Raw genomic sequence first — 55,609 nt, 5'->3', positions numbered from 1 at the left:
GCAGGCTGTTGCGGTGAATGCCGAGGGCGTCGGCACAGGCCTGGCTTTGCCCGTCGTGTTCGCACCAACTGCGCAGCGTGGCCTGGAGTTGGCCGTTGCTGTCCTTGGCCAGCACCTTGCGCAAGGGATTGAGCAGCTCGTCCAGGGCATCGTCGTTGCGATGACGCCAGAGCATCACGGGCAGGCGGTAGCGGTTGAGGGTCAACAGCCGCGAGTGCGGCAGTACATCGCGACCGTACGCCAGCAAATCGCCGACCCGGCGATAACACCGGCGCAGCCCCGCCAGCCCATCGGCCTGCCCGCCCACGGCCACACGCAGGATAGTCCAGCCCAGGCCTTCGAGTTTTTCCAACAGGCGCGGATTGTCGACGGGCACGGCGGCAGGCCGGCACCACAACAGGGAAAACTGCGCCGAGCTGACACACCAGCTGTCCGGGTAACGCGACGTCAACCAGGTACTCAAGGCCTCCGCTGATTGCCCCGCGCCCAGTTCGAACAGGTACGGCGTGCGCGCCAGCTGCGGCTTGAGGCCCAATTGCCGGGCTTCATCAATCAGGCGCGGTGAGTCGCCACCGTCGGCCAGCAACAAGGCCAATAGATCGTCGCAGCGCTGGCGTCGCCACTGTTGCTCGACCTGCTGATGCCGGTGGCTGACCAGCATCTCGGCGGTCATGCGCACCAGCTCGGCGTACGTGCGCAAGCCCTCCGGCTCGCCAGTGATGCCCAGCACGCCAATCAAGCGCTGATCGTGCATCAGCGGCAGGTTAATGCCCGGCTGCACGCCCTTGAGGTGCTTGGCGGTCTGCCCGTCGATCTCGACCACGCGGCCGTTGGCCAGTACCAGTTGCGCGCCTTCGTGGCGGGTGTTGATGCGCTCGGGTTCGCCGCTGCCGAGGATCAGGCCCTGGCTGTCCATGACGTTGACGTTATAGGGCAGGATCGCCATGGTGCGATTGACGATATCCTGCGCCAGGTCATGATCCAGCTCGAACATGCGGCCATCTCCTTGAAAGGAAGTCCTTGAAAGCGTGGTTGTTCATCGGCACAGCGCAAAGCATGCATCACTGTGCGCAAGCACAAAGACAGCACCCCGCCACGTGGCCGAGACTCGTTGGGCGATCAACGTTACCCTCGCATCGCAAAAAATCATAATAAAGAGAGATTCCCATGTCACAGAGCGCCGCTGTCACACTGGCCACCGATGACGATAAAAACGCCATCTACAAGCGCATTACCCTGCGCCTGATCCCCTTCATTTTCATCTGCTATCTGTTCAACTACCTCGACCGGGTCAACGTTGGCTTTGCCAAGTTGCAGATGCTCGATGCGCTGAAATTCAGCGAAACCGTATACGGCCTGGGCGCCGGGATCTTCTTTATCGGCTACGTGCTGTGCGGCGTGCCGAGCAACCTGGCGCTGACCAGGTTCGGTCCACGGCGCTGGATTGCCTTGATGATGATCGTCTGGGGCACACTGTCCACCTGCCTGCTGTTCGTCACCACGCCGACGCATTTCTACACCTTGCGCCTGTTTACCGGTGCGGCTGAAGCCGGCTTCTTCCCCGGTGTGGTGCTGTACCTCTCGCAGTGGTTCCCGACGTTCCGCCGTGGGCGGATCATGGCGCTGTTCATGTCGGCGATCCCGGTGTCCGGTTTGCTTGGCAGCCCGTTTTCCGGCTGGATCCTCAACCACTTCGCCGCCGGCCAGGGCGGCCTGGCGGGCTGGCAGTGGATGTTCCTGCTGCAAGGCATCCCGACCGTGATCCTCGGCGCCCTCGCCTACTTCCTGCTCAGCGACAGCTTTGCCCATGCCAAGTGGCTCAAGCCCCACGAGCGCGCCGTGCTGGAAGCCGATCAGGCCACCGACCTGGCCAACAAGCCGAAAACCACCACCGATTCACTCGCCGCAGTGTTCAAGAACCCGGCGATCTGGGCGTTCGGCCTGATCTACTTCTGCATCCAGAGTGGCGTATACGCCATCAACTTCTGGCTGCCGTCGATCATCAAGAACCTGGGCTTCAGCGATAACCTGGTGATCGGCTGGCTCAGTGCGATTCCGTATCTGCTGGCAGCGGTGTTCATGTTGCTGGTGGGCCGCTCGGCGGACTTGCGCAAGGAGCGTCGCTGGCACTTGGTGGTGCCGATGCTGATGGGCGCCATCGGCCTGGTGATCGCGGTGAATTTCGCCACCACCCCGGCCATCGCTATCCTCGGCCTGACCATCGCCACCATGGGCGCCCTCACCGGCCTGCCGATGTTCTGGCCGGTGCCGACCGCCATGCTCAGCGCAGGCGCAGCCGCTGGCGGCCTGGCGCTGATCAACTCCATGGGCCAGATGGCCGGCTTCCTCAGCCCGTATATTGTCGGTTTTGTGAAGGATGCCACCGGGTCCACGGATGTGGCGTTGTACCTGCTGGCGGCGGTGATTGTGGCGGGCAGTGTGCTGGCGTTGCGGATGACGCGGACCTTGAAGGTATAACGCGGTCCATGTGGGAGGGGCGGTGCGACGATTCGACTTGCCCCCTCCCACATTTAGCCTGCGTTTACAGCAGGCCGCCGCCGTCGATATCAATGACAGCGCCGGTCATGTAGCCATTTTCCATGGCCAGCACATACCCCGCCGCCACTTCCTCGGCCTGCCCCACGCGCCCCACCGGCAGCGCGCCACCTGCCTTGGCAAACATCGCCAGGCGCTGGTCCTCGGCCAACCCCGCATACGCCGGGGTATCAATCACGCCGGGACTCACCACGTTGACCCGACGCGGCGCCAGCTCCTTGGCCAACTGCTTGCCCAGGGCTTCAGTGGCGGCGTTGATACCGACTTTGATGAACTGCCCCGGTGCCAATTTGCGCCCCAGTTGCCCGGAGGTCAGGCTGATGCTGCCGTGCTCATCGAGGAAAGGCAGCGCGTGCTGGATCGCCCGCAAGGCGCCCCAGAGTTTCACGTTGAAGTTGTCCTGGGCCTCGCCCAGGTCGGTTTCGGCCAAGGCCTTGGCGCGCACCGCGGGGCCGGAGGTGTACACCAGATGGTCAAACCGCCCGACGGTTTCGAACAACCGTTGCAGGGACGCGGCGTCGGTGACGTCCACTGGTTCGCTGCGCAGGCCGTTATCGCGGCCCGACGATAGGCGCCGCCCCGCCAGCACCACCTGGGCACCGCGTGCGGCTGCGGCCTTGGCCACGGCTGCACCGATGCCGCTGCTGCCGCCGATGACGATGACCGTTTTGCCGTTGAGTGAGGAATTCATGGGGAAGTGTCCTGGGTCAGAAAGTGAGCGTTCATCTTCCCAGCTTGGCAATCAATGAAAAATCCCGGTAAAACGACAGGATCTTTAAGGGATTTTTACAAATGAGCTCAATCCTCGACCTCGAAGTGTTCGCACGCACCGCCGACACCGGCAGCCTGTCTGCCGCCGCACGCGGGCTCGGCCTGACCCCCGCAGCGGCCAGCATTGCCCTCAAGCGCCTGGAAACCCGCTTGGGTACCCGCCTGCTGGCACGCTCCACCCGCAGCATGCGCCTGACCGAAGAAGGCCGGCGCTACCTCGACAGCGTGCGCGAGGCCCTGGCCGCCTTGGCCGAAGGCGAGCAAGCGCTCAAGCAGCAGAGCCAGGGCCTGACCGGCTTGTTGCAGTTGGCCGCGCCCTCGGATTTCGGCCGTAATGTGGTGCTGGGCTGGCTGGATGAGTTCAAGCTGGAACACCCGCACATCCGCCTGCAACTACTGCTCAACGACAGCAATGCCGACCTGTTCCGCGACACCGTCGACATCGCCCTGCGCTTCGGCGTCCCACGGGACTCCAGCCTGGTGGCGCTGCCGGTGGTGCCCGATCACCAACGCCTGCCCTGCGCCAGCCCCGACTACCTGGCGCGCCACGGCACGCCGCGCACCCCGGCGGAGTTGGCGCAGCACAATACGCTGCGGTACATGCGCCAGGGCCGGGCCAACAGCACCTGGTACTTTCGCCAGGGCACTAGGTTGCAGGAAGTCGAAGTGACGGGCGACTACCTGAGCGATGACGGTGAAATTGTGCGGCGCTGGGCGCTGGCTGGCCACGGGATTGCCTACAAAGCCAATCTCGACATCGCCCGGGACCTCAAGGCCGGACGGCTGGTGCAACTGCTGCCGGACTGGCAAGGCGAACCCACCCCGTTCAACCTGATGTGCCCGCACCGCCTGCAAGTGTCGGAGCGGGTGAAAGTGCTGCACCGATTTCTGCAAGGGCGTTGCCAGGCCTTGCTGAGTGCATGAAGAAACGCCCGCAGGGCTTGTTCCAGAGCCTGCGACTCTGGTATTGCATAGGTCACGTCTCACAGCTGCAAGGAGCTTTGCATGATTTACCGCACATTGGGCCAGTCCGGTTTGAAGGTCAGCGCCTTGACCCTGGGCACCATGATGTTTGGCGAACAGACCCACACCGAGGACTCGCTGCGCATCATCGACAAGGCCTGGGACCAGGGCATCAATTTTATCGACACGGCGGATGTCTACACCGGCGGGCGCTCCGAGGAAATCGTCGGCGAGGCCATCGCTCGCCATCGTCAGGATTGGGTGGTGGCGTCGAAAGTCGCCATTGGCCCCACCGAGGGCCTGCCCAACCGCAGTGGCCTGAGCCGCAAGCGCATCTTCAACGCGCTGGAAGCCAGCCTCACCCGTCTCGATACCGACTACCTCGACATCTACTACCTGCACCGCGAAGATCACGACACCCCGCTGGAGGTGACGGTATCGGCCATCGGCGACCTGATTCGCCAGGGCAAGATCCGCTACTGGGGCCTGTCCAACTATCGCGGCTGGCGGATTGCCGAGGTGATCCGCGTCGCCGAACGCCTGGGCGTGGACAAACCGGTGATCAGCCAGCCGTTGTACAACATCGTCAACCGCCAGGCTGAAGTCGAACAGATCACCGCCGCTGCCGCGTACGGCCTGGGCGTCGTGCCTTACAGCCCACTGGCGCGCGGCGTGCTCAGCGGCAAGTACGCACCGGACGTGACACCCGAAGCCGGCAGCCGTGCGGCACGCCAGGACAAGCGCATCCTGGAAACCGAATGGCGCGTGGAGTCGTTGCGCATCGCCCAGCAGATCCAGCAATACACCCAGGGCCGTGGCGTGGGCATTGTCGAGTTTGCCATCGCCTGGGTGCTGAACAACGCGGCGGTGAGCTCGGCGATCGTGGGGCCGCGCACCGAGGCGCAGTGGGATGCCTACACCGGCGCGCTGGACGTGAAGATCACGGCTGAGGATGAAGCGTTCATTGATTCGTTGGTAACGCCGGGGCATTCCTCTACGCCGGGGTTCAACGATGTGGGCCATTTTGTCTCGGGCCGAGTGGCGCGCGCATAGCCTGTTTGACCAAGTAAGGGTTGCGGAGCGGGCTTACTGTGGTGAGCTGCCTTGCTGTGGTGAGCGGGCTTGCTGTGGTGAGCGGGCTTGCCCCGCGCTGGGCTGCGCAGCAGCCCTTTAAAGCCGTCGCTTTTTTCCAGGAAAACCTCGTCGCCAGTTATTGGGGCTGCTTCGCAGCCCAGCGCGGGGCAAGCCCGCTCACCACTACTACCACTACCACCACCACCACCACCACCACACCCCGACTGCCCCTACCAAGCAGACCCAGACAGCGGCAGCGAGACATTTTCCTGAAAACGCCCCAAAACAGCGCGCCCTTCCCGCTTCAAAAGCACCATAATCCCCCTGTTGAAACTCCCCTACTTGTTTGAAATCGGTTTTCGCGAGGACAGCGTGTCTAAAGGTGTTGTGTTATCGGTGTCGGCCTCGGTGTTGTTTGCCGTGATGTATTACTTCACGTCATTGCTGACGCCATTGAGCGGCCTGGAAATTTTCGGCTGGCGCATGTTGCTGACCGTACCGTGCATGACGGTGTTCATGATCGTCAGCGGCGAATGGCGGCGGGTCTGGGAATTGCTGCGAGTGCTGGCGGCCAAGCCTCGGCTGATCGGCGGTGTGGTGTTGTCGTCGGCGTTGCTGGGCGTGCAGTTGTGGTTGTTCATGTGGGCGCCGCTGAACGGGCGCAGCCTGGATGTATCGGTGGGTTACTTCCTGCTGCCGCTGACCATGGTGCTGACCGGGCGCCTGGTATGGGGCGAACAGTTGTCCTACCTGCAAAAGATCGCGGTGTTTTTTGCCGGCCTCGGGGTACTCAACGAGTTGTTCCAGGCCGGCGGGTTCTCCTGGGCGACGCTGGTGGTGATCATCGGTTACCCGCTGTATTTCATTGCGCGCAGATACCTCAAGACCGACCACCTGGGCGGACTGTGGCTGGACATGGCGCTCATGCTGCCGGTGGCCTGGTGGTTTGTGCAAAGCGGCGAACAGGGCTTTGCGGTGATGGATGCCCACCCCAAGCTGTACGGGTTGATCCCGATGCTGGGCCTGATCAGCGCCTCGGCGCTCGTGAGCTATATCATCGCCAGCCGCCTGCTGGCGTTCAGCCTGTTCGGACTGCTCAGTTATGTCGAGCCGGTGCTGTTGCTGGTGGTGGCGCTGCTGCTGGGTGAAGGCATCAAGGCCGGCGAATGGTTGACCTACATCCCGATCTGGATCGCGGTCATGGTCCTGGTGTTCGAAGGGGTCAAGCACCTGGTGCGTCAGCGCAGGGCTTGAGCGACGAACAGGCGACAGGCCGCAACAGCGCCTGATGGTGCTGAATGGCACCCTCATCGTCCAGGGTGGTGAACTGTACTTGCGTACCGGTCAGGCCCTCGTGAGGCAGCCCGGGCATCGCAATCCGTGCAGTCCCATAGGGCGCGACCATCGGCGGATCTTCGCTGCGATGCTCCACTGCGCTGAGTGTCAGTACCACCCCGGACAAGGTCACGTGATAGGGCGTGGGGTTAAGCACCTCCAACCCCGCCTCGCCTCCACCGCTTACGGACCATTGCAGCGCATGAGCCGCGTCCTGCACCTTCCCCGGCAGTTCGGCGGGCCGGAGGAAAAGCTTGATCCGCGTACGAAAGGCAAATTGCAGGACGTTGGTTTCAGCCGAGGCCTCAACGCTCGGCCTGATTGCCAGCACGTTCAGCCAGTACACCGACTCCCGGTCAGCCATCGGCTTCGGCGTTTGATAATGCATGATCCGCAAGGCGCGTCCGGTGCTTGCATTCATGCGAACGATGGGTGGCGTAATCGTGAACGGCACATCACTGTTTTCGGGCGCCGCCGCCGCATCGCCGTCATCGATCCACGCCTGCACCAGGCGCGGACTGTCAGCCTCGTTGTGCAGGTTGATCACCACCGCGCGCGCGGCGCCCGGATAGATGACACGTGTGCGGTCAATCACGATTTCACCCTGCGCGACGATCGCCTGCAGGCTCATCAGCACGCCAAGGCCCCTGCTCCACAGCGCGATGCTCATCGGTAGCTCATTGTGAAGGACGCCAACCCGTTCGCGCTGCCGGGCCGGATCGATGAGCCCGTCTGGATATAACGTGCAGTCAAAGGAATCTGCACGGTTGCATTGCCGGTTGTGCCGACCAGCCACTGGTTCGGGTTGCCAATGGTCGTGGAGTCAGCGCCGTAACGCACCAGTGTGCTCCCCCGCAGTAATTGCAGTGCGACGCCGCTGGCCACGGAGGTCGGGGTCAGGGACAACACATCGCTGCGATTGGCCGGCGTGGTCTGGTCTGTCACCGTGATAAATACGTCACGCGTAGCGCCGCTGGTGCCGCCCGCACATGACAGTGTGATGTTGCGGGTCACGCTGCCGGCGAAGCTGCCCACCCCGCGAAAGTCACGTGCAGCCACGGCCGGCATGGGCATTGCAACCGAAGGCGTGGTGACGCTGCAGGTGGGTTTGCGGGGCGCATTGATCGTGATATTGGAGAAGTTCACCGCGTAATAACCGGCGCCGCTGATGGGCGTGCCGGTGATCGTATACCGTGCAAGGTTCCTGGCGGCGATCGTGCCGCCGGTGATGGGGCCCGTGGCTACAAAATAGATACGGGTATCAAGCCCGAGGACGATGGGCCTTGCCCTGATATCTCCAACAATCAGTGTGACACCTGCCGTGTTGATAGGCATGAACGGCCGATTCGGGTCCCTCGCCATCAAGGCAAACCCGACCCCAGGTACATTGGTGGCATGCACTGGCATTGAAAGCCCGTTAGCGGAAAATGTCCGGCCCGTCGGCGGGCTATTGACCAGCGCCAGCCTGGCCTGTGCCCCAAAAGCAATGCCTGTGGTACACCGAAGCGCAGATGCTGGAGGGCTGTCAAAGCGATAGCCGCTGGCGGCCCCTATCACTTGCCCTACCTGTTGCCCGGCCGCAACGGTGATCGGGGGAATAGTAATATTCACCGACGGGCCGGGGGCGCAGATGATCGCTTGAGCTTCCAGCGCCACCATCCATCCTCCCAGCACCACGCTGACAAGCGAAAACCTAGTCATGAAAACAACACCTCTGTCATATCGGATAAGTCATGCATCGCATCAATCATGAATCGGCGCTCGCTCATGGCTGGCCTGCCACCTGGCGAGCCTGGCTCGCCACGCATACCCCTTGCATGAAGTCGGTAGTGACCTGTCGCTGGCCGGCGGTCGCCGGCGGCATGTGATAGTGGATATCGCACTGCTCGGCGATTTTGCTGCCCCACTTGACGGTCAGGCGGCCTTCCTGCGGGATGTCCCGGACGAAGGCTTTACTGGCCTGCCCCACCACACCGACCTCACGCCCTTGCCCATCGAATACCTGTGCGGCAAATGGCAGCGGGCTGCCATTCTCGCGAACGCCCTTGACCACCACTGCCCGGCCGTTGACCGTGTCGAACTTGACCAGCGATACCGCACCCGAGGTCGGTACGACGTTGCGGGTCGATTCCTGAAGCTCCACATCCAGCGACATGCCTTCCGGATCGATCTCCACCGTATTGTTCTGGAACGCCGTCAGATTGGGCACGACGGCGTATCCCTTGCTGTTGACCCGTGTACCGCCGCCGCCGCCAAGCCGGGCGCCTTCGGCTCCCGGCACATGGACCAGCGCCGAGGCTTCGCCCAGGCTTTGCGAGAACGCCACACCGTCGGCGTGCACGACTACCCCGCCGTCGGCGCCGAACGAAAGCTGCGAGCTATCGCGGCTCTGGCCATATCCGGCGCGCAGGTGGGTGGCATCGGTGCGATAACCCGCATAGGTGTTGAACTGGCTGGAGCGTGTGCCTTCACTGGTCGCACGGTGGGCGGAAACACCGTAGTTGACCTCGGCATTCTCGCCCAGGAAGCCGTTGATGCCCACCTGCTGCTGGCTGCCCCGTGTATCGCCGGTATCCCGGGACAGCGAAGTATTGATCGTCGGCGACCTCGACTCGCTCCCCAGGGGCATCGACAGTGTGAGCATGTAGCGGTTATCGATGCGCCCAGGTTGGCCGATACGCCCGAAGAACACATCGTCACTGAGCTCGCTTTGGGTCAGTTGCCGCGTGTCCTGGATCCTCGAACGTTGCGCCGAAAGGTTCCAGTTGAGCTTGTTCCAGGTCGAGCCGTAGCTGGCGGTGAATGAAACCTGGCGCCCCTCCTCACCGCCCCAATAGTCGACAGAGCTGCCGTACAGGCTCAAGGTGCCGATGCCCAGTTGCTGGCTGATGGTCAGGTCGAGCCGGCTTTTTTGCCGGGCATAGCCGTTGACATCACCGGAGCGGCTCGCGATCTCACGCACATTCAGGGCATCCGGAAGGTTCAGGTATCCCTCTGTGGAGAATCGATACGCGCCCAGCGCAAAATGCGTACCCGATGCCGGCAGGCTTTTGTTGTAGCCAAGCCCGAGGCTTTGCCCGGTCAGGCGTCCATGGTCAGGCACCGCGGTACGTGAGGTGGCGGTGTCCAGCGAAAACGCGCCGACGGGCGTATTCAACGCAACACCGACCTTTCCCTGCTCATAGCCTTTGGAAAGACTGCCGCCGCCATACACCGTCAGGTCATCGGTCAAGCCGTGTTGCAGAGTGCCTTGAAAGACGCTCGCCCCCTTGGCATCGATGCCCTTTTGCTGCACCTCACCCAGGGTGGCGCTGTATTTTGTCGTGTCGGCCCGCAGCAGTTGCGGGGCCACTGAGTACGGCACGACGAAGGTGTTCCGACGCCCGTCGACTTCGGTCACGCTGACGATCAAATCACCGCCGTAACCGGTGGCATGCAGGTCACTGATGACAAAGGGGCCAGGCGCCACCGTGGTCTCATAAATGGTGTAGCCGTTCTGGCTGACCGTGACCGTTGCATTACTGTCGGCGACACCCCGTACCTGCGGTGCATAGCCTTGCTGCGTCTGCGGGCGCATGCGGTCATCGGTGGCCAGGGTCACGCCCCGCAGGCGGACCCCGTCGACGATCTGTCCGTTGCTGAAGGTGTCTCCCAGGGTCAGTTGTGACTGCCAGGGGATGATACTGCGCTGCACATACGTGGACGTGTTCTGATAAGTCTCGAAGCCTGTGCGATTGCTCCAGGCCTGGGCGCCCTGGTGCCGCAAGCGCCAGGCGCCCAGATTGATCCCCGCATTGAGGCCCAGGTAAGTACGACCGTCACCTTCACCGGCGGTGACTGCGCTGGTGCTGAAGTTGTAATTGAGTAACCCTGCGGCAATCCCCTCATCCAGCGACTCGGGGTCAATGTAGCCACGCATGGAGCGCTTCATATAGGCCTGCGGCACGCTGGCGGCCAACTCGAGCGCACCCGGGTCGAAAGTGCTGGACGCCATCGGAATCCACTGCCCCAGGTCGCCGCAATACTGGCCGGCTGCGGCAGGGTTGCCGACCTCGCGCCCATGGGCCTCGGTATCGACTTTATCCATCGCGATACCGATCTTTTCCAACACTTCGCGACTCAAGCACGGCTGCGCACCGGCCTTTGCCTGGGCTGCGACGAACTCCACCTCCCTGCGGCCCAATGCCTGGCCGTTGACCACGATATCTACGCGGTACAGGCCGGGGCTCATCGGGTTGCCGGTGTTGAACCGTGACGTGTCGACCGACGACGCCAGGCCACTGGAGAATGCGTTCAGATCAAAGCTCAACTCAGACGCAAGCGCGGCATCGCTTGCCATCACGGCCGCACTCATCAAACCACCCAACATCATCGTGCGAGGCTGGAATGGCAAAATCGGGGCGCAACGATGCACCCTTACCTGGATGTGACTAGGCATAGTTATGACTTCAGTGGCCGCTGGGAAATGTACGTTTGCTTGCCATCGTCAACGTTCCGGGGACGCGTTCAGCGGTGCAACACAGCAGGCTGCACCGATGAAAAGCCACCGAAATCGTTGATGTAGGTGAAACTCACCCGCGCATCAGCAGGTATTGCCTTCGCGGCTTTCGGCACCGGTACCTTCAATGTGCCTCCTGGTTCCACCATTCCTTCCGGCAGGATCAGTTTTTTCGCGTCGGGATCAGCGCCCATGAGCAGGGCAATGTCGTTGAAGGTGACGTGATACGCCGATGGGTTATGCACCTGTATCTCGTTGCCCTGGGCGACCCGCGCCAGGGACCAGCGCAACAGCCCGGGCGCCTCCTCGGGTGTTCCGGATAATTGCGCCGGACGAAAAAACACTTTGGTGCGGATACGGAACGCGAACTTGAAGTGGTTCCGCTGGTCGTCTTCAAGCGTGGGATCAAACTCACTGGTCGCACCAGGGACCTCAAGTACATTCAACCAGAACAGCGACTCTCTATCCGCAGGCAGCGGTGCCTTGGTGTAGGACAGGCGCATGGACTGGCTTTTGCCTGAGTCCAGGCGAAATACCGGCGGAGACAGGACGAAAGGCACATCGCTCAGTGACGGCGCTGCCTCTGGGTCACCGGCGTCCAGCCATGCCTGGACCAGGCGGGGTGCATGTTTGTCATCATTGGTCACTCGTAGGGTGACCTCGCGTCGCTGCTCGGGGTAAATCTGTCGCGTACCGTCGATAACCACGCCCGCGTGCGCCATGTGCGAGGCCATCCCCAAGGACAGGCTCATCGCCACGCACATCGCTCGACGACTTAAGATCATCAGTAAATCCTGCATCGGGTAATCCTTGATAACAGTTGTCCTACGCCCGACCGCCGGGTCGAGCGAGGATCTCAGGCGATGGTCATCTGCGTGGCTGCATCAAGGAAAGGTGACCGAGTACTGCACACTGCTGGTGACATTACCCGCGCCCGCCGCGCCACCGTTGGCGATATAGCGTGCGTAGAACGGCAAGGTCGCCAGGCCATTGGTGACGGTGGCAACGGTCGAGTTGTTGCCGGTGCGCAAGTCCATTGGCGTGGAGGTCGCACCATCGAGGATTTGTACCTCCACCCGCGAGGCCGGCGTTGCCGTGGCCGTGTTACGCAAGTTGCCGGTTGCCGGGTTGATGCCAGGGCTGGTCGGCTCATAACGTACGGCGACCTTGGTACCGTCCGGGCACCCACCCGAGCCGCCAACATAGACAAAGTAGCGCTTGGCGCCGGCCGTATCGCCTGCGGCCTTGAGGGCCGAGGTTTGCACTCGGTCAAGCACTACCGGGAAGTTGGCGCCCGAACCTGGCGAGGCCCCGGTACCGCCACTGATGGTGCAGGTGGTGCCACTGACCGAGCCTGTGATGGTGATGGTACCGTCTGCCGCATAAGCGGAGCTGGCGGCAAAGCCGCAAAAGGCCAGCACTGCAGCCGCCAGAGTTTGTTTTGTCATAGTCAGTCTTTCCTTAAAGTTGGGTTCGCGGAATGCACGGTTGCGACACAGGAGAACATCAGCTCTTGCGCCCCCCATGTGTGGAAATCGCGATCAATCGGGTTCCCAGGCCTGGAAAAGGCGTTTGTTTCAAGCTGGTTCTGAATGGGCAGGCAAAAAAAATGCTCCGTACCTTGGGATACGGAGCATGTTCGTCAAGCACCTGGGCAGCCTGCCAGGCCCCACATGGATCAGTCGGCGGTCAACACGCCTCGGCGAACCTGATCGCGCTCGATCGACTCGAACAGCGCCTTGAAGTTGCCCTCGCCAAACCCGTCATCGCCCTTGCGCTGGATGAACTCGAAGAACACCGGGCCCATCAGGGTTTCCGAGAAGATCTGCAGCAACAGGCGCTTGTCGCCTTCGATGGACGAGCCGTCCAGCAGGATGCCCCGCGCCTGCAGTTGATCCACCGGTTCGCCGTGGTTCGGCAGGCGACCTTCGAGCATTTCGTAGTAGGTGTCCGGCGGTGCGGTCATGAAGCGCATGCCGATCTTCTTGAGTGCGTCCCAGGTCTTGACCAGGTCGTCGGTGAGGAACGCCACGTGCTGGATGCCCTCGCCATTGAACTGCATCAGGAACTCTTCGATCTGCCCGGCGCCCTTGGACGACTCTTCGTTCAGCGGGATGCGGATCATGCCGTCCGGGGCGCTCATGGCCTTGGAGGTCAGGCCGGTGTATTCGCCCTTGATATCGAAGTAGCGCGCTTCACGGAAGTTGAACAGTTTCTCGTAGAAGCCGGCCCAGTAGGCCATGCGCCCGCGATAGACGTTGTGGGTCAGGTGGTCGATGACCTTGAGGCCGGCACCTTGGGGGTTGCGCTCGACGCCGTCGAGGTAGACGAAGTCGATGTCATAGATCGAGCTGCCCTCACCAAAACGGTCGATCAGGTACAGCGGCGCGCCGCCGATGCCCTTGATGGCCGGCAGGTTCAGCTCCATCGGGCCGGTTTCGATATGGATGGGCTGGGCACCCAGCTCCAGGGCGCGGTTGTAGGCTTTTTGCGAGTCCTTGACGCGGAACGCCATGCCGCACACCGACGGGCCATGCTCGGCGGCGAAGTAGGAGGCGATGCTGTTGGGCTCGTTGTTGAGGATCAGGTTGATCTCGCCCTGGCGGAACAGCTGGACGTTCTTGGAGCGGTGATTCGCGACTTTGGTGAAGCCCATGATCTCGAAGATCGGCTCCAGGGTGCCCGGGGTCGGCGATGCGAATTCGATAAATTCAAAGCCCATCAGGCCCATTGGGTTTTCATAGTGGTCGGTCATGGCCGGCGCCTCATCATTCTTGTGGGTAGCAATTGGTTATTTGCGAGCAAGGATGAGGTCGGAGGGCGGCGCGCAGGAAAGGCCTCGCACACTGCGGGCGAGGAAGTCACCAAAGATGAGGGGGGAGCCGAGTAGCTTCATGGTTACATCAGTCTCTGACGGCCGAGGCTTGCGTGAGCGCAAGTCCATATTCTTGTATGCGTAAATCGATTCTACACAGCGTAACTGCGTTTGTCCGTACTCTTATCAAATCCCCATTGCCCTGGCCTGTGCAAGGGGTTTGTTGCACAGGTAGATGCCCAGCAGGATGATGGCCCCGCCCGCCAGCATGGGCGCCGTCAGTTGCTCCCCCAGCAGCAAGGCACCGCAGATCACCGCCGTCAGTGGGTTGAGTGCGATAAACACGCCGGAGCGCGTCGCGCCAATACGCCGGATGCCGTCGTAGTAACCGATATACGCCAGCGCCGAGCCCAACACGCCGAGGTAGGCCAGGCTGAGCCACTGGGTGAGTTGCAAGCGGCCGAGCGCTTCTACGCTGACGCTTGCGGTGACAAACGCGGTGCTGATCAACATCAACGTGCCCAGCAGCACCGACCAGGTGACCGTCTGCAATGGCCCCAGGCTTTGGTTGAGCCCACGGGCACACAACGAATAAACGCCCCACCCTGCCACGCAGCCAAGGATCAGCAGGTCGCCGATCCAGGCATCGGCGGTGGCCTGCAGCAACTGCGGGTTACGGCTGACAATGACCGTCCCGGCACCGACCAGGCACAACAGGATCCCCAGCAGCTTGATCCGACTCAGCCGCTCCTTGAATAACAGCCAGCTCGCCAGGCCGATCACCGCCGGGTTCAACGCCACGATCAACGAAGCCCGCGACGCATTGATGTACTGCAACCCATAGAAGAAGCACAGGTTGTAGAAAAAAATCCCGCAGAAGCCCAGCACCGCCAGCTGCGCAAACTGCCGAAGATTCGGGCGTAACAGTCGAATACGCCCGCAGGCCATGAACAGCAACAACGCCAGGCTGGCGAGGATAAAACGCAGGCTGGCGGCCAGCAGCGGATTGAGGTGGTCGGCCAGGAAGCGCCCGGCGACAAAGGTACCGCCCCAGATCATGGTGACGGCGGCGAGTTTGCAATAAGTCAGGTAGTCGGAGGCGGGATGCATGGGGATGGCTCTAGGTACGGGGAGAATTGGCGTATTCTTCAGCTAATAACTAATCATCGTAAAATGAGCTTTCACTCATGACCCTGACCCAATTGGAAATCTTCTCGCTGGTCGCCGAGCTGCAGGGTTTTACCAGTGCGGCCCACCGCCTGGGCATCAGCCAGTCGGCGGTGTCCCATGCCATCAAGGCCCTGGAGCAGGAACTGGGTGTGGAGCTGTTTCGGCGCCACCAGTCACTGGTAGAACCCAGCGACATCGGCCGGCAATTACTCGGACGTGCCCGTGCCATGCTCGGCCTGGCCAACACCCTGCAACAAGAAGCGGCCGATGCCCGGGGCATGCGGCGCGGTACCTTGCGCATCGGCTCGTTCGGGCCGACCGCGTCGATTCGCCTGCTGCCCACCATCCTCAGCGAGTTTCGCAGCGCCCATCCGGGGATTGAGGTGCATGTGGACGAAGGCCCCGACCGCCAGGTGCTGCAGTGGCTGGATGAGCGACGGATCGATGTGGGCTTTGTGGTGCTGGAACAGGAGCGCTACGACACCTTTACCGTGTTCGAGGACGAGCTGGTGGCGCTGCTGCCGGCAGATCATCCATTGGCTGCGCGGGACACGCTGGCCCTGCAGGACCTGTGCGACGATGCCTTTATCCTGACCGAAGCCGGCTCCTCGGAACTGGTCACCCGCCTGTTCGACGCCAGACAACTGCGACCAAGGATTCGTTACCGCTGTGCACAACTGCTGAGCACCCTGGAAGCGGTCAGCCGTGGCGATGGCCTGAGCATCGTCGCCGAAGCGTCGCTGCCCCAGGCACTTGATCCGCGCTATGTGAAGCGACCCCTTTCGCCCCGTGTGCCGCGCCAGATCGGCCTGGCGGTGCTGGATCGTCGGCAGTCGTCACCGGCCACCGTGGCCTTTATCGAGATTGCGCAAAGCCTTGTCAGGGCGAGCAAACTCCAAGCGGGCCATCTATCATCGGAACATTCCCCGCCGGCCTGCCGGTAAAGCCCTCCCCCTGCGCAACAGGCCTGAACCCATGCCCCTCACTGTCAAAGGCCCGCGAAGACTTCTCACCCGCTATGCGATCAGCCTGTTGGCGGGTGTGCTGCCGATCCTGCTCGGTGCGGCCATCCTGTATTGGCAAGCCGAACGCACCCTCGAACAAAGCACCGCGCAAACCGCCCAGGAAGCCGTACGTCAATTCGACCTGATGCTCGACAATACCGCCCTCGCCGCCCAGGCCTTGCTGCCCCTGGCCGGACAGCCGTGTGACAGTGGCGCGCAACTGGCGCTGCGTGAACAGGTCACGCGCCGGCCGTTTGTGCGGGCGACGACCTTGTCCTGGCAGAAAAACATTTATTGCAGCTCCCTGTTCGGCAGCAACTACGAGTCACCGGTAAACCCGGATGACTACGTCGATGGCCGCCTGTGGCTGATGAACGGCAACCCGGTTACGCCGGATACCGCGCTGCTGGTCTACCGCCTGGTCGACGGCGACAAAGCGGCGTTTGCCTCCATCGACGGCTATCACCTGACCAACGCCCTGCGCCTGATCAGCCGCTATGCGCAGCTTGTGCTGCAAGTCGGCCCTCACTGGCTCGGCGCCGATGGCAACGTGCACGACACTGCAGTCCCGGTATTTGCCGTGGCCCATCATCACCTGGCGTCCGAGCGTTATCGCTACAGCGTCGACGCCGGCATGCCGGCCGGTGAAGTGTGGCGCTATATGCAGGCACGTTACCCGGCGCTGTTCAGCCTGGTGGTGTTCTTTGGCGTCCTCGCGGGCCTGCTTGCGCACTGGCTGCAAAAGCGCTCCTCGGCGCCCACCCATGAGCTGCAACGGGCGCTGGGGGCCAATGAGTTCATCCCGTACTTCCAGCCGGTGGTGCGCGGTGACACCCGCGAATGGGCCGGCTGCGAAGTGCTGATGCGCTGGCAGCACCCCAAGGAAGGCCTGGTCCGGCCCGATCTGTTTATCCCGCTGGCCGAACATTCCGGCCTGATAGTGCCAATGACCCGTGCCCTGTTGCGCCAGACCGCCACCCAACTGGCGCCCCATGCGACGCAGTTCAGCCCGGGCTTCCATATCGGCGTGAATATCACCGCGCGCCATTGCCACGACCTTGCACTGGTGGAGGATTGCCGTGAATTTCTCGCCGCCTTTGCGCCGGGCCAGGTGACCTTGGTGCTGGAGCTGACCGAGCGCGAGTTGATCGAGCCCACGGATATTACCCGTCGACTGTTCGACGCCTTGCATCAACTGGGCGTGATGATTGCCATCGATGACTTTGGTACCGGTCACTCCAGCCTGGGTTATTTACGTAACTTCAATGTGGACTACTTGAAGATCGACCAGAGTTTTGTCGCCATGATCGGTGCCGATGCACTATCGCGGCATATTCTGGACAGCATCATCGAATTGTCCGGCAAGCTGGACCTGGGCATCGTTGCCGAGGGTGTAGAGACTGCCGAGCAGTGCGAATACCTGGCCGCTCATGGTGTGGATTTCCTGCAGGGTTACCTGTTTGGAAGGCCTTTACCCTGCGATGATTTCATTAAAAACCTGGCCAGCCATTCAATAGGCACGCACTAGCGGCGTTGAAATAATGTTAATACGACAAAAGACGTGATTTACTCGTGGCGGATTAACTACTACAATTTTTCTTGCCTGTGCAGAACTCGCAGGACGACTTCTTCTGTGAGTCGCCTTAACGCTATTGGCTTATAGCTTTGTCTGTAGTTGACATCAGCCAAATACACTATTGGAGTACAGATTTTGTCCAGACTCGCCGAATTTCGCGCAGCAGAAAAAGCCCTTCAAGAGCAGCTCGCCCAGCTGGAGTCCCTGAAGAACGACGCCGGCCTGAAGAAAGAAATCGAATTCGAAGAAAAGCTTCAAGGACTGATGAAAACCTACGGCAAAGGCCTGCGCGACATTATCCTGATCCTTGATCCAAACCCGGGCAAGACCAGCGCTGCCACCGCCAGCGCACCCAAACAGCGCCGTGCGCGCGTGGTCAAGGTTTACCACAACCCGCACACTGGCGAACTGATCGAAACCAAGGGCGGTAACCACCGTGGCCTCAAGGCCTGGAAAGAACAGTATGGCGCGGCCACTGTAGACTCCTGGCTTCGCGGCTGATCGCAGCGCACTAACAAAGAGCCCCGCACATGCGGGGCTTTTTTATTCAAGGGTTCGAAACCGAACTTAAATAACATTTCACCTTGTTGAGAATCGACGGGCGAAACCCACTTAAAGTTTGAGGCTGGCGCGCACCGAACTGACTTCATCCTTGCTGGCTTCGTAGGCATCGGCTTGACCCGCGTATGAAAAAACATACGCTTTATCGGTATCTACAGCCCCCACCAATGTTTGCGAAAGGACGTGCCGTCCATTCTCGGTAATCACACAGGTAGTTTCCACGGCCTCAAGGCGACTCAGTGTTGTCGAGTGCATCTTGCTGCATACACTTTGATAACCGCCCTGGGCAAAATCTTTCTGGATGGACTTGCGCATCTCCAGCAATACGCCCTGGAGATTAACGTTATGCCCGGCCTCGATCGGCGTCCCCGTCAACTCCATCACCATCAATGTGTTGCCATTTTCGTCGTTCTTGATCGCACGCTGCCGCGAGACCGGCTGCCGCGTGGCCGGCGCGTCGCCGTCGGGCACCACCTCTTCTACCTGCCAGCCGCTGGGCCAGTGAATTTCCGGGTCGCCCGCCCACACCCAGGGGCTGGCCAACAGCAAACACAGAGCGCTCAACAGCGGTATACGACATTCGATCATTGCAAAAGACACCCAAGGTTCAAGCGACAAAGTGTGAGCCCCGCCACCGGCCGGTCGCAAGACCTGCGCGCGCTTTTTCATTTGGCGCAGCAAGCGGGCCTTGCGTATCATGGCCCGGCTGCACGGACGCCAGCCGCAAGCCAAGGGAACGCTCCTCTTACCTGGAGCCGCGTTTGCCCCATTTTTTTCTGGAGGGCCCATGAGCCTGCACGAACTGAACACCTTCCCGGGCGTCACCGCCCAACCTGACACCGCCACCTCGAACTTCGTGTTCAACCACACCATGCTGCGGGTCAAGGACATCACCAAGTCCCTGGATTTCTACACCCGCGTCCTGGGTTTTTCCCTGGTTGAAAAGCGCGACTTCCCGGAAGCCGAATTCAGCCTGTACTTCCTGGCCCTGGTGGACAAATCCCAGATCCCGGCCGACGCCGCCGCGCGTACCCAATGGATGAAGTCGATTCCAGGCATCCTGGAACTGACCCACAACCACGGCACCGAAAACGATGCCGACTTCGCCTACCACAACGGCAACACCGATCCACGCGGCTTTGGCCATATCTGCATCTCGGTGCCCGATATTGTTGCCGCGTGCGAACGCTTCGAGGCATTGGGCTGCGATTTCCAGAAGCGCCTGACCGATGGCCGCATGAAAAGCCTGGCGTTCATCAAGGACCCGGATGCGTACTGGGTCGAGATCATCCAGCCAGCGCCGCTGTAAGTTTCAACACACAACAAAAAACCCCATGATCACTCATGGGGTTTTTCGTTTCCTGACCTGGGCTTACGCCGGAGCGGAGGTACGGATCAGGTGATCGAAAGCACTCAGGGAAGCCTTGGCGCCCTCGCCTACTGCAATCACGATCTGCTTGTACGGCACGGTCGTCACGTCACCGGCGGCGAATACCCCTGGCAGTGAAGTTTCGCCACGGGCATCGACAATGATCTCGCCACGGGGGGTCAGTTCCACAGTGCCTTTAAGCCAGTCGGTGTTGGGCAGCAAGCCGATCTGTACAAAGATGCCTTCCAGGTCGAGGGTCTTGAACTCACCGGTATCGCGGTCCTTGTACGCCAGGCCTGTCACTTTCTGGCCATCGCCTTTGACTTCACTGGTCAGCGCGCTGGTGATCACGTCAACGTTAGGCAGGCTGTACAGCTTGCGCTGCAATACCGCATCGGCGCGCAACTTGCTGTCGAACTCCAGCAAGGTCACATGGCTGACGATACCGGCCAGGTCGATGGCCGCTTCAACGCCGGAGTTACCGCCGCCGATCACCGCCACACGCTTGCCCTTGAATAGCGGACCATCGCAGTGCGGGCAGAAGCACACGCCCTTGGCCTTGTATTCCTGCTCGCCCGGTACACCCATTTCGCGCCAGCGGGCGCCGGTGGCCAGGATCACGGTCTTGGACTTGAGGGTCGCACCGCTTTCAAAGCGAATTTCGTGCAGATCACCGGCATTCTTCGCCGGCACCAGGCTGCTGGCGCGCTGCAGGTTCATGATGTCCACGTCGTACTGACGCACGTGGGCTTCCAGGGCGCTGGCCAGTTTCGGCCCTTCGGTTTCCTGTACCGAGATAAAGTTCTCGATGGACATGGTGTCCAGCACCTGGCCACCAAAGCGTTCGGCGGCAACACCGGTGCGGATGCCTTTACGTGCGGCGTAGATGGCGGCTGCGGAACCGGCTGGGCCACCGCCGACGACCAGCACATCAAAGGCCTCCTTGGCGCTGATTTTCTCGGCGGCTTTTTCAATGCCGCTGGTGTCGAGCTTGGCGAGGATTTCTTCCAGGCCCATGCGGCCCTGGCCGAAGTTCACGCCATTCAAGTAGACGCTCGGCACCGCCATGATCTGACGCTCGTCGACTTCAGCCTGGAACAGCGCGCCGTCGATGGCGACGTGGCGGATATTCGGGTTGAGCACGGCCATCAGGTTCAATGCCTGGACCACGTCCGGGCAGTTCTGGCAGGACAGCGAGAAGTAAGTCTCGAAACTGAACTCGCCTTTAAGCGCGCGGATCTGTTCGATGACTTCGACACTGGCCTTCGACGGGTGGCCACCGACTTGCAGCAGGGCCAGCACCAACGAAGTGAATTCATGGCCCATGGGGATGCCGGCGAAACGCAGGCTGATCTCGGCACCCGGGCGGTTGATGGAGAACGATGGCTTACGTGCATCATCACCATCGGTCTTCAGGGTAATCAGCGTGGTGAGGCTGGCTACGTCCTGCAGAAGGGCAAGCATTTCCTGGGATTTCGCGCCGTCGTCGAGGGAGGCGACGATCTCGATCGGCTGGGTGACCCGTTCCAGGTATGACTTCAACTGAGCTTTAAGATTGGCGTCCAACATACGGGCGATTTCCTATTAATTCGGTTTATTGCAGACAAAAAAACGCCCGAGCGACTCTCGCCCGGGCGTTTTGAGGGCGGATGCAGCTTACTTAAGTGCGGAGTTCCGCCCTTGATACGTCTTCACAGACTTAGATCTTGCCGACCAGGTCCAGGGACGGAGCCAGAGTAGCCTCGCCTTCTTTCCACTTGGCTGGGCACACTTCGCCTGGGTGGGCAGCAACGTATTGAGCGGCCTTGATTTTGCGCAGCAGCTCGGAAGCGTCACGGCCAACACCGCCGTCGTTCAGTTCAACGATCTTGATCTGACCTTCCGGGTTGATCACGAAGGTACCGCGGTCAGCCAGGCCAGCTTCTTCGATCAGGACGTCGAAGTTGCGGGAGATGGTCAGGGTCGGGTCGCCGATCATGGTGTACTGGATTTTGCCGATGGCTGGCGAAGTGTTGTGCCAGGCAGCGTGGGCAAAGTGGGTGTCGGTCGAAACGCTGTAGATTTCGACGCCCAATTTCTGGAATTCGGCGTAGTTGTCGGCCAGGTCTTCCAGCTCGGTTGGGCAAACGAAGGTGAAGTCGGCTGGGTAGAAGAACACTACCGACCATTTGCCTTTCAGGTCAGCGTCGGTCACATCTACGAAGTTGCCGTTTTTGTATGCAGTTGCTTTGAACGGTTTTACTTGGCTGTTGATGATAGGCATCGTTGACTCTCCGTCAGGGGTTAAGAAGTTGATGAGGTGAATCCTACCCACTCTCTCGGCAGATGGCTCATTGGCAAACCTGATGCTGACGATTGGTTTTCCCTATCAGGTGACGGTATTAATAGAAGAAATCTCAAAGCAGCGGTTGAGTGGCCAATGTCATGCCGAGAAAGGGCGTCGCTTCAACATAGCGCATGGCGGATTTCATGTCGCTCCAGCCGACGTAACTCATCAACGACTTCAAGTCCCACCCGCTGGAATGGGCCCAGGTGGCAAAGCCCCGACGCAGCGAGTGACTGGTGTACTGCTCGGCGGCGATGCCCGCACGCTCAAGCGCCTGGCGCAGCAGCGGTATCACGCTGTTGGGGTGCAAGCCCTCCTCCCCCAGGTTTCCCCAGCGATCGATACCGCGAAATACCGGACCGCGCACCAGAGCCGAGGCGCTGAGCCATTCGCTGTAGGCCTGCACCGGACAGAGGCGCAGCAGCGCCGGGGTGTGATAGGTCTTGCCGAGGTTGTCGCGGTCACTTTTGCTGCGCGGCAGGTACAGACTGATGCCTGCACCGGGTGTTGCCTGCACGTGTTCGATACTTAATCGGCACAACTCATCGCTACGGAAACCGCGCCAGAAGCCCAGCAGGATGAGCGCAGTGTCACGTTTGGCGCGCAGCAACCGCGGTGGGTCATGCGCCTCACTGGCCTCTCGCGCTTCAGCCTCAAGGGAGGCCGCGACCTGCTCCAGATGCCTGAGTTGCAACGGCTCGGCCTGCTTCTCCTGCGCCGGGTGCACGGCGCGAATCCCCTTGAGCACCTTGCGCACCACCGGCGCTTTCGTCGGATCGGGAAAGCCCTGGCTGGTATGCCATTGCGCCAATGCCGAGAGCCGCAACTTCAAGGTGTTGACTGCCAACACGCCGGCATGCGCCACCAGGTAACGCGCCACGCTGTCGCTGGTGGCCGGCAGAAATCCGCCCCAACTGACTTCGAAGTGTTCGATCGCCGCACGATAGCTGCGGCGCGTGTTATCGCGGGTGGCGGCGTTGAGGTAACGGTCCAGATCGCTCATGGGAGGCCTATTCGTACTGCTGGCAGAGGTATAAGCGCTCCAGTCGCTCATGACACGGGATAATACGCCAATATCCCATCTGTTAAATCATGAATTTTAACGAGTTTTTATTCGTGTTAGAGTATGTATCTACATAATACATACCACAGTACTAAATCGACGGAGACCCCATGGCTCGCGGCGGCATTAATAAAGCAGTAGTTCAAACGGCACGCCTGGCGATCCTTGCCCGTGGCGAGAACCCCAGCATCGACGCGGTACGCATCGAGCTGGGCAATACCGGCTCGAAAACCACGATCCACCGCTATTTGAAGGAGCTGGACGACAGCGAAGCCCGCCTGACTATCACCGAAGCGCCGATCGACGACGAGCTGGGTGAGCTGGTTGCACGGTTGGCGCAGCGCTTGAAGGACAAGGCTCAAGAGCCGATTGACCTGGCCCTTGCGCAGTTCGAACAGCAAAAATCCGCCCTGCTCGCCCAGATCGAGGCGCTTGAAGAAGCTCACGGCGAACTCAAGCAACAATTCGATATTCAGGCGGCTGCACTGGCAGAAGAAAGCGCTGCCCTGCAAACCACCAATACCAGTCTGCAAACCGAGCAAACGCGCAACGCCGGGCTCAGCCAGGCCTGCAGCGATTACGAGCTAAGGATCAACGACAAGGACGAACAGATTCGCTCGCTGGAAGAAAAGCACCTGCACGCCCGCGAGGCGCTGGAACACTACCGCAATGCGATCAAGGAGCAGCGCGAGCAGGAGCAACGGCGCCACGAAGGCCAGCTGCAGCAAGTACAGGCAGAGCTGCGCCAAGCCCAGCAAAGCGCAATGGTTCGCCAGGACGAAATCACCCAGCTGCACCGTGACAACGAGCGCCTGCTGATCGAGCACCGAGTGACGGCAAAGGAACTGGCTGCGCTGCAGGAGCAAACCCGCAAAGACCAGGCCCAGCAACTGAAGCTGAGCGAACACGTGAGCCAGATCGACAGCGAGCGCACTCTCCTTCAGGAGCGCCTGCGGGTGGCCTTGCTTGAAAGTGAGTCACACCAACAAGCGCTGGCTGAGCACGGGCACACCAACAAGCGCCTGGAACTGGAGCTTATGAAGGCCCACGCCACTATCGAAGCCTTGCGCCTGGCCGCCGCCGTTGCAACGGCGCCAGAGGCAACACCGCCAGCCTGATCAGTCGGACACAGGCGTGCGCATGGTGACGAACTCTTCCGCCGCCGTGGGATGCACACCGATGGTTTCATCGAAGTGCTGCTTGGTCGCGCCGGCCTTGAGCGCGATCGCCAGGCCCTGGACGATCTCGCCCGCGTCCGGACCGACCATGTGGCAGCCCAACACCTTGTCGGTGTCCGCGTCGACCACCAGTTTCATCAAGGTTTTTTCCTGGCACTCGGTCAAGGTCAGCTTCATCGGGCGGAACCGGCTTTCGAAGATCTGCACCCTGTGCCCGTTTTTCTTCGCCTCCTCCTCCGTCAGGCCGACCGTACCGATATTCGGCAGGCTGAATACCGCTGTCGGGATCATTGCGTAATCCACCGGGCGGTAATGCTCGGGCTTGAACAAGCGACGCGCTACGGCCATGCCTTCGGCGAGAGCCACCGGCGTCAGCTGCACACGGCCGATCACGTCACCGATCGCCAGGATCGACGCTTCGGTGGTCTCGTACTGGTCGTTCACCTGGACGAAACCGCGTTCATCCAGTTTGACGCTGGTATTTTCCAACCCCAGGTTATCCAGCATCGGACGTCGGCCAGTGGCATAGAACACGCAATCGGCCTCCAGCACGCGACCGTCTTTCAAGGTGGCCTTGAGGCTGCCATCGGCTTGCTTTTCAATGCGCTCGATATCCGCATTGAACTGCAGGTCGAGGCCGCGCTTGGTCAATTCTTCCTTAAGGTGTGTGCGCACTGAATCATCAAAGCCACGCAGGAACAGGTCGCCGCGATACAGCAATGACGTCTGCGCGCCCAGGCCATGGAAAATCCCGGCAAACTCAACCGCGATATAGCCGCCACCTACCACCAGCACGCGCTTGGGCAACTCTTTGAGGAAAAACGCCTCATTGGAGCCTATGGCGTGCTCACGCCCCGGAATATCCGGAATCTGCGGCCAGCCCCCGGTAGCGATCAGGATGTGCCTGGCCGTAAAGCGCTCGCCATTGATTTCCACCTGGTGCGGGTCAACCAGGCGCGCATGCCCCTCATGCAGGGTCACGCCGCTGTTGACCAGCAGGTTGCGGTAGATGCCATTGAGGCGGTTGATCTCGCGATCCTTGTTGGCGATCAGGGTCGGCCAATCAAAATTCGCTTCACCCAGGGACCAGCCAAAGCCACTGGCTTGCTCGAAGTCCTCGGCAAAATGCGCACCGTACACCAGCAGTTTCTTCGGCACGCAGCCAACGTTCACGCAGGTGCCGCCCAGGTAGCGACTTTCCGCCACGGCCACCTTGGCCCCAAAGCCCGCAGCAAAGCGCGCCGCGCGAACACCGCCGGAACCGGCGCCAATTACATACAGGTCAAAATCGTAGGCCATTTCATTCTCCTCGGCAGGACATCAGCATACCGACTTACATGGGGCTGAAAAACGAAAAAGCCACCCGAAGGTGGCTTTTTCAAAGGCAGGCCTGCGTGAATCAGTAAGCCTTGCCAGTCTTGTAGAAGTGCTCGTAGCAGAAGTTGGTGGCTTCGATGTAGCCTTCGGCGCCACCGCAGTCAAAACGACGCCCCTTGAACTTGTAGGCGATCACACAACCGTCTTTGGCCTGCTTCAACAGGGCGTCGGTGATCTGGATCTCGCCACCCTTGCCTGGCTCGGTTTCTTCGATCAGCTTGAAGATATCCGGGGTCAGAATGTAACGACCGATGATCGCCAGGTTCGACGGTGCATCTTCAGGCGCCGGCTTCTCGACCATGTCGCGTACGCGGATCAGGCCATCACCAATGTCGTCACCGGCAATCACGCCGTACTTGTTGGTCTCTTGAGGATCGACCTCTTGAACCGCAACGATGGTGCAGCGGTATTTCTGGTACAGCTTGACCATCTGGGTCAGTACGCCGTCACCTTCCAGGTTTACACACAGGTCATCCGCGAGTACTACGGCGAACGGCTCGTCACCGATCAATGGGCGACCGGTCAGGATGGCGTGGCCGAGGCCTTTCATCTGAGTCTGGCGGGTGTAGGAGAAAGAGCACTCGTCCAGCAGCTTGCGGATACCGACCAGGTATTTTTCCTTGTCGGTGCCCTTGATTTGGTTTTCCAACTCGTAGCTGATGTCGAAATGGTCTTCCAGTGCGCGTTTACCGCGACCGGTGACGATAGAGATTTCGTTCAGACCGGCATCCAATGCCTCTTCGACGCCGTACTGAATCAGTGGCTTGTTTACCACCGGCAGCATCTCTTTGGGCATGGCCTTGGTCGCTGGCAAGAAGCGAGTGCCGTAACCGGCTGCTGGGAACAAGCATTTCTTGATCATATAAGTCCTTACAAAGGGCTGTGCGTACGGAATTCGGCGCAGTCTAATCAGGCCGCAGTCACCTTACAATGGGTCCTGCTGGCGTTGCGATGTCATCTAGAGAAAAAATGTCGGCGTAAGTTCCGCTGATCTTACAAAGAGCGGCTCTGCCGGCACGCTAAAAAAAGCCGCCTGCTCATGCTTAAAGGGGCTGCAACCCTTTTAGCACGCTTTTCAGGCTGGAACACTGACCTGGAATAACTTGCGCGGTCCTGGAACATTTGGCGCTATCATTGCACCCTTGAATCAGACCATGAGATTGTTAATAGATGTCAGAACCAAAAGGCGTGAACGGCTACCTGATCACCAAGCGAGCGGACGGCTGGCACCTGATCAACTTCCACGGAGACAGCGTCGCCGGTGTTTTCGAGACCGAAAGCATGGCAATCGCAGTCGCCGAAGTGTTTGTGGATGAAGCGGGCCACGCGTCGAGCAAAAGGCCGAAGGGCAAGTAAGCCTCCATGCCTATGCAAAAAGCCCCGACTTACGGGGCTTTTTTGGTTTTGCCTGTACCTAGATGGCAGTTCGCTATAATCTTCAAGAAACGCCCCACGACAGTGTCAGCGCCCCTCCCACACCCTCGACGACGAACACACATGAACAAATTTCTGGCACTGACTGCGGTACTGGCACTCGCCGGCTGCACCACCACATCCGATGTCTACCTCAAGAACGGCGAGCAAGGCCTGACCATCGACTGTTCAGGCGAAGCCAACTCCTGGGCCAGTTGCTACGAAAAAGCCGATGCCTCCTGCGCAGGCACCGGCTATCGCATCATCGGCACCGAGGGCACACCCGCGCTGAGCGAAGATGACAAGACTCTGGGCAAGGATGTGGGCAACTACAAAAGTCGCAGTGTGGTGGTGGTCTGCAAGTAACCCCGCGGGTTACAGGTGGATCTCGGCGAATTTGATCCCCAGTTCCCGAAGGATTTCGCTCAGCTCGTCAAGACTGGCAAAGGACTCGACTTCATCCTGATCATCCACCAGAAAAAAGCTGCGACCTCCGCTTTTCTTGAAGAAGACGATCCACTCACCCAGGTCGGCTGGGTTCTGGATGACATGGGTGGCCGAGATTTCACCCTCGGCATGGCGGGCCTTGACGTGTTCACGCTTCATATCGGCTTTCCCCAGCGGCCTCAACCGGAAATGCACTCTTCCCCGGCTTTTTTCACATCACCCGGGCGGATCGGCACGTTGGACATGCTCTCGTAGAGCTTGATGCTGCTACCGCTGGAGCGCTCTTCAATTTCGAAAATAGCCGAAGGATCGGCGGAAAATTTCTGCGGCACGATAACCTGCACACCATCTTTATGCGGTTCAATCTGCGGCGGCCGACGAGTAGCCGACAGTTTCCTTACCACACACGCGGCATACTCCTGGGGTTTTTTCCCGGAAATGACGGCCAACGTCGGCGGGGTCTGCTTGATATCTGCAACCGAAGCACACCCACCTATCGCCAAGGCCAGAACCAACACACTCCACTTCATACAAAACCTCCAATAAAGACCCTACGACAGCGGAGATGGTAATTTTCTCCCGCCCACGTAGGATTTATCCCTGATAACTCGGTAAATAACTGTTTTAAATTGTCGACGCCGTTGAAGACGGGCCGATAATAAACGCGCTGGGGCTGATAAACTCTATCTTAACCTACGTATCATTCTGATTTTGCAGAAAAAGCCCTTCTGGAGACACCCTCATGAAATTTATCCACCAGCGCGAGCACCTCAACGAGGGAGACATTGTCGTCATCGAATGCTCGCAGACTTGCAATATTCGCCTGATGAGCGACGCGAACTTTCGCAGCTTCAAGAATGGCGGTCGCCACACATACCACGGCGGCGCCTTCGACAAGTTCCCCGCCAAGATCACCGCACCCAGCACCGGGTTCTGGAACATCACCCTGGACGTGGTGACGCGTCGCGCGATCAGCGTCACCCGCAAGCCGGCGCTGTCCCACAAGATTCGCATCGTACGTCGCACCAGCACCAAGCTGAGCTGACTCGAAGACGCCAGAGGAAATCACCGTGACTGCTACCACCAAATACGTGATCAAGTACAAGCTCAACGGCGAACGCCGCTTTGAGTTCGCCCAACTGACGAACAATAGCGTGGAAGAGGCCCTGCAAGCCCTGGCGAAAATCCACGATGCCAGCGATGTCATCAGCGACATCAACGTGAGCAAGGCGCTGTAAGGCAATGCCCGGCCCCACTGATGACCTGTTCGCCGATGACGCCCTGCAACAACCCGCAGCACGTGAGCAGATCGGCGAACAGTCCTACGTGTTAAGGGGCTATGCCCTGCCCTGTATTGAGCGCCTTCTGCCAGAACTGCGCCGTGTGCTGGCGCAATCGCCATTTCGGCAAATGGTTACGCCCGGTGGCTTTACCATGTCGGCGGCCTTGAGCAGTTGCGGCGCGCTGGGCTGGACCAGCGACGCCAGCGGCTACCGCTACACGCCCCTGGACCCTCGCACCCGGCAACCCTGGCCAGCGCTGCCGGACACCTTGCGCCAACTGGCCATAGAAGCCGCGGCAGACGCCGGGTTTGTCGACTTTGCCCCCGACGCCTGCCTGATCAACCGTTATGTTCCGGGCGCGAAAATGTCCTTGCACCAGGACAGGAATGAACGTCGCTACAGCGAGCCCGTCGTGTCGATATCCCTTGGACTGCCGGCAGTTTTCCTGTTCGGTGGCCACGCCCGCAGTGACAAGACCCGCAAGGTCTCGCTGTTCCATGGTGATGTGGTGGTCTGGGGCGGGGTCGATCGGCTGCGCTTTCATGGGGTGATGCCGATCAAGGAAGGCGTGCACCCGATCATGGGCCCGCAACGTATCAACCTCACTTTTCGCACCGCCGGCTGATTTGACCGCAAGCTTCGGAGTGCCAGGCCACTGCAGCACGGCTAATCTGGCCAGGATCCGTCAAGAGTGCCAACCATGACTACCGAACAAGATCCGCGCTGGGCTGCGATTCTTGCCCGCGATCCGAAAGCCGATGGGCTGTTCGTCTACGGCGTGAAAACCACCGGTGTGTATTGCCGCCCGAGCAGCGCCTCGCGATTGCCCCGCCCGGAAAATATCGAGTTTTTCGACACCCCGGCACAGGCCGAGGCCGCCGGTTATCGCGCCAGCAAACGCGCAGCCGGTGACCAGACACAACTGGCTGCGCAGCATGCGCAATTGGTGGCTGACGCGTGCCGGCAGATCGAACACGCCGACACCGCGCCCAGCCTCAGCACGCTGGCGAGCCGGGCCGGCCTGAGCCCGTTCCATTTCCACCGGGTGTTCAAAGGCGTGACCGGCTTGACCCCCAAGGGTTACGCCAGCGCCCATCGCTCACGCAAGGTCCGCGAGGGGCTCAAGGGCCCGCATTCGGTAACCGACGCGCTGTATGAAGCCGGTTTTAATTCCAACAGCCGCTTTTATGAGTCGGCCAACCAACGGCTCGGCATGACGCCCAGCGACTACAAGGCCGGCGGCACCAACAACGATATTCTGTTCGCCGTCGGGCAATGCTCGCTGGGTGCAATCCTGGTGGCGCAGAGCGCCCGTGGCGTGTGTGCGATTCTGCTCGGGGATGACCCGGACAAACTGGTGCGCGACCTGCAGGATCAATTCCCCAGGGCCAACCTGGTGGGGGCCGACCGCCGTTTCGAACAACTGATCGCGCAGGTGGTGGGCTTTATCGAGGCGCCGGCCCTGGGCCTGGACTTGCCACTGGACTTGCGTGGCACCGCGTTCCAGGAACGGGTGTGGCAGGCCCTGCGCGAGATTCCGGTGGGCAGCACGGCCAGCTATGGGCAGATCGCCCAACGCATCGGCGCGCCCAAGGCCTTTCGCGCGGTGGCCCAGGCCTGCGGGGCGAACAGCCTGGCGGTAGCGATCCCCTGTCATCGGGTGGTGCGCAGCAATGGCGATCTATCCGGCTATCGCTGGGGGGTTGAACGCAAGCGGCAGCTGCTGGAGCGGGAAAGAGACCACTGACGCGCACGAAAAGCGTCCCTCGTCCAGTGAATAAAACAGACTGGCCGGGTGCCAAGGGCCCTGTTAAAACAGCGACAAGCCTCACTGATACTGGAGACACGTCCCATGAGCACCTGGCCAGACACCCGTATTCTCGACCTGCTGGGCATCGACGTGCCCATCATCCAGGCACCGATGGCCGGTGCGACCAGCGCCGCCATGGTGATTGCCGCCAACCAGGCCGGTGCGCTGGGTTCGATCCCCGCGGCGATGCTGAGCATCGAGCAACTGCATGAAACCCTGGCCACCGTGCGCCATGCCAGTACCGGGCCTATCAACGTCAATTTCTTCTGCCATCAGCCGCCGGAGCCGGATGAGGAGTGCAATCGCCACTGGAAGGCCTTGCTGGAACCCTACTACCGCGAACTGGGCGCCGATTTTGATGCGCCGACCCCGGTCTCCAATCGCGCCCCGTTCAACGTCGCCAGTTGCGAAGTGGTGGAGCAACACCGCCCCGAGGTCGTGAGCTTTCATTTCGGCCTGCCGGAAAAAAGCCTGCTGGAACGTGTCAAGGCGACCGGGGCCAAGGTGCTGTCCTCGGCCACCACGGTCGAGGAAGCGATCTGGTTGGAGCGGCACGGTTGCGACGCGATTATCGCCATGGGGTATGAGGCCGGCGGGCATCGGGGAATGTTCCTGGCTTCGGACCTGAGCAGCCAGATCGGCACGCTGGCCCTGGTCCCGCAAGTGGTGGACGCAGTGAGCGTCCCGGTAATCGCCGCCGGCGGAATCGGCGATGCGCGCGGTATTGCTGCGGCCTTCGTCCTCGGAGCCTCGGCGGTGCAGATCGGCACCGCGTACCTGTTCACCCCGGAGGCGACGCTCAGCCGGGCCCACCATCTGGCCTTGCTGACGGCCCAGGCCAGTGGCACAGCGCTGACCAACCTGTTCACCGGACGCCCTGCCCGTGGCCTCTTGAATCGCCTGATGCGTGAGCTGGGCCCGGTGAACCCGGCGGCGCCGGCCTTTCCTCTGGCAGGCGGCGCGCTGATGCCATTGAAGGCCAGGGAGGAAGCCGGTTTTGGCTCTCAGTGGGCCGGGCAGGCCGTCGGGCTCAAGCACGCACTGTCGACGCGCGAACTGACCACGCTGCTCGCCGCGCAAGCCCTCAAGACGCTTACCCGCACGCCGGACTAGAGCGGTACAGGTTCCGCAGGTCGTAGCCCGCTCAGGCGGTTTTCGTGGGCCTGGGTCAGTACCATGAAGCGCTTTTGCCGCAGGGCGTGGATACCGTAGATGATGCGGGCGAAGTGCTCGTTACTGTTCTTGTAGGGCTGGCAGGTCATGATCAAGGCGAAGAAGCAATCGGACTGCCGATGGGTGGCCATGGCGTTGATCAACTTCAGCCCGATAGCAAACAGCGCCTGGCCGGTGCTCATGGAGAGTCGTTCGTAGCTGGCCCCCAGTACGTGGTGTATCTGCACTTCGCGATGGGCGGCCAGCGTCTGGTGCAGGTAGTCGAGTTGCGCCCTTGTACACAGGTCCGCACTGGCGCGATCCCCCGTGACATAGCGTTCGATTTCGCTGCGCAGCAAACTGCGCCAGTCGTCGTCTTCCTGGCCGGCCCGCAGTGCGATCCAGTCGACGCAATCGACCAGGGCGTTCTCCGCCGTGGCAATCGGGCTGGCGAGGCCCGATTGCAACTGGTCCAGGTGAGCCAATGCTCCGCGCACCAACTCCGCCTCTTCTGCGATAACGCTGTCCATCAGCTCCACATACTCTTCCAGCGACTCGTGGCGCCAGCTCCGGAAAGCCCCCAGCAGTTGCGCCCTGAGGTTGCCAACCACAGGCACCCCAACGGTACGGCGCAACATATCCTCGGATTCATCGATCAAGCCCCGCAGGTTACTGACCTGCAGCAACAGGCCGGCGTGATCGAACGGCTGCGGCGTATTTTGCAACGCCGTCGTCAGCTGCGACGCGCCCCCTGGCAGCTCCCGGGAAAGCACATCCCATAACCTGGGCAGTTGGCGTTGGATGGCGGTGATAAATCGCTGCGGACACGCGAGGACCGAATAGCTGCCGGTATTGAAGAAACGCCCCCAACTCACTCCCAGCCGGAACACCGTGTTGAGCTCATGGCTGGCCTCGATGACGTTGGCGTAGAGCTTGTAGACCACCAATTTGCCGCTCGACGCCGGTGCTTGCTGCACGCGCTGCTCCCAACCGGCGATGGAATCAAAATAGGCCAGTTGCTGCGCCGAAGGGTCCAGGCGCCCCAACCCCGTGTCCAGCACCGCCGCATCACTTTCATTGCGAACCGACAGGGCGAAATGGCACTGGGGACGCGGGTCGTCCGGTTCGGCGAACAGCAAGACGCCGATAGCCTGTACGCCCCAGGACTGGCTTGACAGGTAGTCCGCACAGCGCTTGGACTCAACGAAGCCGCCTGTACTCGAAGCCTCGGAGTCGCCCGCCAATTCGGCCAGCTTATTGGCGTCGCGATAAAGCTTTTCCAGACGACCGCGCATGCCCAGCAGGTCCGCTGATGTGGGCAGGAATAACGTGGAGGCGCTCGCCTGTTCCAGGGAAACAGGGGGGTCCGGGCGCTCACGGGATCTCAAGGCCGGCAACAGCAACTTCCCGGTCTGGGCCGACCGTTTCAACAGCGTGCGCAGTTGCCCCCTGGCCAGGGTAACGTCGGCAACCAGCTCCACCACGCCCAGCAAGACGCCCAACTTGCACTCATACACATAGGCGGCGTAATCCTCGGGTCGGTCCATGCTGCGGGCCAGTTGGTAGGAGAAGCTTGCGTCCGCGACATTGGCGATCAGGCCGACACCGCCGGACAACAGCAAAGCCCCGACGCCCGAAGCGGGACCGACCGCCGCTATCACCAGGCTGGACACCGCGCGGGTAGCGACCTTGAACAGGCCCCATTTCGCCAGGCGCCGCTCTTCATCGGAGGAAAATACCGCGTAATTCATCATGTGCTTGAGTTCGCCGATACCGATCTCATACAGCGCATCGTTGATGTTCGTCACCTCCCGGAAAGCCACCGGCTGCGGTGGCACGCGGCGGTAGTGATAGCCGTAGCGCTTTTTCTGCGGATAGAAATCCGAGCGCTCCACACTGAGTTTTTCCGGAAATGGCAGGTGGTGCGTGATAAACCGCATCAAGTCGTCACTGGGGTGCCCCGCCACACCGCTGGGCTGCCACACCGCCCAAGTGAGCTCTGCCATGTTCAGTGAGATGAGGAGCGCCTTCTGTGAACTGAGCTTGAGCACCAACGCATTGGGCACCACTTTTTCCCGGAACAGCAGCAGGCGCGGCTTGACTTCCCCTTTGAGAAAACGATGGGCGAGTTCACGCAGGGACACATCCTGCTCAGCATCATCGACCAGGAACTGTGCCGCGCGGACCTTGGCCAAGGCCTCGCAGGTTTCGCCAAACAGTTGTTTGTAGTCGGTGTTGCGCGCCAGTTCGTCGATATCGGCGACAAAGGTTTCATACAGGATGTCGCGCAAGCGGCCCAGGGTGCGCACTTCCACGCTCGACAGCGGTTCCCCGCTGACATGGATGTTGGCGATGGTTTCCTGGAAATACGCCGTGCGCTGCGGCTCGCCCGTCAGCACCTGCAAGAAAGAAAAATGCTTGTAGCGCGGTGGCGCATAGGCGGTCATGCCCGCCGAATAGACCGGGTAGCCCACCTGGTATTTATAGCGAAACCGTTTTTCGTCCCTGAACCGATCCTGCGTCCGTTGCGGCAGCCCGGACTTGTTCAGGCAGCGCTCGATAAGGTTCTGGATATAGTCCTTGGAGAGTTCGGCGTTCCACACACTGCTCAGCAGGTTGTCCCATTTTTGCCAGGCCTTGGGGGGCGTAACCGGCTGTATCGACGTCGGCACGCCCTCCAGCCACTGCGCCAGGTCCCCAGGCAATATCTGTATCGAAAAAGACGCCTGGGAGGCGTCGCTGCGCACGAACCAGACATTCTGCTGGTCACTTTGTGCGCGGATCACGCCCTCTTCATCCATCACCCCGCAGTTCACCCAAGGACAACGGTGATTCAAATAGACCGCAAGATAATATTGCCAGCGTCCTGACGCTCGATATTCCTGGGCGACGGTGATCGAGTATTCCAGCGCTGGCGCACCGCCTGGAAGATTGCCAAGGGTCACCTTGAGCAATTGATTGGGCTCTATGTGAGTGTCTGGCAGCTGCACGTCCTTGAGTGTCCACCGCGCAAGGATACTCAAGATCGCAACCCCCACCGGCTCTTCGAAGGGTTTGAGCCACAGCCGGTTCTGGCTCGTATCGGCTGAATACTCGAAGCGGCTGCCCGACTGCACACCCATGCGCATGCCCGGCCACTCCAGGCTGATCGCCTTGGGCCATTGGTTGGCCCCCCGGGATGTGGGAGGCAGGTCGAACCAGATTTCCGCCATCATTTCGGCGTGGGTGTTCCACACCGATAGCACCACCACCTCGGTCTTGAGTACCGCCTGGTAAGGCATCATCAACTCATGCTGCACCCAAAAGCCCGCGTGGATCTGCCCACCGACGCGGATGCGACCGAGGAAAAATCGCGTGAAATTCAGCTCCCGTGCCACCTCACCGTAGAAATACGGCATCAGGACTTTGGTTTGTACGCTGTCGGTGTTTTGCTGCTTGCCGGCATATGCCTGCCAGGGAAACCGATCGTTGAGGATGTGCCACAGCGGCAACGACTCGTTCTCGACAATGATCGGCTGTCGCTGGCTGTCATCGGTATCGAATACCGAGAATTCGACGGGGATCAGGGCGTCCGCCCGGATCAGTGCCTTGGCCTGAGGTTCCAGCGTGGATTGAGCCAATACCCGCTCTATCCATGCTTGCGTGTAAGCCTCGCTGCTCTCGGTGTTTGTCGCGCCCACGTCGATGTAAGCGTATTCCTTGCCCATGATGTGCTTCCGTTTCAGATCAATACGCCGCTCACTATCGCGTTGCGACCAGCGCCCGGCTGTCAGCCATGGGGGTGTCGACGGGAGGAAATCTCGACCGCACGCCGACATCGATTCCAAGGATGGATTTCCCTTGCCATTTTTACGCTATATACCTATACATACAGCGCCTGGCAGCGCCCGTCCCTTATACTCGGCACCAGGTTCTGCACCTTCTCAAACGGAGCCGTTCATGACTTTCAATACCCCTCGCTTTGTACCCACGTGCCTGGCGGCATTGGTTGCGTTGCTCGCGACCGCAGCGGCCCACGCCGATGAAGTCCAGGTGGCCGTAGCGGCCAACTTCACCGCACCGATCCAGGCGATTGCCGCCGACTTTGAAAAAGACACCGGCCACAAACTGGTCGCAGCCTACGGCGCCACCGGGCAGTTCTACACGCAGATCAAGAACGGCGCGCCGTTCGAAGTGTTCCTGAGTGCCGACGACACCACCCCGCAAAAGCTCGAAAGCGAAGGCGACACGGTCAAGGGCTCGCGCTTCACCTACGCCGTGGGCACCCTGGCGCTGTGGTCGGCCAAGGAAGGTTATGCAGACGCCAAGGGCGAGGTGTTGAAAAGGAATGAATTCAAGCACCTGTCCATCGCCAACCCGAAAGCCGCGCCTTACGGCCTCGCCGCCACCCAGGTATTGGCCAAGGAAGGGTTGACCGAGCAGGTCAAGGACAAGCTCGTCGAAGGCCAGAACATCACCCAGGCCTTTCAGTTCGTTTCCACCGGCAACGCTGAGTTGGGTTTTGTGGCCTTGTCGCAGATCTATAAAGACGGCAAAGTCACCAGCGGCTCGGCCTGGATCGTCCCGGCCGCCCTGCACGACCCGATCAAACAGGACGCGGTGATCCTCAACAAGGGCAAGGACAGCGCTGCAGCCAAGGCACTGGTCGACTACCTCAAAGGGCCGAAAGCCGCCGCCGTCATCCAGTCCTACGGTTATGAACTGAGCAAGTAAATGCCCCTGTCGAGTGCCGATTTTTCCGCAATCTGGTTGACCCTCAAACTGGCGTCACTGACCACCGTGATCCTGCTGGTCATCGGCACTCCGATTGCCCTGTGGCTGTCGCGCACCCGTTCATGGTGGCGCGGTCCCATTGGCGCGGTGGTGGCCTTGCCATTGGTGCTGCCACCCACCGTCATCGGTTTCTACCTGCTGTTGACCATGGGCCCCCACGGCTACTTCGGCCAGTTCACCCAATGGCTGGGCCTGGGCACCCTCACCTTCAGCTTCGCCGGGTTGGTGATCGGTTCGGTGATCTATTCCATGCCGTTCGTGGTGCAGCCGTTGCAGAACGCCTTTTCCGCCATCGGCACACGCCCATTGGAGGTGGCCGCGACCCTGCGCGCCAATCCGTGGGATACCTTCTTCACGGTGATCCTGCCCCTGGCGCGCCCGGGGTTTATCACCGCGTCCATCCTGGGTTTTGCCCATACCGTCGGAGAATTCGGCGTAGTGCTGATGATCGGCGGCAATATCCCCGACAAGACCCGCGTGGTCTCGGTGCAGATCTACGATCATGTCGAAGCCATGGAGTATGCCCAGGCCCATTGGCTGGCCGGCGCCATGGTGGTGTTCGCGTTCCTCGTGTTGCTGGCGCTCTACTCCAGCCGTAAAACCAGGATGGGCTGGAGTTGATGCCGATGATCAATGTGCGCCTGAACTTGAAGTACACAGGCTTTGCCCTGGACGTGGACCTGCATGTGCCCGGCCGAGGGGTGACTGCGCTGTACGGGCATTCCGGCTCCGGCAAGACCACCTGCCTGCGCTGCATTGCCGGGCTGGAGCGGGCCGAAGATGGGTTTATCCAGATCAACGATGAAGTCTGGCAAGACAGCCGCAACGGCCTGTTCGTGCCCCCGCACAAGCGCGCGCTCGGCTACGTGTTCCAGGAGCCCAGCCTGTTCCCCCATCTATCGGTGCGGGCCAACCTGGAGTTCGGCCTCAAGCGCATCCCGCGCTCGCAACGCCGGGTGGATATGCTCCAGGCCACGGAGTTGCTGGGGATCGGCCATCTGCTGGAGCGTCACCCCCAACACTTGTCCGGCGGTGAACGTCAGCGCATCGGTATCGCCCGGGCCCTGCTCACCAGCCCAAGACTCCTGTTGATGGATGAACCCCTGGCCGCCCTCGACAGCAAGCGTAAAAGCGAAATCCTGCCCTACCTGGAACGCCTGCACGACGAACTGGACATCCCCGTGCTATACGTCAGCCATGCTCAGGATGAGGTGGCGCGCCTGGCCGATCACATCGTGTTGCTCAGCGACGGCAAGGCCCTGGCCAGTGGTCCCATCGGCGACACCCTGGCGCGGCTCGACCTGCCCCTGGCGTTGGGGGACGACGCGGGCGTGGTGATCAACGGCAGCGTCAGCGCCTACGACGATCACTACCATCTGCTCACGCTGCAACTGCCCGACAGTGCCCAGCACCTGCGCGTGGCCCATGCACCGCTGGCGTTGGGCAAGGCATTGCGGGTCAAGGTACAGGCGCGCGACGTCAGCCTCAGCCTGCACGCCGGAGAGCACAGCAGCATCCTCAACCGCCTGCCGGTGACGGTTACCCAGGAGATCGCGGCGGATAACAGCGCCCATGTGCTGGTGCGCCTGGACGCGGATGGCACGCCGTTGCTGGCGCGGATCACGCGGTTCTCCCGCGACCAGTTGCAATTGCACCCCGGCCAGGCGCTGTGGGCGCAGATCAAGGCGGTGGCCGTGCTGGCATAAGAAACCTTTTGGCACGACCGCACACGGCTGCGGTCAATCAGGAATACCGGCCTGATCCGTTGCCAAGGAACCCGCACCATGCCCGACTCCGCGCTGCCCGCCGACCTGCCCCGCGACCTGCATTACGTTGACGACACCCAGCCCGGCATCCGCCGCAAGCGAGTGCGCGGCAAGTTCCAGTACTTCGACGCCAAGGGCGAGCGCATCCGGGATGCCGATGAGATCAAGCGCCTGAACGCCCTCGCCGTCCCTCCGGCGTATACCGATGTGTGGATCTGCGCCGACCCGCGCGGGCACCTGCAAGCCACCGGCCGCGATGCCCGTGGACGCAAGCAATACCGCTATCACGCGCGCTGGCGTGAGGTGCGTGACAGCGACAAGTACGCGCGGCTGCAGGAGTTCGGCAACGCCCTGCCGAAACTGCGCAAACAGCTCGAATCGCAAATCGCCGAACCCGGCTTCACGCGCGAAAAAGTCCTGGCCACGGTGGTGATGCTGCTGGACGCCACGCTGATCCGTGTCGGCAATACCCAATATGCGCGAGACAACAAATCCTACGGGCTGACCACCCTGCGCAACCGCCATGTGGATGTCAAAGGCAGCGAGATCCAGTTCCAGTTTCGCGGCAAGAGTGGCGTGGAGCACCAGGTCAGCGTCAAGGACCGGCGCCTGGCCACGGTGGTCAAGCGCTGCCTGGAGTTACCGGGGCAGAACCTGTTCCAGTATCTGGACGAAGACGGCGAGCGGCACACCGTCAGCTCCCATGACGTCAACGCCTACCTGCACGATCTTACCGGTGCCGACTTCACTGCCAAGGATTACCGCACCTGGGCCGGCACCGCCATGGCGCTGGCGGTGCTGCGGGAGTTGGAATGGCAACCGGAATCCGACGCCAAGCGACATGTGGTGGCGATGGTCAAGGATGTTGCCAGGCAACTGGGCAATACGCCTGCGGTGTGCCGCAAGTGTTATATCCACCCGGCCGTGCTGGAGCATTTCAGCCTGGGCGAATTGTCCAGATTGCCCAAGCCACGGGGGCGCAAAGGCCTGAAGGCCGAGGAAGTCGCCTTGGCGATGTTCCTTGAACAACTGGCCGCCGACTTGCCCGGCAATGCCAAGGAGGGTTAGGCTCTTGGCCCCCCTCTGACTTCCGGGACGACCGCCGACGTGAATCACTAAGCCTTCCAGAATGTACCTGCAACGAGCCGCCTGGCGCGCTTGTTGGCCTGTCCGACATTTTTTGGAGGTGCTGATGACTGACGTCAACCGGCTACCCGTATTGGTTTCCCTGCAACACCTGTGCTTCCAGTTCGCCAATGGCGAGACATTGCTGGACGACCTGAACCTGTCCATCGACCACACGCCCTCCGGGATTGTGGGACGTAATGGACGGGGCAAAAGTATCCTCGCCCAATTGATCGCCGGCGTGTTGTCCCCCTCCTCCGGCTCGCTCAAGCGCTCGGCCAGCGTGGCCTATGTCCCCCAGGACATGGCGGTTGCAGCGGGAGACACCCTCTCTGACCTGACGGGCACCACGCCCGTGCTGGCGGCACTGGCACGCATGGCGGCAGGGACGGCGCAGGTCGATGACCTTGAGTTGATCGACAATCGCTGGGACCTTGCCGAACGCTTGCGCGCCGCACTCGATACGGCAGGTCTTGCGCAGCTGGGTGTCGATACGCCGGCCGATCAACTCAGTGGAGGACAACTGGCGCGGCTCAGGCTGATCGGCGCCGTGCTGGCCGCACCGCAACTGCTGGTGCTCGATGAGCCCACCAACCACCTCGACAGCGCCGGCCGCCGGTGGCTGCTGCACCTGTTGCAGGAATGGCGTGGCGGCCTGGTGGTGGTGAGCCACGACCGAAAAATACTCAACACCCTCGGGCGCATCATTGAACTGTCCCCACTCGGCCCTCACGTCTACGGCGGCAACTATGATGCCTATCGCCTGCAGCGCGACACCGAACAACACGCCGCCGTCGCGGCGCTGGAGCACGCACGCCTTGAACGCAACCGCGAACGCCGGCGCGTGCAGAAAGACCATGACAGCCTGCAACGCCAGGCGGCGCGCTCCCGCAAGCACGCAGAGACAGCCAATGTGGACCGGTTTACCAAGGCGCGCTGGAAAAGCGCCGCCACCGAAGTCGTCGGCACGGTGCGCAGTGCCCATCACGCCTACAAACACGTGCTGGATGAGCAGGTGCGCCAAGCCTACGAGCGCGTGGTGGATGAAACGCCGACCCTGTTGGCCTTGCCGGGGTCGGTCGTGCCCAATGGCCGACAGGTCGTGGCCTTGACGGAGGTCCGGTTGCCCTGGCTGGAGCATCCCGCCCTCACACTCAACCTCACAGGGCCGGTGCGCGTGGCTGTGCAAGGACCGAATGGTTGCGGCAAATCCACCCTGCTCAAGGTACTGGCCGGCCACTGCCAGCCCGCCAGCGGTGAGTGCTCGGTGCCGGTGCCCTGCGCGTATATCGACCAGCACCAGGCGCTGCTGGATGACCGACGCTCCCTCGTCGAACAGCTCAACCTGCTCGACACACCGCTGCCCGAAGCCGAACTGCGTACGCGCCTGGCCTTGCTGCAACTGGATGCCCGGCGGGTCACCCAACCGACCGTGCACCTCAGCGGCGGCGAGCGGTTGAAAGCCGCGATGGCGATTGCCCTGTGGGGTGAAACACCCGCGCAACTGCTGTTGCTTGATGAGCCCACCAACCACCTGGACCTGGAATCGGTGATCGCCTTTGAACAGGCGCTGCTGGGCTTCAGCGGGGCAATGATGGTTGTATCCCATGATGAGGCGTTCATCCAGGCGCTCGGGCCAACCCACCGCTTGCTCTGGCAACCTGAGGGTTGGCGCCTGGAGTGTGTCTGAGGTCATTGCGCGCGCAATCAAAGCGTCCTAGGGTAGTGGCCGGATAATCTCACCGAGGAACCCGGCCCTATGCTGCCTTCGCCCAAAAAGCCTTATGCCAATGCCGCACTGGCCCATCAAAAGCGCTGGCGCGGCCGCGTCGGCCTGATGCTGGTGGCCAGCCTTTCGGTATTGGCGGGCATGACTGACGCCATCGGCTTCATGGCCAGCGGCGACTTTGTTTCGTTCATGAGCGGCAACACCACGCGCCTGGCCGTGGCCATCAGTGTGGGGGATCTCGGCTTGACCGCACGCCTGCTGTTGCTGGTCGCCACATTTGTCGCCGGTAACGCCTTGGGCGTAGTGGTCGGCCGTCTCAGCCGGCGCCATGCCCTGCCCCTATTGCTGTGTATCGCCACCTTGCTCTGCGGCGCAGCCTTGCTGCCCTTCGCCGACACCTTGCCGGCGCTGCTGGCGGCGATCATTGCGATGGGCATGCTCAACGCAGCCGTGGAAGAGGTCAACGGCTTGCCGGTGGGGCTGACCTACGTGACCGGGGCACTGTCACGCTTTGGGCGCGGGCTGGGACGCTGGATGCTGGGGGAACGCCGCAACGGCTGGCGGGTGCAACTGATTCCGTGGGCGGGGATGTTTGTCGGCGCGGTGATTGGCGCGCTGCTGGAGCAGCACATGGGGCTGAGGGCGCTGGTGGTCAGCGGTGTATTCGCGGGCGTGTTGGGGCTGGTGTCGCTGAAGATTCCCCGGCGCTGGCATTTGGGTTTTATGCCGCGATAAAGACTAAAGGTGCCCGCCCGACGGTAAGGCCTCGACGTCCGTGTACTGGTAAAGAGCCATTATGTCGGGCGGGCGGATTGAATCATAAGCGAATGTCCGGCGGCTGTCCCGCCGGGCGTTTCCTGAAATGACTAAGGCAACGTATTACAGACAGGTCGCGAGTGCCGCCAAGCGACGCTTGGCCGGCATCGTGTCTTCAACGGCGTAGTACTTGACGGACGAACCGGCACCGGCGCTTTGCACGTCGACGAAGTAATCGCCACCGGTGGTGTAGACGGTGAAACCACCGGCCCCGTTCGGCTCTTTGAAGCCACCGGCGTCGACGCCAAACACGCTTTCATCCTGCCAGCCAAACTGGATGCACTCGGCAACCACCAGCGTGGCCTTGTCCGATGCCATGGCCTTGTAGGGAGCCCCCAGGCGCGCCTCGTTCATCTTCGAGCCCGCGCAACCGGCCAGTGCCGTCAATACCAATGCGCCCATTACCACCTTGTGCATGCCATTGCCTCGTTGGAAAAAACGCGACTGTACCATTGCCGCAAGGCTGACTGACGCCCCCATGAATTTTGTTTCACTGTGGAGGGAGAATATGCCGCCTATAGTGGCCTGGCTCATTTTTAGAAGTGTCCTTCTGCCCGCCCTCCCGCGGGCTTTTTTTCGCCTGCGCTTCAGAGCCACCCGCGAAACAGGTAGAACAACCCCATGCTCAGCAGCACGGTCATCAATACGTTACGCGTCCAGAACATCAGCGCCACGGCGCAGATACCGGCCAGCAAATACGGATTGGCCGGGCTCAGGTTGAGCTGGTGATCAGCCAGGAAAATAATCGGCCCGCAGATCGCCGTGAGCATGCCCGGCACCGCAAACCCGAGAAACTCCCGTGCCCCACGGTTGAGGCGCACCGGCAGGCGCGGCTCGATAAACAGATAACGGTTGAAAAAAACCACCAGGCCCATGGCCACAATCATCAGGTAAATCATCGCTGCCCAACCCCCAGGCGTTTACAGAAAAACCCTGCGCTCATGCCGAGCACACCCGACACCACCACGGCCGACTCCCAGTGCAGGAAGCTCAACCATACGGAAAACAACAACGACACCGCCACGCAGACCACCGTCGGCACATCGCGCACCACCGGGGTGATCAGCGCGATAAAGGTGGCGGCGATGGAGAACTCCAGGCCCAACTGATCAAGGCCTGGGATGCTTTTGCCAAGCACGATGCCGGCCAGGGTGAACAGGTTCCAGGCGATGTAAAACGTCAGGCCAACGCCCAGGGCGTACCAGCGATTGAAGGTTTCACGGTCATAGTGGTTGACCAGAGCAAAGAACTCATCGGTCAGCAGAAAGCCCAGGCTCATGCGCCAGCGGGTCTTGAGCGGCGAAAGAATCGGGCGCAGGTGCATGCCATACAGCAGGTGCTGGGAGGTCAGCAGCAAGGTGGTCAACACGATGGAAATCAGGCTGGCACCGCTCTTGACCATGCCAATGGCGACCAACTGCGCAGCGCCGGCAAACACAATGGCGGACAAGCCCTGGGCTTGCAGTGGCGTGAATTGCGCATCGATGGCCATGGAACCGGCCAGCAGCCCCCAGGGTGCACAGGCCAGGGACAGGGGAATGACGGCGATTGCACCGCGAGCGAAGGCGTAATGAGGTAAGGCAGCAGGCATGGAAACGGCTCATCGACAGACAGTCCACAAGCATGCCAGCGCAAGATGGAGCTTGTCTTGAACGATCTTGCTCAGGCGAGCCTGACCGACACCTGCTCCACCGAATCCCGCGCTTCACGCAGTTCGTGAGCGTCCTGGTTGAGCCGGTGAATGGTGTTGAGCAAGCGCTGGCGCAGGACTTCATCGCCGAGTTTTTCAACGGCACGCATCAGGTCGAATGCCGCGGTTTCGTTATTTTCCGCGACGGAATCCAGGGTTTTGCGCAGGTTGCGAGTGGCACGGGTCACGCGGGTCTTCCTTCATCAGCAATGGGGAGGCACTTTAGGACATTCGTGTTTCATTTTAATTTCAATCACTTGTGGCAGTTTTCCCGAGGTTTGATCCATATCAATTGAAACAGGATTTGACCGAAACATATGGACATACGTATATTCGAATTTCCATATGTATATAGGCAATGGTCATGTCGGATCCCCTTACACCGCCCACCCTGTTCAAATGCCTGGCCGACGCCACTCGGGCGCGCCTGACGCTATTGATTCAGCGTGAAGGCGAACTTTGCGTCTGCGAACTGATCCATGCCTTGGACGACAGCCAGCCAAAAATCTCCCGCCACCTGGCGCAACTGCGCAGTTGCGGTGTGCTGCTGGATCGTCGCCAGGGCCAATGGATCTACTACCGCGTCAACCCGGCACTGCCCGATTGGGTGAACCAGGTGCTGGACATCACCCTGCAAGCCAACCAGCCATGGTTGCACAGCGACGCACAGCGTCTGGATGCAATGGGCGACAGACCACAACGAGCCAGCACCTGCTGCTGAGCCACCGGAGCGTTAATTCATGCTTGTCGCAGTCGCCATTTTTATTTTCACCATCGTCTTGGTCATCTGGCAGCCCAAGGGGCTCGGAGTGGGCTGGAGCGCCACGATGGGCGCGATCCTGGCCCTGGCCTGTGGCGTGATCAGCCTGGCGGATATCCCGGCGGTCTGGCACATCATCTGGAATGCCACCGGGACGTTTGTCGCACTGATCATCATCAGCCTGCTGCTGGACGAAGCCGGGTTCTTTGCCTGGACGGCACTGCATGTGGCGCGCTGGGGGCGCGGGCGTGGCCGGCGCTTGTTTGCCTATATGGTGCTGCTCGGCGCCCTGGTGTCGGCGCTGTTTGCCAACGACGGCGCGGCGCTGATCCTCACCCCCATCGTGATGTCGATGCTGCTGGCACTGCGCTTTTCGCCGGCGGCGACCCTGGCGTTTGTGATGGGCGCGGGATTTATCGCCGACACAGCGAGCCTGCCCCTGGTGGTGTCGAACCTGGTGAATATCGTCTCGGCGGACTATTTCAAGATCGGCTTCAACGAATATGCCGCGGTCATGGTGCCGGTCAACGTCGTCAGTGTCGCCGCCACCCTGGCGGTGCTGCTGTGGTTCTTCCGCCGCGATATTCCCCAGGCCTACGACCCCGCCGACCTGGCAGACCCCGCCAGCGCGATCCACGACCGCGCCACCTTCCGCGCCGGCTGGTGGGTGCTGGGCATCCTGTTGATCGGCTGCTTTGCCCTGGAACCCCTGGGCATTCCCATCAGCGCGATTTCCGCGGTGTGCGCCGTACTCCTGCTGGTGATCGCCGCCAAGGGCCACAAGATCTCCACGCGCAAGGTGCTGAAGGAAGCCCCGTGGCAGATCGTGATCTTTTCCCTGGGGATGTACCTGGTGGTCTACGGCTTGCGTAACGCCGGCCTCACCACCTACCTGGCGACCTGGCTCGATACCTTTGCCACTTACGGCGTGTGGGGTGCGGCCATGGGCACTGGCGTGCTGACGGCCTTGTTGTCCTCGGCGATGAACAACCTGCCGACGGTATTGATCGGTGCGCTGTCCATCGAATCCAGCCATGCCGTGGGCGTGGTCAAGGACGCGATGATCTACGCCAACGTGATCGGCAGCGACCTGGGCCCGAAAATCACCCCCATCGGCAGCCTGGCCACCCTGTTGTGGCTGCATATCCTGGCGCGCAAAGGCATCACCATCACCTGGGGCTACTACTTCAAGGTCGGGATTGTGCTGACCTTGCCGGTGCTGCTGATCACCCTCGCCGCCCTCGCGTTGCGCCTGAGCATCTAACGGAGAAACCGCAATGAAAGTCCTGTTCATGTGCACCGCCAACAGCTGTCGCAGCATCTTGTCCGAAGCGATGTTCAACCACCTGGCCCCGCAGGGTTTTGCCGCGGTCAGCTCCGGCAGTTTCCCTAAGGGCCAGGTCCTGCCGCGCAGCCTGAGCACCTTGCAGGCGGCGGGTATCCGCACCGAAGGCTTGTACAGCAAGGGCAATGACGCATTTGAAGACAGCCCGCCGGATGTGGTCATCACCGTCTGCGACAAGGCGGCGGGCGAAGCCTGCCCGGTGTATTTCGGGCCGGCGGTGAAGGCGCATTGGGGCTTGGCAGATCCCTCGGAGGTTCAAGGTGACCAGGCCAGCATCCAGGCGGCATTCGATGCCACGCTGGAGACCATCGCCAGCCGTTGCCGGGCGTTTTTCGCCCTGCCCTTTGCCCGCCTCAGCCCTGGCGCGCTGAAGGTCGAACTCGAGCGCATAGCGCTGCTGGAAATGGCCACCTCCTGACGGCTGGATGAATCCGCTGCGGCGATATGGATTCCCATCCCTCTGCCAGCGTATGCTCTCGCACTTTCCTGAAAGGACGCGGGCATGCTGACGATCTTTTTTTACGCACTGGTATTCGGCTTTGTGTTTTGCCTCTCCCCCGGTGCGGTGCTGGCGGAGACGTTGCGCCGTGGCTTGCTCCACGGTTTCACACCCGCCTTGCTGGTGCAGTTTGGCTCGCTGGTAGGCGATGCCGTGTGGGCAGTGATCGGCCTCACCGGCATCGCACTGCTGATCCAGCATGACGCCGTGCGCGTGCCGCTGACGATCATCTGCGCGCTGTACCTGGCGTGGCTGGGCGTACGCAGCCTGATCGACGCCTGGCACTTGCCCGAAGCCGATGATGCACCGGCCAGCACCCGACAAAATGCGCTGGCCGTGGGCGCGGCGATTTCCCTGGCCAACCCGAAAAACATCGTCTACTGGGGGGCGCTGGGCAGCGCGCTGTCAGGCATCGTCGGCGCTACGCCCAGCCATGGGCAGACGCTGATGTTTTTCGCCGGCTTCATGCTGGCTTCGGTGCTGTCATGCTTTCTGATCGCCGCACTGGTGAACCTGCTGCGCAAGAATGCATCGCCCATGTGGCAACGCATCAGTTATGGCGCCTGCGGTTTAGTGCTGATCTATCTGGCCGTTCTCGCCGCACAGGGCGTATGAAGTTATATATCGGGTAACTTTCGAGTGCCTCTTGTCTGAATGAACTCTGAACACCGGGCTATTTAATTAATCATGCGTTGACATTTTGTAACTGCCTGAGTAGATTGCCCCTGCCCGCAACTGGGGCCTTTTTTAACCCTCACAAAAGAAGCCAATGGACACAGTATCCAGTCGCTGTCCGAGCACCGCCCTGGCGGGCGTCGGGCGCCCAATCCAGAACATGACAGGACTCGCCTCCCCGGTCCGGTAAGCTGCGCTGGAGCTTGATGCTCCGCCGTAACTGCCTCGCCGGTCGCCCGTCCGGTCCCGAGGTGTGTTATGACCTTCCAAACCCTTGCTTTGCCCGATGTACCCACACTGGCCGCAGCCTTGCGAGCCAAGCGTTGCCATGCCCGCGTGTTTTTTCTGCCACGACGCACGCCCTGCGTTGCCCCCTCCCCCAAAGACCCGCAGAGACCGCCGCTTTTCAGCCTGGGATAGTGCTGAGCGCCCGCGCCGTTCAATCCCGCTGAAACAATAACTTCCTGATTAAGTCCCTGGAGTTCTTTATGAAACTTTCCAGTTGTAGTTCGCTGCGCGCCTTATAACTAACGCGCCTGTAGAAGTTATCCAAGCACCTTATTTAAACCGATCGCGAAGTCAGCGACTCGGCATGCTTTCGCTCGCCTGTATTCAGGTAAGTACCGGGTATGTTTTGTCGAGAATTGGCGACAGGAGCACAGACAATGAGCGCCGTAAAAAACACGCCACTGCAGAAGAAAACCGGCACCGCCAGCGACACCAAACTGTCGATGCGTGCCGCCCGCGAAGCCCACAACGGCCTGTCGGCCACCCTGGCCAACGTACGCGCCACCCAGGATGGCCTGACTGAACTGGACGCCACTGCCCGTCTGCAACGGGAAGGCCACAACGAAGTGGCCCATGACAAACCGCCTCACGCCATCGTGCAATTCCTGCAGGCCCTGAACAACCCGTTCATCTACGTGTTGCTGACCCTGGGCGGCATCAGCTTTTTCACCGACTGCTGGCTGCCGATGCAGGACGGTGAAGAAGCCGATCCCACCAAGGTCGTCATCATCATGACCATGGTCCTGCTCAGCAGCCTGCTGCGCTTCTGGCAGGAGCACCGTTCGACCAAGTCCGCCGAAGCCTTGAAAGCCATGGTCCGCACCACTGCCACGGTGCTGCGCCGTGAGCAAGTGGGCAGCCAGCCCACCCTGCGCGAAGTGCCGATGCGCGAGTTGGTGGCCGGCGATATCGTGCAGTTGTCTGCCGGTGACATGATCCCTGCCGACATCCGCCTGATCGAGTCCCGGGACCTGTTTATCAGCCAGGCGGTGCTCACCGGCGAAGCCTTGCCGGTGGAGAAGTACGACACCCTCGGCGACGTCACGCAAAAATCCGCCGGGCCGGTCGCCGCCGACCAGGGCAACCTGCTGGACCTGCCGAACATCTGCTTCATGGGCACCAATGTGGTCAGCGGCCGCGCCAAAGCTGTGGTGGTGGCGACCGGGCCGCGCACCTACTTTGGCTCCCTGGCCAAGGCGATTGTCGGCTCCCGGGTACAGACCGCATTCGATCGCGGGGTGAACAGCGTCAGCTGGCTGCTGATCCGCTTCATGCTGGTGATGGTACCGATCGTGTTCTTCCTCAACGGCTTCTCCAAGGGTGACTGGGGCGATGCGTTCCTGTTCGCCCTGGCGGTTGCCGTGGGCCTGACCCCGGAAATGCTGCCGATGATCGTCAGCGCCAACCTGGCCAAGGGCGCCACGGCGATGGCCAAGCGCAAAGTAGTGGTCAAGCGCCTCAACGCGATCCAGAACTTCGGCTCGATGGACGTGCTGTGCACCGACAAGACCGGCACCCTGACCCAGGACAAGATCATCCTCGAGCATCACGTCAACGCCTTCGGCCAGCGCGATGATGCGGTGCTGTCCCTGGCCTGGCTCAACAGCTACCACCAGAGCGGCATGAAAAACCTGATGGACCAGGCCGTGGTGCAGTTCTCGGAGCAGAACCCGAGGTTCCAGCTGCCGTTTGCCTACAGCAAGGTCGATGAATTGCCGTTCGACTTTGTGCGCCGTCGCCTCTCCATCGTGGTCAAGGACGCTGTCCACGACCATCTGCTGGTGTGCAAAGGCGCCGTCGAGGAGATGCTGGACATTGCCACCCACGTGATGGAGGCCGGCAGTGCAGTGCCTCTGGATGAGCACCGCCGCGAGGAGTTGCTGGCGATCGCCAATGACTACAACGAAGACGGCTTCCGCGTGCTGGTGGTGGCCACGCGCAACATTCCAAAGGCCCTGGCCCGCCAGCAGTACACCACCGCCGATGAGCGCAACCTGGTGATCCAGGGCTTCCTGACCTTCCTCGATCCGCCCAAGGAAACCGCCGGCCCGGCGATTGCAGCCCTGCAGCAGATCGGCGTGACGGTCAAAGTCCTCACCGGCGACAACGCCGTGGTCACCAGCAAGATCTGCCGCCAGGTCGGCCTCGAACCAGGCCGGCCGCTGTTGGGGGTGGAGATCGAGCTTATGGACGACGCCACCCTGGCGCGCCATGTGGAGGAGCGCACGGTATTTGCCAAGCTCACGCCGCTGCAGAAATCCCGGGTGCTCAAGGCCCTGCAAGCCAACGGCCACACCGTCGGCTTCCTCGGCGACGGCATCAACGACGCACCGGCATTGCGGGATGCCGACGTGGGTATCTCGGTGGACAGCGGCACGGACATCGCCAAGGAATCGGCCGACATCATCCTGCTCGAAAAGAGCCTGATGGTGCTGGAAGAAGGCGTGCTCAAAGGCCGCGAAACCTTCGGCAATATCATGAAGTACCTGAACATGACCGCCAGTTCCAACTTCGGCAACGTGTTTTCGGTGCTGGTGGCCAGTGCATTCATCCCGTTCCTGCCGATGCTGTCGATTCACCTGCTGCTGCAGAACCTGATGTACGACATCTCCCAGCTGGCCCTGTCGTGGGACAAGATGGACAAGGAGTACCTGGCCAAACCGCGCAAGTGGGACGCCAGGAACGTCGGTCGCTTCATGATCTGGATCGGGCCGACCTCGTCGATCTTCGACATCACCACCTTTGCCCTGATGTGGTACGTGTTCGCCGCCAACAGCGTGGAAATGCAGACCCTGTTCCAGTCCGGCTGGTTTATCGAGGGCCTGCTCTCGCAAACCCTGGTGGTGCACATGCTGCGCACCCGCAAGATTCCGTTCTTCCAGAGCACGGCGGCATGGCCGGTGCTGATGATGACCGGCGTGGTGATTGCGCTGGGCATCTACGTACCGTTCTCGCCCCTGGGCACCCTGGTGGGCCTGCAACCGCTACCGCTGGCGTACTTCCCGTGGCTGGTCGGCACGCTGCTCAGCTATTGCTGCGTGGCCCAACTGATGAAAACCCTCTACATCCGCCGCTTCAAGCAGTGGTACTGAGTTCCCCCGCCGTTTAAACGGTGGCGGTCGCCCGGCCGCCACCGTGCATTACAAGGAATAGGATCATGCGCGTCTTGATCTGTGCCGGTCGTCATTACGCCGACTGCAAAAAGTCCCGCCAAGTGCTGGACGCTTACCACCGCCTGCGCCCCGTGCAGGTGCTGATTCACGGCGGCAACCAGTTCCTCGGCAGCGCCATCGAGGACTGGGCGCGGGAACTCGGCATCGACGTGGTGCGCTACCCGCCCAACTGGCAACGCCACGGCAAGCAGGCGGAGCGCCAGCGCAACCATTTCATGCTGACCGACAGCCGCGCGGATGTGGTCATCGCGCTGCCAGGTGGTGACGACACGTCGGAGCTGGTCTGCCAGGCCAGGGCCAGCGGCATTTCGGTGCTGACCGTAGAGAACTGACATTCAAGCGAGGTGCATCATGCACAACAAACACACCCCGAAGCGCCCGGACGGGTTTGCCAAATACCGTGCGCGGCACTATCGCGGCGCGCGCCAGACCCTGCTGCTGTTGCCGCCGGCAAAACAGCGGGCGCTGCGGCGCAACCTGCTGTTTATCGGTATCACCCTGGGTTCGATCCTGTTAATTGCCCTGGTGTCCAAGGCCCATGCCGCCGGTGGCGCCTATGTGGTCGATGACGGCGCAATCAACGCACCGGGTGCCTGCAATCTCGACGCCTGGTACAGCGCCGACCGGCACGCCGGCAACACGCACACGGCAACGCTGTCTCCCGCGTGCACGTTCAGCGTACTGCCTTCGGTGCAGTGGGGCGCGGCGCTGTCACGGGCCGACAGCGCAGGCCGGGGCGAGACCCAGGTGAGTCCGCAACTCAAGGCGCAGGTGCTGTCACGGCAAGACCTGGGGCTGGAAATGGCGATCTCCGCCGGGGCGCATCTTGCCCTTGATCGACGACACGGGTTCGACGGCGCCGACTTCACCCTCCCCTTGACCTGGCAACCGCTGGCGCCCGTGCGCTTGAACCTGAATGCCGGCTGGGCCCATGCCTACAACGACGGCGAGCAAACCCAGCGCCTGAGCTGGGGCACCGGCGTCGAGTATCAACTGATGGATGCCCTCACGTTGATCGCTGAACGTTACGGCCAGGAAGGCGGTGACCAGGCCTGGCAAGCAGGGCCGCGCCTGCACTTCGGGGAGTTTGTCGACGTAGACCTGGTGCTCGGGCGCGACCTGGGCGGTGAACGCAATCAATGGCTGACCACCGGTGCGACGCTCAGGTTTTAGGCCTGGCCTGCTGCTCCCGGTGCAGTTGCCGTGGCGGGTCGTCCAGGTAATTACCTTATGATGGCGGCACCATTGCCAACGAGGGGTAGAGCACGTGGACCGTATCGAACAAATGACGCTGCTGGCGACCTACAACCAGTGGATGAACCGCAAGGTCTATGACGCGGCTGCCAGGCTTACGGACGATGAGTTGCGCGTGGACCGCCAAGCGTTTTTCGGCTCGGTCTTCGGCACGCTCAACCATCTCACGTTGGGCGACACCGTCTGGCTCAAACGCTTTGCCCTGCACCCCGCCGGCTACGCGACGCTGGCGCCGCTGAACAGCATCGCCGCGCCGTCGGACCTCAAGCAACTGGCGTTCGCCGACCTGGGTGAACTCGCCGCCCGGCGGCGTTGGCTGGACCAATTGATCATCGATTGGGTGCACACCCTGCGCGAACCCGACCTCGACCATCGCCTGCACTACCACAACATGCGCGGCGCGGCGGCCAGCAAGACATTCGGCGCCCTGCTGGTGCATTTTTTCAATCACCAGACCCACCATCGAGGCCAGGTCACCACGCTGCTGACCCAGGCCGGGCAGGACGTGGGCGATACGGACCTGCTCGCCTTGATTGACTGAACTCAGCGAGCGCTGAATTCGGCATAGGCCTGCAGCAACCGTGCAAAGTCCTCGGGTTGCGGCAACTGCTCGAAGCTTTCGACTGCCGGCGTGGTAGCCCAGGCCAGTTTTTCGCGGGTCCAGGTTTCCATAAAGGGCACGTACTCCGCAGCATTATCCAACAGCGTCGCACGCACGTTGACGAACTCATCGATGCCATGGGGGCGGGTAAACAGCCAGCTCATGCAGTGCGGGCAGCAATAGTGACGATCGACCCCGTGCAGGCCGCCGACCACCGGGCAGCCCTGGGTCACCGTGAACGCGCTGGCGGGAATCAGTGCACTGAGGGAGAACGCACTGGCGGTCATCTTCTGGCAGCCGGTGCAGTGGCACGCCATGGTAATCACCGGCGCCTGGCTCACGCTGAAGCGCACCCGGTTACAACGGCAACTGCCTTCCAGGGGCAGGGTCTCGACGCTCATCACACACTCCTTTTCATGATCAGTGGCATGGCAGGGTAGCGCCGAGGCGGGGGTGTTGAACAGGTCCAGGGGCAAAACCGAACGCTGCTGCGCCCATGGGGGTCGTAACCTCAGGTAAGTGCCGCACCTGCCGCAACACCGATGCCTACAAGGAAGCGCGCCGCAACCAGCGCAACGCCGCACGCCGTGCTTCGCGCCAGGCCAAGACCCACACCAGCACCGACTGGCGCAGTGCCTGGACGCAGCGCCTGACCGATCTGCCAGGGCGACAGCGCCTGCCCCGCGGCTTCGGCGCACAGCCTTTCGTATAAGCAGAAACGCAGAAGCCCCGGACAAACCGGGGCTTCGTTTTCAATCAATCATCATTGGACACCGGCCTGTTGCGTGCCTGGTAACCCGGCAACGTGGCGGCATACGCCAGTGCCTGTTCACGGGAATTGAAGGACGCCAGCCGATCCTGGGGCGTACACACCCGCCATGGCCCGAAATTGACCTGCACGATGTCGTACCCATTCAGATGCAGCTTCTTCAGCAGTGGAGCGCTCATAGTCACCTCGCTTTCCTGAGATTTCCCAGCGTTGCACGCCCTACCTTACACCCGCATCCAGGCTCATGACCGACCGCATGTCGCATGCGGCCAGGCTACTTGACCTTGCTGCTCAAGGTATCCACGCTGCGCTTGAGATCATCCAGGCTGCGCTTCAAACCTTCGATATCGCTTTTCTGCCGTTCGATCGTGCTGTTCTGATCCTCGACCGTGCGCTTGAGGCTCGCCAACTGGCTGTCACTGGAACTGGCGCTCGAACCGTCCCTGCGCTTGAACTCATCGAACGCGCGGTCCTGCCCCTCCAGCTTGCCTTTCAGGCCTTGCACCTCACTCTCGGTACGTTTCTGCGCAGCCTGCAGCTGTTCAATATCCCCCACCGAAATGCTCGACGCCTTCAACACATACTGATTGCCCGCCTCCAGCGAAGTCCCCGTCAACCGATCACCGCCTGACGCGCTGAAATCCCCCCACTTCACCGCACTCCCAGCCTGTGCCGTACCGGCCAACAGTCCCACGACACCTGCAATAACCATCCAATAGCGCCTGCGAACACTGAGCATCAACCGATTCCTTTCCAGACTGCCGAGATGGCATATTGCTATGACTGTCATTTATACCGCTTGTTCCCGTACTGTAGGAATCCTCCGGTTCGCCTGTTAAAGCCGATGTAGATCACTGATCTGCCAAGCTTTTTCAGGCGCCGTCCATGCAAGAAAGCGGCAGACCGACCTTGCGTCGAAGCGCCTGGATCTATATATTCCCAACCCTGTAACAACGCGCTACCGCCCGAATGGCGAAACTGGTAGACGCATGGGACTTAAAATCCCCCGCTCGTAAGGGCGTCCCGGTTCGATTCCGGGTTCGGGCACCATCATTACGTTCCACGACCTCCCAAGAAGTCGCTGAAACCCACATAGAACCTGCCTTGTGCAGGTTTTTTGTTGCCAACATTTGTCCCTCACACTCACTTCACCCCAACATTTTTCTAGTACATCCTGAGTTCGATTTTGGGTGATGTACTAGATGGCACTCCCTGATACCGCCGCCAGGCAAGCAAAACCCAAAGCTTGCGCCTACACCCTGTGAGATCGAATACATAAAAGACAGGACATGACCATTTGTGGATGAAGGCTTGGCAAACAGGTGAGACCATTTACGTATTTGCGAGTACCCATCCAATCTGGTCACCAGAACAGCATCCTCAATGCCAACGCGACCACGACTAGATTGAAAACTGCCTCCATCCACTGGTCGCCCTTCTTCAAGGCAAACTTCGCGCCGGCATTTGCACCCAATAGCGTGCCAATAATCAAACAACATCCGTACTGCCAGTCAATGATGCCGCTGACGCCGAAAATCAGTAATGATCCGGCGGAGAGAACCAGCCCACCGACTTTGCGGGTCCCCACCGATTCGCTGATGGTTTTTCTGAAAAAGATAATGAACAAATACGTCGAGAGTTTGGCTTGCCCACCAAATAGCCCGCCGATCATTCCTACGGGTATAAAGAGGATATAACCAAACAGACGTCTGATCGCTGAGGGAGGTGTTTCGCCGCTACTAGGTTTTTTTATAAAGGACAGTGCGACGAGCAGCAATGTCAGCCCGCCAATTACCTTGTGCAGCAGCGCGGGATCTATTTGAAGAAGCAGGCTCGCGCCTGCCAGAGCCCCAACCAACCCCAGTACCGCAGCTGGAAAGGCCAGCGCATAATCGACCTTTCCCTGGTTATGGAAGTGCCGCAGGCCGGCAAACATGGTGCCTACCGAGGCCAGGCGCGCAGTGGCGATCGACGACTGAGGTGCAATCCCCAGCCAGATCATCACCGGAACGGTCAAAAAAACACTCCCACCGGTGTTGGTCCCGACGAATCCCGTTATTATTCCGAGGAAAATCAGACCGACGCCTGTCAACCACTCATGACCCATCATGTTGAGGTGCTCGCATAAGATTCATGGCACGGCTTACTCGCTCAAGTAAACCGGGTCTATCCAGTGATAGCAGTTTCTATTTCGGGAGCTGGCGGTCACATGAAGTTTTGCGGTATGTACGAAGCTGTACTCGCCGATAATCGGGCGGCGTAGCGAACTTTCAGGCCCAGTGATTTTGCATACAGCACACGTCGTTTAATGAGATCTTGTATCTGTGCTTTTGATTTTCTAATTCGATATTTCTGTGACGTTTCATTGATACCAGCAAATATGCCTATCCAGTGTGCTCCTGTCGCCGCAACCGCATCAATATCATCTTGATATGCGCAGGAATAGGATAACTTCCTGTTGGTGAGCATTGATACTGGAAATTAAATGAAATGTACTTGAAGGGTTGCAGCAATATCAAGCATCGCAAATCAGGGTTCCTCAGCCACCCATATGAATAAAACTTCATGATTTCGCATATTGACTTTCTTAAATTACTGACTGCCT

At 60.9% G+C, this 55,609-nt stretch carries 56 protein-coding genes, 1 tRNA gene and 1 pseudogene (1 of these 58 only partly in view); 32 read left to right on the top strand and 26 right to left on the bottom strand.

The genetic code is table 11. From position 1 onward, the window contains the following. On the bottom strand, positions 1 to 994 hold the 5' portion of the coding sequence (locus BFQ01_RS26110; RefSeq protein WP_065927498.1) for a sugar diacid recognition domain-containing protein. The gene continues 113 nt to the left of window position 1, outside the view; only the first 994 of its 1,107 coding nucleotides appear in the window; the start codon lies at positions 992 to 994; its stop codon lies off the left edge, out of view. 173 nt (positions 995 to 1,167) lie between these two features. On the opposite strand from BFQ01_RS26110, the gene BFQ01_RS26105 reads away from it, so the two are divergent. Beyond that, positions 1,168 to 2,478 carry an MFS transporter gene (locus BFQ01_RS26105; protein ID WP_065927497.1) on the top strand — a complete coding sequence of 437 codons (1,311 nt, stop codon included), beginning with the start codon at positions 1,168 to 1,170 and terminating at the stop codon, positions 2,476 to 2,478. 64 nt (positions 2,479 to 2,542) lie between these two features. On the opposite strand, the gene BFQ01_RS26100 is transcribed toward BFQ01_RS26105, so the two are convergent. Continuing rightward, positions 2,543 to 3,247 (bottom strand): SDR family oxidoreductase, encoded by a 705-nt coding sequence (locus tag BFQ01_RS26100; protein ID WP_065927496.1) that lies wholly within the window; start codon positions 3,245 to 3,247, stop codon positions 2,543 to 2,545. A gap of 101 nt (positions 3,248 to 3,348) precedes the next feature. Here BFQ01_RS26100 and BFQ01_RS26095 point away from each other — a divergent pair, with 101 nt between their 5' ends. From BFQ01_RS26095 to rarD, 3 genes are all read left to right on the top strand, one after another. Continuing rightward, positions 3,349 to 4,251, top strand: coding sequence for a LysR family transcriptional regulator (locus BFQ01_RS26095; protein WP_065927495.1), 903 nt, complete (start codon positions 3,349 to 3,351; stop codon positions 4,249 to 4,251). A gap of 81 nt (positions 4,252 to 4,332) precedes the next feature. Continuing rightward, on the top strand, positions 4,333 to 5,343 hold the full coding sequence (locus tag BFQ01_RS26090) for an aldo/keto reductase (protein ID WP_065927494.1): 1,011 nt from the start codon (positions 4,333 to 4,335) through the stop codon (positions 5,341 to 5,343). A gap of 393 nt (positions 5,344 to 5,736) precedes the next feature. Beyond that, positions 5,737 to 6,618 (top strand): EamA family transporter RarD, encoded by an 882-nt coding sequence (gene rarD, locus BFQ01_RS26085; RefSeq protein ID WP_065927790.1) that lies wholly within the window; start codon positions 5,737 to 5,739, stop codon positions 6,616 to 6,618. Here rarD and BFQ01_RS26080 read toward each other — a convergent pair. The 7 genes from BFQ01_RS26080 to BFQ01_RS26050 form a co-directional block, all read right to left on the bottom strand. Then, positions 6,587 to 7,369 carry a fimbrial biogenesis chaperone gene (locus BFQ01_RS26080; RefSeq protein ID WP_083244945.1) on the bottom strand — a complete coding sequence of 261 codons (783 nt, stop codon included), beginning with the start codon at positions 7,367 to 7,369 and terminating at the stop codon, positions 6,587 to 6,589. The genes rarD and BFQ01_RS26080 overlap by 32 nt on opposite strands. After that, positions 7,366 to 8,400 (bottom strand): fimbrial protein, encoded by a 1,035-nt coding sequence (locus BFQ01_RS32500; protein ID WP_137212303.1) that lies wholly within the window; start codon positions 8,398 to 8,400, stop codon positions 7,366 to 7,368. Before BFQ01_RS32500 ends, BFQ01_RS26080 begins: the two co-directional genes overlap by 4 nt. A gap of 64 nt (positions 8,401 to 8,464) precedes the next feature. Next, positions 8,465 to 11,038: a fimbria/pilus outer membrane usher protein gene (locus BFQ01_RS26070; RefSeq protein ID WP_256097782.1), complete on the bottom strand. Its 2,574-nt coding sequence runs from the start codon at positions 11,036 to 11,038 to the stop codon at positions 8,465 to 8,467. A gap of 167 nt (positions 11,039 to 11,205) precedes the next feature. Next, positions 11,206 to 11,997, bottom strand: coding sequence for a fimbrial biogenesis chaperone (locus BFQ01_RS26065; protein ID WP_235865589.1), 792 nt, complete (start codon positions 11,995 to 11,997; stop codon positions 11,206 to 11,208). 84 nt (positions 11,998 to 12,081) lie between these two features. Further along, positions 12,082 to 12,645: a fimbrial protein gene (locus BFQ01_RS26060; protein ID WP_065927492.1), complete on the bottom strand. Its 564-nt coding sequence runs from the start codon at positions 12,643 to 12,645 to the stop codon at positions 12,082 to 12,084. Positions 12,646 to 12,875: 230 nt separating this feature from the next. Further along, the gene (gene hppD / locus BFQ01_RS26055; RefSeq protein WP_027606579.1) at positions 12,876 to 13,952 is read right to left on the bottom strand and encodes a 4-hydroxyphenylpyruvate dioxygenase; all 1,077 of its coding nucleotides are present in this window, start codon (positions 13,950 to 13,952) and stop codon (positions 12,876 to 12,878) included. 246 nt (positions 13,953 to 14,198) lie between these two features. After that, positions 14,199 to 15,122, bottom strand: a complete 924-nt coding sequence (locus tag BFQ01_RS26050) for a DMT family transporter (RefSeq protein WP_065927491.1) — start codon at positions 15,120 to 15,122, stop codon at positions 14,199 to 14,201. Positions 15,123 to 15,199: 77 nt separating this feature from the next. On the opposite strand from BFQ01_RS26050, the gene BFQ01_RS26045 reads away from it, so the two are divergent. The 3 genes from BFQ01_RS26045 to BFQ01_RS26035 all read left to right on the top strand — a co-directional run bounded on the left by BFQ01_RS26045 (position 15,200) and on the right by BFQ01_RS26035 (position 18,263). Continuing rightward, on the top strand, positions 15,200 to 16,126 hold the full coding sequence (locus BFQ01_RS26045; RefSeq protein WP_065927490.1) for a LysR family transcriptional regulator: 927 nt from the start codon (positions 15,200 to 15,202) through the stop codon (positions 16,124 to 16,126). A 31-nt stretch (positions 16,127 to 16,157) separates the two neighbouring features. Next, positions 16,158 to 17,714, top strand: a complete 1,557-nt coding sequence (locus BFQ01_RS26040) for an EAL domain-containing protein (RefSeq protein WP_065927489.1) — start codon at positions 16,158 to 16,160, stop codon at positions 17,712 to 17,714. Between the two features lie 183 nt (positions 17,715 to 17,897). Further along, positions 17,898 to 18,263, top strand: coding sequence for a histone-like nucleoid-structuring protein, MvaT/MvaU family (locus tag BFQ01_RS26035; RefSeq protein WP_065927488.1), 366 nt, complete (start codon positions 17,898 to 17,900; stop codon positions 18,261 to 18,263). Positions 18,264 to 18,374: 111 nt separating this feature from the next. Here the strand turns inward: BFQ01_RS26035 and BFQ01_RS26030 are convergent, their stop codons facing one another. Continuing rightward, positions 18,375 to 18,911 carry a DUF4946 domain-containing protein gene (locus BFQ01_RS26030; protein ID WP_065927786.1) on the bottom strand — a complete coding sequence of 179 codons (537 nt, stop codon included), beginning with the start codon at positions 18,909 to 18,911 and terminating at the stop codon, positions 18,375 to 18,377. 199 nt (positions 18,912 to 19,110) lie between these two features. On the opposite strand from BFQ01_RS26030, the gene gloA reads away from it, so the two are divergent. After that, positions 19,111 to 19,632: a lactoylglutathione lyase gene (gene gloA, locus BFQ01_RS26025; RefSeq protein WP_053129696.1), complete on the top strand. Its 522-nt coding sequence runs from the start codon at positions 19,111 to 19,113 to the stop codon at positions 19,630 to 19,632. 63 nt (positions 19,633 to 19,695) lie between these two features. Here gloA and ahpF read toward each other — a convergent pair whose 3' ends face one another. From ahpF to BFQ01_RS26010, 3 genes are all read right to left on the bottom strand, one after another. Beyond that, a complete protein-coding gene (ahpF, locus tag BFQ01_RS26020; protein ID WP_065927487.1) occupies positions 19,696 to 21,261 on the bottom strand; it encodes an alkyl hydroperoxide reductase subunit F in 1,566 nt (521 codons plus the stop codon). Positions 21,262 to 21,391: 130 nt separating this feature from the next. Further along, positions 21,392 to 21,955, bottom strand: a complete 564-nt coding sequence (ahpC, locus tag BFQ01_RS26015; RefSeq protein ID WP_003173835.1) for an alkyl hydroperoxide reductase subunit C — start codon at positions 21,953 to 21,955, stop codon at positions 21,392 to 21,394. Between the two features lie 133 nt (positions 21,956 to 22,088). Beyond that, a complete protein-coding gene (locus tag BFQ01_RS26010; RefSeq protein WP_065927486.1) occupies positions 22,089 to 23,021 on the bottom strand; it encodes a site-specific integrase in 933 nt (310 codons plus the stop codon). A 170-nt stretch (positions 23,022 to 23,191) separates the two neighbouring features. Here BFQ01_RS26010 and BFQ01_RS26005 point away from each other — a divergent pair, with 170 nt between their 5' ends. Then, positions 23,192 to 24,199, top strand: coding sequence for a DNA-binding protein (locus BFQ01_RS26005; RefSeq protein WP_065927485.1), 1,008 nt, complete (start codon positions 23,192 to 23,194; stop codon positions 24,197 to 24,199). On the opposite strand, the gene gorA is transcribed toward BFQ01_RS26005, so the two are convergent. Then, positions 24,200 to 25,558 carry a glutathione-disulfide reductase gene (gene gorA, locus BFQ01_RS26000; protein WP_065927484.1) on the bottom strand — a complete coding sequence of 453 codons (1,359 nt, stop codon included), beginning with the start codon at positions 25,556 to 25,558 and terminating at the stop codon, positions 24,200 to 24,202. A 100-nt stretch (positions 25,559 to 25,658) separates the two neighbouring features. After that, positions 25,659 to 26,498, bottom strand: a complete 840-nt coding sequence (gene galU, locus BFQ01_RS25995; RefSeq protein WP_003212579.1) for a UTP--glucose-1-phosphate uridylyltransferase GalU — start codon at positions 26,496 to 26,498, stop codon at positions 25,659 to 25,661. 308 nt (positions 26,499 to 26,806) lie between these two features. Here galU and BFQ01_RS25990 point away from each other — a divergent pair, with 308 nt between their 5' ends. Together BFQ01_RS25990 and BFQ01_RS25985 are read left to right on the top strand one after the other, a co-directional pair. Then, a complete protein-coding gene (locus BFQ01_RS25990) occupies positions 26,807 to 26,992 on the top strand; it encodes a hypothetical protein (RefSeq protein ID WP_017528082.1) in 186 nt (61 codons plus the stop codon). 141 nt (positions 26,993 to 27,133) lie between these two features. After that, positions 27,134 to 27,415 (top strand): hypothetical protein, encoded by a 282-nt coding sequence (locus BFQ01_RS25985; protein ID WP_065927483.1) that lies wholly within the window; start codon positions 27,134 to 27,136, stop codon positions 27,413 to 27,415. A gap of 9 nt (positions 27,416 to 27,424) precedes the next feature. Here BFQ01_RS25985 and BFQ01_RS25980 read toward each other — a convergent pair whose 3' ends face one another. Together BFQ01_RS25980 and BFQ01_RS25975 are read right to left on the bottom strand one after the other, a co-directional pair. Further along, complete coding sequence (locus BFQ01_RS25980; RefSeq protein WP_027606591.1) at positions 27,425 to 27,655, bottom strand: hypothetical protein; 231 nt, start codon at positions 27,653 to 27,655, stop codon at positions 27,425 to 27,427. 20 nt (positions 27,656 to 27,675) lie between these two features. Further along, on the bottom strand, positions 27,676 to 28,026 hold the full coding sequence (locus tag BFQ01_RS25975; RefSeq protein WP_027606592.1) for a hypothetical protein: 351 nt from the start codon (positions 28,024 to 28,026) through the stop codon (positions 27,676 to 27,678). 212 nt (positions 28,027 to 28,238) lie between these two features. Here BFQ01_RS25975 and BFQ01_RS25970 point away from each other — a divergent pair, with 212 nt between their 5' ends. The 5 genes from BFQ01_RS25970 to BFQ01_RS25955 all read left to right on the top strand — a co-directional run bounded on the left by BFQ01_RS25970 (position 28,239) and on the right by BFQ01_RS25955 (position 31,702). Then, positions 28,239 to 28,541, top strand: coding sequence for a DUF1883 domain-containing protein (locus BFQ01_RS25970; RefSeq protein WP_003173824.1), 303 nt, complete (start codon positions 28,239 to 28,241; stop codon positions 28,539 to 28,541). Between the two features lie 25 nt (positions 28,542 to 28,566). Further along, the gene (locus BFQ01_RS32650; protein ID WP_162844264.1) at positions 28,567 to 28,734 is read left to right on the top strand and encodes a hypothetical protein; all 168 of its coding nucleotides are present in this window, start codon (positions 28,567 to 28,569) and stop codon (positions 28,732 to 28,734) included. 4 nt (positions 28,735 to 28,738) lie between these two features. Further along, positions 28,739 to 29,404, top strand: a complete 666-nt coding sequence (alkB, locus tag BFQ01_RS25965; protein ID WP_065927482.1) for a DNA oxidative demethylase AlkB — start codon at positions 28,739 to 28,741, stop codon at positions 29,402 to 29,404. A 75-nt stretch (positions 29,405 to 29,479) separates the two neighbouring features. After that, entirely contained in the window at positions 29,480 to 30,526 is a 1,047-nt protein-coding gene (gene ada / locus BFQ01_RS25960; RefSeq protein WP_065927481.1) for a bifunctional DNA-binding transcriptional regulator/O6-methylguanine-DNA methyltransferase Ada, read from the top strand. A gap of 105 nt (positions 30,527 to 30,631) precedes the next feature. After that, positions 30,632 to 31,702 carry an NAD(P)H-dependent flavin oxidoreductase gene (locus BFQ01_RS25955; RefSeq protein WP_065927480.1) on the top strand — a complete coding sequence of 357 codons (1,071 nt, stop codon included), beginning with the start codon at positions 30,632 to 30,634 and terminating at the stop codon, positions 31,700 to 31,702. Here the strand turns inward: BFQ01_RS25955 and BFQ01_RS25950 are convergent. Beyond that, positions 31,699 to 35,448, bottom strand: coding sequence for a hypothetical protein (locus tag BFQ01_RS25950; protein ID WP_065927479.1), 3,750 nt, complete (start codon positions 35,446 to 35,448; stop codon positions 31,699 to 31,701). The two genes, BFQ01_RS25955 and BFQ01_RS25950, sit on opposite strands and share 4 nt — an antisense overlap. Before the next feature lie 232 nt (positions 35,449 to 35,680). Here BFQ01_RS25950 and modA point away from each other — a divergent pair, with 232 nt between their 5' ends. The 6 genes from modA (at position 35,681) to BFQ01_RS25920 (ending at position 41,869) form a co-directional block, all read left to right on the top strand. Next, positions 35,681 to 36,454: a molybdate ABC transporter substrate-binding protein gene (gene modA, locus BFQ01_RS25945; protein WP_065927478.1), complete on the top strand. Its 774-nt coding sequence runs from the start codon at positions 35,681 to 35,683 to the stop codon at positions 36,452 to 36,454. After that, positions 36,455 to 37,135, top strand: coding sequence for a molybdate ABC transporter permease subunit (gene modB, locus BFQ01_RS25940; RefSeq protein WP_065927477.1), 681 nt, complete (start codon positions 36,455 to 36,457; stop codon positions 37,133 to 37,135). A gap of 5 nt (positions 37,136 to 37,140) precedes the next feature. Continuing rightward, the gene (gene modC / locus BFQ01_RS25935; RefSeq protein WP_065927785.1) at positions 37,141 to 38,220 is read left to right on the top strand and encodes a molybdenum ABC transporter ATP-binding protein; all 1,080 of its coding nucleotides are present in this window, start codon (positions 37,141 to 37,143) and stop codon (positions 38,218 to 38,220) included. Between the two features lie 78 nt (positions 38,221 to 38,298). Then, positions 38,299 to 39,348 carry a DNA topoisomerase IB gene (locus tag BFQ01_RS25930; RefSeq protein ID WP_065927476.1) on the top strand — a complete coding sequence of 350 codons (1,050 nt, stop codon included), beginning with the start codon at positions 38,299 to 38,301 and terminating at the stop codon, positions 39,346 to 39,348. 124 nt (positions 39,349 to 39,472) lie between these two features. Next, positions 39,473 to 41,095: an ABC-F family ATP-binding cassette domain-containing protein gene (locus BFQ01_RS25925; protein WP_065927475.1), complete on the top strand. Its 1,623-nt coding sequence runs from the start codon at positions 39,473 to 39,475 to the stop codon at positions 41,093 to 41,095. Positions 41,096 to 41,164: 69 nt separating this feature from the next. After that, on the top strand, positions 41,165 to 41,869 hold the full coding sequence (locus tag BFQ01_RS25920; RefSeq protein ID WP_065927474.1) for a YoaK family protein: 705 nt from the start codon (positions 41,165 to 41,167) through the stop codon (positions 41,867 to 41,869). Between the two features lie 144 nt (positions 41,870 to 42,013). On the opposite strand, the gene BFQ01_RS25915 is transcribed toward BFQ01_RS25920, so the two are convergent. The 4 genes from BFQ01_RS25915 to BFQ01_RS25900 form a co-directional block, all read right to left on the bottom strand. Further along, entirely contained in the window at positions 42,014 to 42,367 is a 354-nt protein-coding gene (locus tag BFQ01_RS25915; RefSeq protein WP_027606604.1) for a hypothetical protein, read from the bottom strand. A gap of 170 nt (positions 42,368 to 42,537) precedes the next feature. Then, on the bottom strand, positions 42,538 to 42,849 hold the full coding sequence (locus tag BFQ01_RS25910) for an AzlD domain-containing protein (RefSeq protein WP_065927473.1): 312 nt from the start codon (positions 42,847 to 42,849) through the stop codon (positions 42,538 to 42,540). Next, positions 42,846 to 43,541 (bottom strand): AzlC family ABC transporter permease, encoded by a 696-nt coding sequence (locus tag BFQ01_RS25905; RefSeq protein ID WP_027606606.1) that lies wholly within the window; start codon positions 43,539 to 43,541, stop codon positions 42,846 to 42,848. The genes BFQ01_RS25910 and BFQ01_RS25905 overlap by 4 nt, the downstream gene beginning before the upstream one ends. A 71-nt stretch (positions 43,542 to 43,612) precedes the next feature. Further along, positions 43,613 to 43,828, bottom strand: coding sequence for a hypothetical protein (locus BFQ01_RS25900; RefSeq protein WP_025856028.1), 216 nt, complete (start codon positions 43,826 to 43,828; stop codon positions 43,613 to 43,615). Between the two features lie 176 nt (positions 43,829 to 44,004). Between BFQ01_RS25900 and BFQ01_RS25895 the strand changes: the two genes are divergently transcribed. From BFQ01_RS25895 to BFQ01_RS25860, 8 genes are all read left to right on the top strand, one after another. After that, a complete protein-coding gene (locus BFQ01_RS25895) occupies positions 44,005 to 44,361 on the top strand; it encodes a metalloregulator ArsR/SmtB family transcription factor (protein ID WP_065927472.1) in 357 nt (118 codons plus the stop codon). Between the two features lie 19 nt (positions 44,362 to 44,380). After that, positions 44,381 to 45,664, top strand: coding sequence for an arsenic transporter (locus BFQ01_RS25890; RefSeq protein ID WP_065927471.1), 1,284 nt, complete (start codon positions 44,381 to 44,383; stop codon positions 45,662 to 45,664). Between the two features lie 13 nt (positions 45,665 to 45,677). Continuing rightward, a complete protein-coding gene (locus BFQ01_RS25885) occupies positions 45,678 to 46,163 on the top strand; it encodes an arsenate reductase ArsC (protein ID WP_065927470.1) in 486 nt (161 codons plus the stop codon). An 84-nt stretch (positions 46,164 to 46,247) separates the two neighbouring features. Next, entirely contained in the window at positions 46,248 to 46,859 is a 612-nt protein-coding gene (locus tag BFQ01_RS25880; protein WP_027606610.1) for a LysE family transporter, read from the top strand. A gap of 725 nt (positions 46,860 to 47,584) precedes the next feature. Beyond that, complete coding sequence (mgtA, locus tag BFQ01_RS25875) at positions 47,585 to 50,299, top strand: magnesium-translocating P-type ATPase (RefSeq protein WP_065927469.1); 2,715 nt, start codon at positions 47,585 to 47,587, stop codon at positions 50,297 to 50,299. Positions 50,300 to 50,364: 65 nt separating this feature from the next. Next, positions 50,365 to 50,712, top strand: coding sequence for a DUF2493 domain-containing protein (locus tag BFQ01_RS25870; RefSeq protein WP_065927468.1), 348 nt, complete (start codon positions 50,365 to 50,367; stop codon positions 50,710 to 50,712). A 19-nt stretch (positions 50,713 to 50,731) separates the two neighbouring features. Continuing rightward, complete coding sequence (locus BFQ01_RS25865) at positions 50,732 to 51,553, top strand: hypothetical protein (protein WP_065927467.1); 822 nt, start codon at positions 50,732 to 50,734, stop codon at positions 51,551 to 51,553. 94 nt (positions 51,554 to 51,647) lie between these two features. Continuing rightward, positions 51,648 to 52,175 carry a DinB family protein gene (locus BFQ01_RS25860; protein ID WP_065927466.1) on the top strand — a complete coding sequence of 176 codons (528 nt, stop codon included), beginning with the start codon at positions 51,648 to 51,650 and terminating at the stop codon, positions 52,173 to 52,175. Positions 52,176 to 52,177: 2 nt separating this feature from the next. Here the strand turns inward: BFQ01_RS25860 and BFQ01_RS25855 are convergent, their stop codons facing one another. Beyond that, positions 52,178 to 52,636 (bottom strand): GFA family protein, encoded by a 459-nt coding sequence (locus tag BFQ01_RS25855; RefSeq protein WP_065927465.1) that lies wholly within the window; start codon positions 52,634 to 52,636, stop codon positions 52,178 to 52,180. A gap of 116 nt (positions 52,637 to 52,752) precedes the next feature. On the opposite strand from BFQ01_RS25855, the pseudogene BFQ01_RS25850 reads away from it, so the two are divergent. Next, a pseudogene (locus BFQ01_RS25850) lies at positions 52,753 to 52,947 on the top strand (hypothetical protein); the annotation flags it as partial. 44 nt (positions 52,948 to 52,991) lie between these two features. Here BFQ01_RS25850 and BFQ01_RS25845 read toward each other — a convergent pair. Both BFQ01_RS25845 and BFQ01_RS25840 read right to left on the bottom strand, forming a co-directional pair. Next, positions 52,992 to 53,183, bottom strand: coding sequence for a hypothetical protein (locus BFQ01_RS25845; RefSeq protein WP_027606617.1), 192 nt, complete (start codon positions 53,181 to 53,183; stop codon positions 52,992 to 52,994). 95 nt (positions 53,184 to 53,278) lie between these two features. Beyond that, on the bottom strand, positions 53,279 to 53,716 hold the full coding sequence (locus tag BFQ01_RS25840; protein WP_235865590.1) for a hypothetical protein: 438 nt from the start codon (positions 53,714 to 53,716) through the stop codon (positions 53,279 to 53,281). Positions 53,717 to 53,967: 251 nt separating this feature from the next. On the opposite strand from BFQ01_RS25840, the gene BFQ01_RS25835 reads away from it, so the two are divergent. Next, a tRNA-Leu gene (locus BFQ01_RS25835) sits at positions 53,968 to 54,054 on the top strand. A gap of 313 nt (positions 54,055 to 54,367) precedes the next feature. Here BFQ01_RS25835 and BFQ01_RS25830 read toward each other — a convergent pair. Next, on the bottom strand, positions 54,368 to 55,111 hold the full coding sequence (locus BFQ01_RS25830) for a sulfite exporter TauE/SafE family protein (protein WP_256097789.1): 744 nt from the start codon (positions 55,109 to 55,111) through the stop codon (positions 54,368 to 54,370). Positions 55,112 to 55,609: the final 498 nt, after the last annotated feature.

The organism is Pseudomonas sp. 8 R 14 (assembly GCF_900005955.1).
In the GTDB taxonomy this organism is placed as follows: domain Bacteria; phylum Pseudomonadota; class Gammaproteobacteria; order Pseudomonadales; family Pseudomonadaceae; genus Aquipseudomonas; species Aquipseudomonas marginalis.
The sequence above is the reverse complement of the archived record's forward strand: the minus strand, read 5'-3'. Positions and strand labels throughout refer to the sequence as shown.

Coding starts and splice junctions, on each gene's coding strand:
- BFQ01_RS26105 (WP_065927497.1), top strand. CDS start 1,168: ATGTCACAGAGCGCCGCTGTCACACTGGCCACCGATGACGATAAAAAC.
- BFQ01_RS26100 (WP_065927496.1), bottom strand. CDS start 3,247: ATGAATTCCTCACTCAACGGCAAAACGGTCATCGTCATCGGCGGCAGC.
- BFQ01_RS26095 (WP_065927495.1), top strand. CDS start 3,349: ATGAGCTCAATCCTCGACCTCGAAGTGTTCGCACGCACCGCCGACACC.
- BFQ01_RS26090 (WP_065927494.1), top strand. CDS start 4,333: ATGATTTACCGCACATTGGGCCAGTCCGGTTTGAAGGTCAGCGCCTTG.
- BFQ01_RS26080 (WP_083244945.1), bottom strand. CDS start 7,369: ATGAGCATCGCGCTGTGGAGCAGGGGCCTTGGCGTGCTGATGAGCCTG.
- BFQ01_RS32500 (WP_137212303.1), bottom strand. CDS start 8,400: ATGACTAGGTTTTCGCTTGTCAGCGTGGTGCTGGGAGGATGGATGGTG.
- BFQ01_RS26070 (WP_256097782.1), bottom strand. CDS start 11,038: ATGGCAAGCGATGCCGCGCTTGCGTCTGAGTTGAGCTTTGATCTGAAC.
- BFQ01_RS26065 (WP_235865589.1), bottom strand. CDS start 11,997: ATGCAGGATTTACTGATGATCTTAAGTCGTCGAGCGATGTGCGTGGCG.
- BFQ01_RS26060 (WP_065927492.1), bottom strand. CDS start 12,645: ATGACAAAACAAACTCTGGCGGCTGCAGTGCTGGCCTTTTGCGGCTTT.
- hppD (WP_027606579.1), bottom strand. CDS start 13,952: ATGACCGACCACTATGAAAACCCAATGGGCCTGATGGGCTTTGAATTT.
- BFQ01_RS26050 (WP_065927491.1), bottom strand. CDS start 15,122: ATGCATCCCGCCTCCGACTACCTGACTTATTGCAAACTCGCCGCCGTC.
- BFQ01_RS26045 (WP_065927490.1), top strand. CDS start 15,200: ATGACCCTGACCCAATTGGAAATCTTCTCGCTGGTCGCCGAGCTGCAG.
- BFQ01_RS26040 (WP_065927489.1), top strand. CDS start 16,158: ATGCCCCTCACTGTCAAAGGCCCGCGAAGACTTCTCACCCGCTATGCG.
- BFQ01_RS26030 (WP_065927786.1), bottom strand. CDS start 18,911: ATGATCGAATGTCGTATACCGCTGTTGAGCGCTCTGTGTTTGCTGTTG.
- gloA (WP_053129696.1), top strand. CDS start 19,111: ATGAGCCTGCACGAACTGAACACCTTCCCGGGCGTCACCGCCCAACCT.
- ahpF (WP_065927487.1), bottom strand. CDS start 21,261: ATGTTGGACGCCAATCTTAAAGCTCAGTTGAAGTCATACCTGGAACGG.
- ahpC (WP_003173835.1), bottom strand. CDS start 21,955: ATGCCTATCATCAACAGCCAAGTAAAACCGTTCAAAGCAACTGCATAC.
- BFQ01_RS26010 (WP_065927486.1), bottom strand. CDS start 23,021: ATGAGCGATCTGGACCGTTACCTCAACGCCGCCACCCGCGATAACACG.
- BFQ01_RS26005 (WP_065927485.1), top strand. CDS start 23,192: ATGGCTCGCGGCGGCATTAATAAAGCAGTAGTTCAAACGGCACGCCTG.
- gorA (WP_065927484.1), bottom strand. CDS start 25,558: ATGGCCTACGATTTTGACCTGTATGTAATTGGCGCCGGTTCCGGCGGT.
- galU (WP_003212579.1), bottom strand. CDS start 26,498: ATGATCAAGAAATGCTTGTTCCCAGCAGCCGGTTACGGCACTCGCTTC.
- BFQ01_RS25990 (WP_017528082.1), top strand. CDS start 26,807: ATGTCAGAACCAAAAGGCGTGAACGGCTACCTGATCACCAAGCGAGCG.
- BFQ01_RS25985 (WP_065927483.1), top strand. CDS start 27,134: ATGAACAAATTTCTGGCACTGACTGCGGTACTGGCACTCGCCGGCTGC.
- BFQ01_RS25980 (WP_027606591.1), bottom strand. CDS start 27,655: ATGAAGCGTGAACACGTCAAGGCCCGCCATGCCGAGGGTGAAATCTCG.
- BFQ01_RS25975 (WP_027606592.1), bottom strand. CDS start 28,026: ATGAAGTGGAGTGTGTTGGTTCTGGCCTTGGCGATAGGTGGGTGTGCT.
- BFQ01_RS25970 (WP_003173824.1), top strand. CDS start 28,239: ATGAAATTTATCCACCAGCGCGAGCACCTCAACGAGGGAGACATTGTC.
- alkB (WP_065927482.1), top strand. CDS start 28,739: ATGCCCGGCCCCACTGATGACCTGTTCGCCGATGACGCCCTGCAACAA.
- ada (WP_065927481.1), top strand. CDS start 29,480: ATGACTACCGAACAAGATCCGCGCTGGGCTGCGATTCTTGCCCGCGAT.
- BFQ01_RS25955 (WP_065927480.1), top strand. CDS start 30,632: ATGAGCACCTGGCCAGACACCCGTATTCTCGACCTGCTGGGCATCGAC.
- BFQ01_RS25950 (WP_065927479.1), bottom strand. CDS start 35,448: ATGGGCAAGGAATACGCTTACATCGACGTGGGCGCGACAAACACCGAG.
- modA (WP_065927478.1), top strand. CDS start 35,681: ATGACTTTCAATACCCCTCGCTTTGTACCCACGTGCCTGGCGGCATTG.
- modB (WP_065927477.1), top strand. CDS start 36,455: ATGCCCCTGTCGAGTGCCGATTTTTCCGCAATCTGGTTGACCCTCAAA.
- modC (WP_065927785.1), top strand. CDS start 37,141: ATGATCAATGTGCGCCTGAACTTGAAGTACACAGGCTTTGCCCTGGAC.
- BFQ01_RS25930 (WP_065927476.1), top strand. CDS start 38,299: ATGCCCGACTCCGCGCTGCCCGCCGACCTGCCCCGCGACCTGCATTAC.
- BFQ01_RS25925 (WP_065927475.1), top strand. CDS start 39,473: ATGACTGACGTCAACCGGCTACCCGTATTGGTTTCCCTGCAACACCTG.
- BFQ01_RS25920 (WP_065927474.1), top strand. CDS start 41,165: ATGCTGCCTTCGCCCAAAAAGCCTTATGCCAATGCCGCACTGGCCCAT.
- BFQ01_RS25915 (WP_027606604.1), bottom strand. CDS start 42,367: ATGCACAAGGTGGTAATGGGCGCATTGGTATTGACGGCACTGGCCGGT.
- BFQ01_RS25910 (WP_065927473.1), bottom strand. CDS start 42,849: ATGATTTACCTGATGATTGTGGCCATGGGCCTGGTGGTTTTTTTCAAC.
- BFQ01_RS25905 (WP_027606606.1), bottom strand. CDS start 43,541: ATGCCTGCTGCCTTACCTCATTACGCCTTCGCTCGCGGTGCAATCGCC.
- BFQ01_RS25895 (WP_065927472.1), top strand. CDS start 44,005: ATGTCGGATCCCCTTACACCGCCCACCCTGTTCAAATGCCTGGCCGAC.
- BFQ01_RS25890 (WP_065927471.1), top strand. CDS start 44,381: ATGCTTGTCGCAGTCGCCATTTTTATTTTCACCATCGTCTTGGTCATC.
- BFQ01_RS25885 (WP_065927470.1), top strand. CDS start 45,678: ATGAAAGTCCTGTTCATGTGCACCGCCAACAGCTGTCGCAGCATCTTG.
- BFQ01_RS25880 (WP_027606610.1), top strand. CDS start 46,248: ATGCTGACGATCTTTTTTTACGCACTGGTATTCGGCTTTGTGTTTTGC.
- mgtA (WP_065927469.1), top strand. CDS start 47,585: ATGAGCGCCGTAAAAAACACGCCACTGCAGAAGAAAACCGGCACCGCC.
- BFQ01_RS25870 (WP_065927468.1), top strand. CDS start 50,365: ATGCGCGTCTTGATCTGTGCCGGTCGTCATTACGCCGACTGCAAAAAG.
- BFQ01_RS25865 (WP_065927467.1), top strand. CDS start 50,732: ATGCACAACAAACACACCCCGAAGCGCCCGGACGGGTTTGCCAAATAC.
- BFQ01_RS25855 (WP_065927465.1), bottom strand. CDS start 52,636: ATGAGCGTCGAGACCCTGCCCCTGGAAGGCAGTTGCCGTTGTAACCGG.
- BFQ01_RS25845 (WP_027606617.1), bottom strand. CDS start 53,183: ATGAGCGCTCCACTGCTGAAGAAGCTGCATCTGAATGGGTACGACATC.
- BFQ01_RS25840 (WP_235865590.1), bottom strand. CDS start 53,716: ATGGTTATTGCAGGTGTCGTGGGACTGTTGGCCGGTACGGCACAGGCT.
- BFQ01_RS25830 (WP_256097789.1), bottom strand. CDS start 55,111: ATGGGTCATGAGTGGTTGACAGGCGTCGGTCTGATTTTCCTCGGAATA.